At 44.5% G+C, this 57671-nt stretch carries 41 protein-coding genes, 5 tRNA genes and 5 pseudogenes (1 of these 51 cut by a window edge); 26 read left to right on the forward strand and 25 right to left on the reverse strand.

Annotation, left to right across the window (positions count from 1 at the left end; translation table 11 throughout):
- Positions 1 to 2182: 2182 nt before the first annotated feature.
- The 5 genes from A4A68_RS03860 to A4A68_RS03880 all read right to left on the reverse strand — a co-directional run bounded on the left by A4A68_RS03860 (position 2183) and on the right by A4A68_RS03880 (position 3310).
- Positions 2183 to 2380 carry a hypothetical protein gene (locus A4A68_RS03860; RefSeq protein ID WP_408605380.1) on the reverse strand — a complete coding sequence of 66 codons (198 nt, stop codon included), beginning with the start codon at positions 2378 to 2380 and terminating at the stop codon, positions 2183 to 2185.
- A gap of 204 nt (positions 2381 to 2584) precedes the next feature.
- Entirely contained in the window at positions 2585 to 2800 is a 216-nt protein-coding gene (locus A4A68_RS03865; protein ID WP_408605377.1) for a hypothetical protein, read from the reverse strand.
- A complete protein-coding gene (locus A4A68_RS03870; protein WP_067565659.1) occupies positions 2718 to 2960 on the reverse strand; it encodes a hypothetical protein in 243 nt (80 codons plus the stop codon). The genes A4A68_RS03865 and A4A68_RS03870 overlap by 83 nt, the downstream gene beginning before the upstream one ends.
- An 18-nt stretch (positions 2961 to 2978) precedes the next feature.
- Entirely contained in the window at positions 2979 to 3146 is a 168-nt protein-coding gene (locus A4A68_RS03875) for a hypothetical protein (protein WP_408605378.1), read from the reverse strand.
- Positions 3146 to 3310 carry a hypothetical protein gene (locus A4A68_RS03880; RefSeq protein WP_408605381.1) on the reverse strand — a complete coding sequence of 55 codons (165 nt, stop codon included), beginning with the start codon at positions 3308 to 3310 and terminating at the stop codon, positions 3146 to 3148. The genes A4A68_RS03875 and A4A68_RS03880 overlap by 1 nt, the downstream gene beginning before the upstream one ends.
- Before the next feature lie 1117 nt (positions 3311 to 4427).
- Between A4A68_RS03880 and A4A68_RS01230 the strand changes: the two genes are divergently transcribed.
- From A4A68_RS01230 to dsbB, 17 genes and pseudogenes are all read left to right on the forward strand, one after another.
- Positions 4428 to 4503 (forward strand) — tRNA-Ala (locus A4A68_RS01230).
- Between the two features lie 500 nt (positions 4504 to 5003).
- The gene (locus tag A4A68_RS01240; protein WP_067565665.1) at positions 5004 to 6155 is read left to right on the forward strand and encodes a bifunctional tRNA (adenosine(37)-C2)-methyltransferase TrmG/ribosomal RNA large subunit methyltransferase RlmN; all 1152 of its coding nucleotides are present in this window, start codon (positions 5004 to 5006) and stop codon (positions 6153 to 6155) included.
- 6 nt (positions 6156 to 6161) lie between these two features.
- A complete protein-coding gene (locus tag A4A68_RS03760; protein ID WP_269447282.1) occupies positions 6162 to 6290 on the forward strand; it encodes a hypothetical protein in 129 nt (42 codons plus the stop codon).
- Positions 6291 to 6658: 368 nt separating this feature from the next.
- Entirely contained in the window at positions 6659 to 7612 is a 954-nt protein-coding gene (rodZ, locus tag A4A68_RS01245; RefSeq protein ID WP_067565667.1) for a cytoskeleton protein RodZ, read from the forward strand.
- Positions 7613 to 7682: 70 nt separating this feature from the next.
- A pseudogene (locus tag A4A68_RS03675) lies at positions 7683 to 8588 on the forward strand (flavodoxin-dependent (E)-4-hydroxy-3-methylbut-2-enyl-diphosphate synthase).
- The gene (gene hisS / locus A4A68_RS01250; RefSeq protein WP_067565670.1) at positions 8585 to 9892 is read left to right on the forward strand and encodes a histidine--tRNA ligase; all 1308 of its coding nucleotides are present in this window, start codon (positions 8585 to 8587) and stop codon (positions 9890 to 9892) included. The pseudogene A4A68_RS03675 and the gene hisS overlap by 4 nt, the downstream one beginning before the upstream one ends.
- 79 nt (positions 9893 to 9971) lie before the next feature.
- Positions 9972 to 10097 (forward strand): hypothetical protein, encoded by a 126-nt coding sequence (locus A4A68_RS03765; RefSeq protein ID WP_269447283.1) that lies wholly within the window; start codon positions 9972 to 9974, stop codon positions 10095 to 10097.
- A 54-nt stretch (positions 10098 to 10151) separates the two neighbouring features.
- On the forward strand, positions 10152 to 11327 hold the full coding sequence (bamB, locus tag A4A68_RS01255; protein ID WP_067565673.1) for an outer membrane protein assembly factor BamB: 1176 nt from the start codon (positions 10152 to 10154) through the stop codon (positions 11325 to 11327).
- A gap of 440 nt (positions 11328 to 11767) precedes the next feature.
- Positions 11768 to 12388 (forward strand): lipoprotein insertase outer membrane protein LolB, encoded by a 621-nt coding sequence (gene lolB, locus A4A68_RS01260; protein WP_067565676.1) that lies wholly within the window; start codon positions 11768 to 11770, stop codon positions 12386 to 12388.
- Positions 12389 to 12785: 397 nt separating this feature from the next.
- Positions 12786 to 13724, forward strand: coding sequence for a ribose-phosphate pyrophosphokinase (locus A4A68_RS01265; RefSeq protein WP_067565679.1), 939 nt, complete (start codon positions 12786 to 12788; stop codon positions 13722 to 13724).
- Positions 13725 to 14369: 645 nt separating this feature from the next.
- Positions 14370 to 14954 (forward strand): aminoacyl-tRNA hydrolase, encoded by a 585-nt coding sequence (gene pth, locus A4A68_RS01270; RefSeq protein ID WP_067565682.1) that lies wholly within the window; start codon positions 14370 to 14372, stop codon positions 14952 to 14954.
- Between the two features lie 108 nt (positions 14955 to 15062).
- Complete coding sequence (ychF, locus tag A4A68_RS01275; RefSeq protein ID WP_067565685.1) at positions 15063 to 16154, forward strand: redox-regulated ATPase YchF; 1092 nt, start codon at positions 15063 to 15065, stop codon at positions 16152 to 16154.
- A gap of 735 nt (positions 16155 to 16889) precedes the next feature.
- Positions 16890 to 17189 carry a hypothetical protein gene (locus tag A4A68_RS01280; protein WP_231938062.1) on the forward strand — a complete coding sequence of 100 codons (300 nt, stop codon included), beginning with the start codon at positions 16890 to 16892 and terminating at the stop codon, positions 17187 to 17189.
- Positions 17190 to 17198: 9 nt separating this feature from the next.
- A tRNA-Arg gene (locus tag A4A68_RS01285) sits at positions 17199 to 17275 on the forward strand.
- 29 nt (positions 17276 to 17304) lie between these two features.
- A tRNA-His gene (locus A4A68_RS01290) sits at positions 17305 to 17377 on the forward strand.
- 173 nt (positions 17378 to 17550) lie between these two features.
- Positions 17551 to 17627 (forward strand) — tRNA-Pro (locus A4A68_RS01295).
- 215 nt (positions 17628 to 17842) lie between these two features.
- Positions 17843 to 18373, forward strand: a complete 531-nt coding sequence (gene dsbB, locus A4A68_RS01300; RefSeq protein ID WP_067565691.1) for a disulfide bond formation protein DsbB — start codon at positions 17843 to 17845, stop codon at positions 18371 to 18373.
- Between the two features lie 557 nt (positions 18374 to 18930).
- Here dsbB and tpiA read toward each other — a convergent pair.
- A complete protein-coding gene (tpiA, locus tag A4A68_RS01305; protein WP_067565694.1) occupies positions 18931 to 19698 on the reverse strand; it encodes a triose-phosphate isomerase in 768 nt (255 codons plus the stop codon).
- Between the two features lie 1087 nt (positions 19699 to 20785).
- On the opposite strand from tpiA, the pseudogene crp reads away from it, so the two are divergent.
- From crp to lpxK, 5 genes and pseudogenes are all read left to right on the forward strand, one after another.
- Positions 20786 to 21389: pseudogene (gene crp / locus A4A68_RS01310) on the forward strand (cAMP-activated global transcriptional regulator CRP).
- A 1198-nt stretch (positions 21390 to 22587) separates the two neighbouring features.
- Positions 22588 to 22704 (forward strand): annotated as a pseudogene (locus tag A4A68_RS03885) (hypothetical protein); the annotation flags it as partial.
- The gene (locus A4A68_RS01315; RefSeq protein ID WP_269447284.1) at positions 22697 to 22921 is read left to right on the forward strand and encodes a class I SAM-dependent methyltransferase; all 225 of its coding nucleotides are present in this window, start codon (positions 22697 to 22699) and stop codon (positions 22919 to 22921) included. The pseudogene A4A68_RS03885 and the gene A4A68_RS01315, both read left to right, overlap by 8 nt.
- A gap of 554 nt (positions 22922 to 23475) precedes the next feature.
- Positions 23476 to 25224 carry a lipid A ABC transporter ATP-binding protein/permease MsbA gene (gene msbA, locus A4A68_RS01320; protein WP_067565699.1) on the forward strand — a complete coding sequence of 583 codons (1749 nt, stop codon included), beginning with the start codon at positions 23476 to 23478 and terminating at the stop codon, positions 25222 to 25224.
- Positions 25221 to 26279: a tetraacyldisaccharide 4'-kinase gene (gene lpxK, locus A4A68_RS01325; protein WP_067565702.1), complete on the forward strand. Its 1059-nt coding sequence runs from the start codon at positions 25221 to 25223 to the stop codon at positions 26277 to 26279. The genes msbA and lpxK overlap by 4 nt, the downstream gene beginning before the upstream one ends.
- Before the next feature lie 935 nt (positions 26280 to 27214).
- Here lpxK and accC read toward each other — a convergent pair.
- The 3 genes from accC to A4A68_RS01340 all read right to left on the reverse strand — a co-directional run bounded on the left by accC (position 27215) and on the right by A4A68_RS01340 (position 30447).
- Positions 27215 to 28564 carry an acetyl-CoA carboxylase biotin carboxylase subunit gene (accC, locus tag A4A68_RS01330; RefSeq protein ID WP_067565705.1) on the reverse strand — a complete coding sequence of 450 codons (1350 nt, stop codon included), beginning with the start codon at positions 28562 to 28564 and terminating at the stop codon, positions 27215 to 27217.
- A gap of 440 nt (positions 28565 to 29004) precedes the next feature.
- On the reverse strand, positions 29005 to 29460 hold the full coding sequence (locus A4A68_RS01335) for a type II 3-dehydroquinate dehydratase (RefSeq protein WP_067565708.1): 456 nt from the start codon (positions 29458 to 29460) through the stop codon (positions 29005 to 29007).
- A gap of 87 nt (positions 29461 to 29547) precedes the next feature.
- Positions 29548 to 30447 carry an N-acetylmuramoyl-L-alanine amidase gene (locus A4A68_RS01340; RefSeq protein WP_067565711.1) on the reverse strand — a complete coding sequence of 300 codons (900 nt, stop codon included), beginning with the start codon at positions 30445 to 30447 and terminating at the stop codon, positions 29548 to 29550.
- A 681-nt stretch (positions 30448 to 31128) separates the two neighbouring features.
- Between A4A68_RS01340 and A4A68_RS01345 the strand changes: the two genes are divergently transcribed.
- On the forward strand, positions 31129 to 31455 hold the full coding sequence (locus A4A68_RS01345; protein WP_067565714.1) for a TusE/DsrC/DsvC family sulfur relay protein: 327 nt from the start codon (positions 31129 to 31131) through the stop codon (positions 31453 to 31455).
- Between the two features lie 497 nt (positions 31456 to 31952).
- Here the strand turns inward: A4A68_RS01345 and trpA are convergent, their stop codons facing one another.
- From trpA to A4A68_RS01380, 6 genes are read right to left on the reverse strand one after another with little or no spacing between them, the layout of a single operon-like run.
- Positions 31953 to 32780 carry a tryptophan synthase subunit alpha gene (trpA, locus tag A4A68_RS01355; protein WP_067565720.1) on the reverse strand — a complete coding sequence of 276 codons (828 nt, stop codon included), beginning with the start codon at positions 32778 to 32780 and terminating at the stop codon, positions 31953 to 31955.
- Entirely contained in the window at positions 32780 to 33970 is a 1191-nt protein-coding gene (gene trpB, locus A4A68_RS01360; RefSeq protein ID WP_067565722.1) for a tryptophan synthase subunit beta, read from the reverse strand. Before trpB ends, trpA begins: the two co-directional genes overlap by 1 nt.
- A gap of 33 nt (positions 33971 to 34003) precedes the next feature.
- Positions 34004 to 35362: a bifunctional indole-3-glycerol-phosphate synthase TrpC/phosphoribosylanthranilate isomerase TrpF gene (gene trpCF, locus A4A68_RS01365; protein WP_067565725.1), complete on the reverse strand. Its 1359-nt coding sequence runs from the start codon at positions 35360 to 35362 to the stop codon at positions 34004 to 34006.
- Between the two features lie 6 nt (positions 35363 to 35368).
- Positions 35369 to 36367 (reverse strand): anthranilate phosphoribosyltransferase, encoded by a 999-nt coding sequence (gene trpD, locus A4A68_RS03600; RefSeq protein WP_067565728.1) that lies wholly within the window; start codon positions 36365 to 36367, stop codon positions 35369 to 35371.
- Between the two features lie 15 nt (positions 36368 to 36382).
- Entirely contained in the window at positions 36383 to 36961 is a 579-nt protein-coding gene (locus A4A68_RS03605; RefSeq protein ID WP_067565731.1) for a glutamine amidotransferase-related protein, read from the reverse strand.
- Positions 36961 to 38523 (reverse strand): anthranilate synthase component 1, encoded by a 1563-nt coding sequence (locus A4A68_RS01380; protein ID WP_067566544.1) that lies wholly within the window; start codon positions 38521 to 38523, stop codon positions 36961 to 36963. Before A4A68_RS01380 ends, A4A68_RS03605 begins: the two co-directional genes overlap by 1 nt.
- Before the next feature lie 785 nt (positions 38524 to 39308).
- Between A4A68_RS01380 and carA the strand changes: the two genes are divergently transcribed.
- The 3 genes from carA to folA all read left to right on the forward strand — a co-directional run bounded on the left by carA (position 39309) and on the right by folA (position 44262).
- Positions 39309 to 40463, forward strand: a complete 1155-nt coding sequence (carA, locus tag A4A68_RS01385; RefSeq protein WP_102135082.1) for a glutamine-hydrolyzing carbamoyl-phosphate synthase small subunit — start codon at positions 39309 to 39311, stop codon at positions 40461 to 40463.
- Position 40464: 1 nt separating this feature from the next.
- Complete coding sequence (gene carB, locus A4A68_RS01390; protein WP_067565737.1) at positions 40465 to 43707, forward strand: carbamoyl-phosphate synthase large subunit; 3243 nt, start codon at positions 40465 to 40467, stop codon at positions 43705 to 43707.
- Between the two features lie 66 nt (positions 43708 to 43773).
- The gene (gene folA / locus A4A68_RS01395) at positions 43774 to 44262 is read left to right on the forward strand and encodes a type 3 dihydrofolate reductase (RefSeq protein WP_067565740.1); all 489 of its coding nucleotides are present in this window, start codon (positions 43774 to 43776) and stop codon (positions 44260 to 44262) included.
- Between the two features lie 69 nt (positions 44263 to 44331).
- On the opposite strand, the pseudogene apaH reads toward folA, so the two are convergent.
- The 10 genes and pseudogenes from apaH to rsmC form a co-directional block, all read right to left on the reverse strand.
- Positions 44332 to 45179 (reverse strand): annotated as a pseudogene (gene apaH / locus A4A68_RS01400) (bis(5'-nucleosyl)-tetraphosphatase (symmetrical) ApaH).
- A gap of 195 nt (positions 45180 to 45374) precedes the next feature.
- Positions 45375 to 46052 carry a ribosome biogenesis GTP-binding protein YihA/YsxC gene (yihA, locus tag A4A68_RS01405; protein WP_067565743.1) on the reverse strand — a complete coding sequence of 226 codons (678 nt, stop codon included), beginning with the start codon at positions 46050 to 46052 and terminating at the stop codon, positions 45375 to 45377.
- A 401-nt stretch (positions 46053 to 46453) separates the two neighbouring features.
- Positions 46454 to 47197 carry a type 2 GTP cyclohydrolase I gene (locus A4A68_RS01410; RefSeq protein WP_067565746.1) on the reverse strand — a complete coding sequence of 248 codons (744 nt, stop codon included), beginning with the start codon at positions 47195 to 47197 and terminating at the stop codon, positions 46454 to 46456.
- A 182-nt stretch (positions 47198 to 47379) separates the two neighbouring features.
- Positions 47380 to 48328, reverse strand: a pseudogene (locus A4A68_RS01415) (histidine kinase dimerization/phospho-acceptor domain-containing protein); the annotation flags it as partial.
- 141 nt (positions 48329 to 48469) lie between these two features.
- Positions 48470 to 49168, reverse strand: a complete 699-nt coding sequence (gene cpxR / locus A4A68_RS01420; RefSeq protein ID WP_067565749.1) for an envelope stress response regulator transcription factor CpxR — start codon at positions 49166 to 49168, stop codon at positions 48470 to 48472.
- Between the two features lie 877 nt (positions 49169 to 50045).
- Positions 50046 to 51485: a pyruvate kinase gene (gene pyk, locus A4A68_RS01425; RefSeq protein ID WP_067565752.1), complete on the reverse strand. Its 1440-nt coding sequence runs from the start codon at positions 51483 to 51485 to the stop codon at positions 50046 to 50048.
- Between the two features lie 1455 nt (positions 51486 to 52940).
- A complete protein-coding gene (fabA, locus tag A4A68_RS01430) occupies positions 52941 to 53459 on the reverse strand; it encodes a bifunctional 3-hydroxydecanoyl-ACP dehydratase/trans-2-decenoyl-ACP isomerase (RefSeq protein ID WP_067566546.1) in 519 nt (172 codons plus the stop codon).
- A gap of 69 nt (positions 53460 to 53528) precedes the next feature.
- Positions 53529 to 55274 carry an AAA family ATPase gene (locus tag A4A68_RS01435; RefSeq protein WP_082800148.1) on the reverse strand — a complete coding sequence of 582 codons (1746 nt, stop codon included), beginning with the start codon at positions 55272 to 55274 and terminating at the stop codon, positions 53529 to 53531.
- Between the two features lie 1419 nt (positions 55275 to 56693).
- A tRNA-Leu gene (locus tag A4A68_RS01440) sits at positions 56694 to 56780 on the reverse strand.
- 164 nt (positions 56781 to 56944) lie between these two features.
- Positions 56945 to 57671, reverse strand: the 3' portion of a protein-coding gene (rsmC, locus tag A4A68_RS01445; protein ID WP_067565759.1) for a 16S rRNA (guanine(1207)-N(2))-methyltransferase RsmC. Its footprint extends 320 nt past the window's final position; 727 of the gene's 1047 nt are visible here — the last part of the coding sequence; its start codon lies beyond the right edge, outside the window; the stop codon is at positions 56945 to 56947.

The raw sequence follows: 57671 nt of genomic DNA on the forward strand, positions 1-57671 counted from the left end.
CCTACTCCATCATCTTTACTACAACAAGGATAGATCACATCACGTAATTTTTAAAAATAAAAGGATAAAATTATAAATCATAACCCAATGCTCAAAGCAGACGTAAAGCTGCCTCTATTTTCAGCTTGTCTCAGCCGCCGATGTGTAATTATTCCATAAAAGCTTGACAGCAAAGACAGTGACTCTTACCGACAAGTTAATTGCGAATGCCGTTGCTGACTTGCTTAGCAATCGCATCCTGTCGAACAGATTATTGTTATGTAAGTTTGTTGTTCTTAATAGACGATATCTTTTTAGTCATGCCGCAAGTGTCGAGAAAAGATTTCGTCATGAGTTTAAAAATAAGCATTAGTTATTTTTTGTTAAATAAATGGCGAACTCTTGTTAACAAAGAGAAGATGTTTCACATCTGGTTATAATTCTCTTGGTGTTGATTACTAGTAGTCTCGCTATTCACAGCATATCGCTGACGCAGGCTTCTTTCTTGATTTTTCGGCGATGCCCTGCCTCAAGGAGGCTTACAATAGATTTGTATACTTCTTCGGTGTTTGAAGGTCAGGACGCAAACCAGTCATTTTGCGTGATCACTGTCAGTTCATTAATACGTGTACTTCTTATCCGGCACCGTGGTTAAGTGCGCAGTTATCGTATCGCTTCCAAAGAAGCTGGCCCTAATCTGTCCAGGGGGAACTTAGACAAAATCGTTTTTACGCGTAGCTAGCTAGCGCCTATATCTGAGGGGCCAAACCGCTAAGTCAATTCATTATAATGCTGCTGGGAATTTTTCCGGTAACAGTGGTTTCCCACGGCTAGTATCGATGATACCCTGTTAAGAGGTTGAAAGTCACTCTCTTTCCCGCCAAAGCTCAAATTATCGTTGTACAGGCCATTCACAAACCACATGAAGTCTACCGGCGCTTTGAAGTCTACCGGCGCTTTTACCATAGTGATTGACACCAGTGTTCTGCTACGTCATTGCCACGCTGCAGACAAAGAATAGTTTGGAGTCTTCAAACCCGCCATTATGTCAATGCCAACGACGATTGTCGTTCAGATCGTTAACGCATGCCAAATCAAATTTATCACACAATACCAACAGGCCGGTCATTGCCAATGCTGATTATTGACGATAATCTGACCGATAGTCAAAATATGAGCTTCGTTAAAACTATAATGTTTCATACACTACCGCGGTATCCCGAAGTACCGAGTTTTATCGTTTAAGCACTATTACCCGACTCCGAAAATACGTAATATTGCGAAGTTAATTGGCCATATTAATTAAATTACTCTACTGAGCGAACTGCCCTGCGCTGGAACAATTAACCATCGGTGCTTCTCCGTTAGTAGTCAATAATGTCGCAAACTTTTATCAGTGAAGTCAGGAGCTCGCATTGCCCTCAGTCATACTTTGTGTACAGTATTGATGTATCAGAGACTTATTTGGTTTTTCTGGTAGCACGGTGTTTCTCTATCATCGACCAAATACCTTATAGTGTTTCAGTCGTGACATCAAAAATGGTGGCAATCCTAATTTGCAAAGTTAAGTTGTCTTTCCACTGCTTAGTTTCACGAAGCACATTTAATAATATCGAACTTTTGTGAAGATCACTCTCGATCTTGCCATAATGCTATCTATGTTTTCATAGTGCATAGATTCTATTAGCTAACAAATAATATACAGTTAATTCATTAAATAAATCTGAAAAGACTGTACTCAACAGCACCAGATGTCAATATTATTGTGAATGATGTCCCGTATGTGTCAAAGGCAAGGTGCATTTTCTTATGAGGTCTTATTACAGATAATAAAATCTAATCACGAATTAAAGACAAACATTCGTTGTTCTTTTTTAGAAAGAAAAAATATAAAAGCAGCTTTACACCTTATATTTGATTAAATTACTCATTATGTTTATATAACCTTTATCCACCGTGACAGAGCTGACTCTTATAGGCTCGCTCCTGACAGCAGAATCAGACGTTTTTTGGCGATACGCGATACTGGCATTTCCAGGCGAGACATAGACGTTGTCGGTAAGTGTTGATTTTGTGGCTTTCTAACGTCCACCATTGCCGATAATTAAAATATTTCATAGAACTTCTAGTTTAATGACGGAAATGGTGCATATGGGCAAAGATCATGCTCATTTCATATTCATTGGCGGTAGTGATGACTTCGTTATCGCGAATCGATCCACATGACTGAATGACGCAATGTACGCCTATCTCCCCGTAGCATCAATACTGTCGCCTGCGTCCACCGTCTTAATTTCAACAATTTTTGCTGAATAAGCGCGGCTATTTGCCCGTCGCCGATACCAACGGCACGTTGGTCGCGAGCGTAAACAATAGCGTTGGATTTGACGAATTTAGTTATTTTCCATCAGGAAAATGCATCGCGCATTTCTTATTCGCTCGGCTGGCACTCGCTAACCACACTCAAATCCTGCGGACTTACCATGCCGGCATCTCAATCTTGCACTAACAGGTCGTCGTTAACCCATTTGAAATCCAATTCAAGTAACGGCTTCTGTAAATTGCACAAGCTAGTATCCGAATATTTGCTTGCTGACTAGTACAGTCAGAACATCGTCATTAATCGTCGATGTAATGATGACCTCAATAAGTTGACGACTGATAGCAGTACCAGCAGTAGCCGGTTGAAAGCAATAATTCCGCCAAACGTGGACGTCGGGTCGGTCTGGTAGGCACGATTATAGGCGGCTAGCAGGTTGCTTTGTATCATTATGATAGGCCGGTACCTGGTTGCCAAAATAGTTTTTAATCGTACCGTCATAGACAGCGATGTATTCAAACGCCTGAATAGAGCGAGGTAAAACGGATCTCCAAGGTGAGATCGACCCGTTGTCTCGATCCATTTCCGAGACAATTGAGGAATAGTCGGCGCTATCAACTACAACAACAACATCTTTATAATTTTCAGTGGCAGAACGCACTATTGTCAAGCACCGATATCAATGTTTTCCACCGCCTTTTTCTCGGGTATATTTCGCACGTATCACCGTAGCAGAAAATGGTATTGGGACAGCGTCACACTTGCTCATAATTGCGTCATCGATATTACGCCGACCAGGATCCCGCCAATGTACTTTGGGATGCAGTGTTTTAATCCGCCAGTCCATTATTTAGGAAATTCTGTATAGTCGAACACTGCGGTAACTGGTAGACCCGCTTCAGTCAAAAAACGAACTGTACCACTGGTAGTAATTAGCTCAACACCGCGTTCAAATAGCGACTTTATCAGAATATCGGTTTTATCAGAAATGCTAAGAAGCGCGCGACGAATAGGTCATAGTAATTGCATAGCAAATAACCTTTGATACGATAAATAAGAATAATAACGATGCAGATCGTACTGATTAACAGTATAATGTTTTGTCGTGCTCATTCGACCCAAATGAAATTACTTGAATTGTAGAGAAAATGTTTTCACAATATTTACTAGATTTAACTTTGTGTTGATAAATTTGTGCAAACTATATATAAAGTTATTTTTTGTGTAAAATTAGCAAATAAACAATGAAAATATCAGTTGATACATGGCTAAAACAATCTATAATTCACTTCTATATCTGACCTTTTGCTTTGGTGAAGAGGCCTATATGACGTGAAGGACAGCATATAGACGCATCGTTCGCTAATTGAATTCTAATTGCATGGTGCTCTTTAAAAATTTGTCAGACAATTTTTATGGATACTCACAAGAGTATATCAACACACTTAAATATTAAATTTTGAAAAGTGATGGTTTAAATTAAACTCTAGAGGCAGATCTAATATATGCAAATCAAACTGTGGTAAGAAGCAACTTATGTTTGTTTCGGCAGGCAGAGGACGAATGGAGGGGTCTAACTAGTAGAGAGATAACTGTTGGGTGGTAGTTAATACTTGCTTAATATCGAGATACTGAAGTGGAACTTTCAGACCTCATCTTGTCGAATGAACCCAGATAAGACGAACTAGTAGATGGGTTACAGTTTGCCTCGTGCCGACATCACTTGGTATAAAGTGTATTTGATACTCTTAAATTGGTATCTCGCAGGTGTAACGGTAAAATGTGCAGACTGAGTTCTGAGCTGAGGATCGCAGAGGGGTATCATATGCATGAAGAACGATTGTCTCTTTATAATTCGTGGCAATACATGGGATCACCTCCTTGCCTCAGTGGTACCTTAAGTAAGGTGTCGACACAGATTATTTGATAATTGTAAAAAGTAAGAAAAACCTGCTATGGGTAGATACCTGAAAGTGATTAGAACAAACTCCAAGGGTAAAGAGAACTGTGTACGACCGACAGGTGGCTGTATGTTGCAAGCAAAGTTGAACTACATGTACAAGCTTGTACAGGCATGAAGTAATTAACGTGAGTAGAGAAGTGACGGCATATGTAAAGTGAACAACTTGGGGCTATAGCTCAGCTGGGAGAGCGCCTGTTTTGCACACAGGAGGTCAGCGGTTCAATCCCGCTTAGCTCCACCATTTTTCTTGTAAATAGTGGTTTGATTATAATATTTTAGATCTGAAAAACGGATTCCCTTAACGGATTCCCTTTAGGGAGGAGCTATAGTTATTGGATGCCATTTCAGGATGCTCTAATTTGTGCTACTTACACCGGCTAGCGTAAGTATGGATTATCGCGGCCAAAATTATTTGGCCATTATTAAGTCAACGTAGCTAATAATGTCATCGGTAACGTTTTTCAGCGTTTTGACAACACCGGGTTGACTGTAGAGAGTGCTAAATGCTTCAGTTAACACGTGAGCTTGCGGAATGATTTTATTTCGAACATACAGGCAAACCGTTCTTTGACAAGCATGGTTGGTTTTATGTTTTTCGGCCGTACTCTTTAATCCGTGTCGTACAATGGTAAACCAGGTTTCTCTATGCTCAATCAGCATCGAGTACGCCCGAATTAAGATGGAAATCCGTGTTTAGTCTTCATGCCATAATGTGTTAACAATAAGACCTGCAATAAAATAATGTCTGAACTTTCACCTGTGTCGGGAAAGACCTTTCCCTCTGCACTTGCGGCTCAACAGAAATTGAACCTACTTAATATGACTCGCCAACAGCTACGAGAGCTTTTTGCGTCTATAGGGGAAAACGCTTTCCGTGCCGATCAGGTGATGAAATGGATTTATCACTATTTCTGTGATGATTTTGATCAGATGACGAATATCAGCAAGCATTTGCGTGCTAAGCTAAATGCATTGGCGGAAATCCGCGCACCAGAAGTCGCCGAGGAAAAACGCTCTGTCGACGGCACTATTAAATGGACTATCAAGGTAGGCGATCAGCAGGTCGAGACAGTCTATATTCCCGAGAACAATCGCGCTACTTTATGCGTTTCCTCTCAGGTCGGTTGTGCGCTGCAATGCCCTTTCTGCTCTACTGCGCAGCAGGGCTTTAACCGTAATCTCAGGGTATCGGAAATTATCGGCCAGGTTTGGCAAGTGGCAAAAATTATCGGCGTCGCCAGGATTACCGACCGACGTCCTATTACCAATGTGGTTATGATGGGCATGGGTGAGCCACTACTCAATCTTACTAATGTAGTGCCTGCAATAGAAATTATGCTGGACGATTTTGGTTTCGGTCTGTCTAAGCGACGCATCACACTATCTACTTCAGGTGTAGTGCCTGCTCTGGAAAAACTTGGTGACATAATAGATGTAGCACTGGCGATTTCTCTTCATGCGCCGAACGATATAATTCGCGACAAAATTGTGCCGATTAACCGCAAGTATAATATTAAAACTTTTCTGTCAGCGGTGCGCCACTATCTTGATAAGACTAATGCCAATCAAGGCCGCGTGACTGTAGAGTATGTAATGCTTGATCACGTCAACGACGGGACCGAACACGCACATCAACTAGCGGCATGTTTGAAAGATACACCGTGCAAGATTAATATTATTCCCTGGAACTCATTTCCAGGTGCTCCTTACCGCCGCAGTTCTAATAGCCGGGTAGATCGCTTTGCTAAGATACTAATAAGTTACGGGTTCACAGCTATTGTGCGTAAAACGCGTGGTGACGATATCGACGCTGCTTGTGGACAATTGGCGGGAGAGGTGATCGATCGGACTAAACGTACCCTGCGTCAATTTATGAACGGTCAAAAGTGCTAGCTTGAGGTGAAGGCGCGTCTAATGATAAATAATTGGCATGCGATAGCCTGTATTCACGTTAACGGAATAAAAGTACTGATACGCGAACCGAATAGCGGTGGTAATTTGGATGCTGTCTGGTTAAATCCGTCATAGTTTGCTTTACAAAACTAGCGCCTTAAATAGCAAAATTCTAAATAATTACGGTGCGTTTTAGTGTGTTTTAGGGCAATATGTACTCGTGCAATAGCGCGCTCCCGTGGCTGCGCAATCAGCAATAAGGATAAAAGAGCCGATCTCTGGAAATCGCCAGCTACTGCTTTTCAAGTCAAATAATGCTGCACATGTGCGTAAAATACGCGCATGTGCAGTGCGATTCTGATTCTGAAAAGATGGTATCTATTTTTGTAATTACAGATTTACTTCGCTGTATTAGCGAAGTGGCTAAATAACGTGCAATATTGTGCGCACACGGTTTACTCGTAGTTTTCTATAATCTAAACAGTACCAGCAATCTCTAGCTAATGAATATTGAAGCTTTGCAAGATCAAGCACCAACCACGACGGGCGGATACCTGCGTCAAGCCCGCGAAAATATGGGGTTAAGCCAGCAGTCGGTAGCCGAACGGTTGCGCCTGAATGTATCTACTGTGCAGGATATCGAAAACGATCACGTTAATCCTAACCTCGCTTCAACATTTCTGCGAGGCTATATTCGTTCTTATGCGCGCTTGGTTCAAATTTCTGAAGAAGAACTAATTCCAATGATGGCTGAACAGGCACCGATAAAACCATTGAAGGTAGCGCTGATGCAGAGTTTTTCTCTTGGTAAGACTCGTAAGAAACGCGATAGCTGGCTGATGGGGTTCACCTGGTTTATCCTGTTTGTGATGATTGGTCTGACAGGCGCCTGGTGGTGGCAAAATCATCAGGATCAGCAGCAGGATATCACCAATATAGTCGATCAAGCCTTCGCCAAGTTATTGCGTGGGGATGATGTCGCATCGGTTGTACTTAGCAACGGGGTGGATGACGTAGGTCAACCGACGGAGAATCAACCTGTCAACACGAATACCGATGTGCCGATTGCCGCACCGTCTTCATCATCTGTAAGCGCGGTGCCTATTCCTTACATCGCCGGCCAAATTGCTGACAGAACGTTGTCAACGTCCATCCCTTCCACACCAACAACATCATCCGTTTCACCCGGGACTGTCCCCGCTGATGCCAACAGCAATGTGATAGTGATGAATTTTACCGGCGACTGCTGGCTGGAAGTGTTCGATGCCGGTGGCAAGAAGCTTTTCAGCGGCATTCAATATAACGGCGCCAGACTGAATCTAACTGGTCAGGCACCATATAAATTAAACATAGGAGCTCCTTCCGCAGTACAAGTTCAGTACCAGGGAAGGCCGGTAGATCTAAGCCGGTTCATCCGGTCAAATCAAGTTGCGCAGTTAAACGTAACCACCCAGTAACAGTTAATCACAAGGTTGGAGAAAGTTTCATGCAAGTGCCGTAGCCGTAAATCGTCGAAAATTAAAACTTATTTACGTCGGAAAAGTTCTGGTAGGCGATGGCGTCCCCATTCCTATGCAATCAATGATCAACACCCGCACTACCAATATCGCGGCGCCGGTAAACAATACCGGCGATTAAACACGTCAGTGTTGATATGTCAGCATCCTACTATGGACGCTGCAACGGAACTGCGACTGTAGCATTCAACCTAATCAAACAGCAAGTCGCAGTTCCGTTGGCATCGAAGTTGGATGCAATCTGAAAAAGTATCGCGAACCCACACCAGAGGTCTTGGTGAATCGGCTATGTACTATGTGGATGCCTTGACCTGTTCAATTTCAATGTGTTTAAAGTTAGCGTGAAAGCTTCTGATGTGTTTCTAATTGGTACGATCCTATCGCTTTTTGACCTCGTGTTCGCCGCTACATCTGGACATTACTGAAGCCAGCGTCGTCTGCAGTAGAATGCTGAAATCAGTAATTAATCTTTGTCTGCTTTTAAGCAAAGATATTGGGCAATATGTTGCGTATTTCGCTGATGGCGAATCCGAAAAGAAGTTAATATCTGGTTTGATATTTTTTACCTCTGTACGTTCATACTCTCGGCATCAATTTTATTGTCTGTTCAATATGTTCGGGTCAGGAGTTTGATGTTATCGTGTCAATATCCTAGAGCAGCAATTGGAGAATTGCATCACGCCAATATATGTTTCCATCATAGCTGTGTGGATAAATGATCTCGGTGAAGCGCAGTATCCACACTTAGTAGAACCAGAGGTATGACAAAGGCGGGTTACTATTAAAAGGCGTTTGCTAGCGCGAACGTTTCAATAACGCACTGTTAATCGACCAATTAGAGAGCCATGCACAAAAGTGGCGATGTTGGACGAGCGTCAATCTGATAGATAAAATTACACAGGCAAAAATTCGATGAAAAAAAACATCCGGGCTATTCGCGGAATGAATGACTATTTGCCGGAAGAGACGGCCTGTTGGCAGCGCGTGGAAAAGATACTTAAAAATGTGTTGGACAGCTACGGCTATAGTGAAATCCGCTTGCCGATTATCGAGCAAACCCCTCTTTTCCAGAGGGCTATCGGTGCGGTGACCGACGTAGTGGAAAAAGAAATGTATACCTTTACAGATCGCAACGGAGATAACTTGTCTCTGCGCCCGGAAGGTACCGCTGGCTGCGTGCGCGCCGGCATTGAACATGGGTTGCTATACAATCAGGAAAAGCGGTTGTGGTATATGGGACCGATGTTTCGTTATGAACGTCCACAGAAAGGCCGCTACCGTCAGTTCCACCAGATAGGCGCTGAAGTATTTGGTCAACGTGGACCGGATGTTGACGCTGAGCTTATTTTTCTAACTGCCCGCTGGTGGCGAGCGCTAGGTATTCAGAAAGATGTGGCACTGGAGCTAAATTCCATCGGTGCGATGGAAGCGCGCGCGCGCTATCGCGAGGCGATGATCATCTTTTTGCGCCAGCATGAAGACCGCCTGGATGAAGATTGCCGCCGTCGCATGCATACCAATCCAATGCGGGTTTTAGATACAAAAAATCCAGATATTCAGGCACTGCTTAATGATGCTCCGGTTTTAGTTAATTATTGTGATAACGATTCTCAGGCTCATTTTTCCCGTCTGTGTGAACTTTTAAACTTAGCCGGCATTCCATATACAATTAATCCGCGTTTGGTGCGTGGCCTAGATTATTACAACAAAACGGTTTTCGAATGGGTAACTACCCGCTTGGGATCACAGGGCACTGTGTGCGGCGGCGGCCGATATGATGGTCTAGTAGAACAACTTGGCGGTCGCGCCACTCCCGCCGTGGGTTGCGCGATGGGGATAGAACGGCTAATATTGCTAGTACAAACTGTCAACCCGGATATCGCCGCAGAAACGCGTGCGGATGTCTATTTGGTGGCGGAAGGGGAAGGCCTGCAGAGTGAGGTACTGCGGCTAGCGGAGCAGTTGCGTGACACACAACCCTCTCTTCGACTGATGACTAATTACGGTGGCGGTAGCTTCAAAAAGCAGTTTGGCCGCGCTGACAAGCACGGCGCACGCATTGCACTTGTTCTTGGAGAAAGAGAAGCAGCGGCTGGGCAAGTAGTGGTGAAGGATTTGGCCACGGGTAGCCAGGAAATCCGTGCACAAAACGATGTCGATACATATCTGAGATCGATTTTCAGTTCAGGAAAAGGGTACCGTGAAAGTCTACACCGTTAATAACGAAACGCGCGATATGCTGCCCTGTCTTTGTCAATAACTGTAAAAGCGATGGCTATAGCTATTATGCTCGACGTCGTTGCTGTTCTGGGTGCTGCATTCTCATGACGAGAAGACGATAAAGGCCATGCAGCATTTTGCTGACACTAATCCCAATAACTTTTGGGCGTTGTTCTTGATGGAGCGAGTGCGCGTATTGCCGTAGCAAAAGCATAGATAGAACATTGCAAATTCTCAATAGAGTGACGGACAGGACACTGTGCAGTTGCGCAAGATAATGGGACTCTTATCGGTCACCCTGCTTCTCGGGTGCTCGTGGTTTAACAATGAGGAAGACATCGTGACCATGTCGCCTCTGCCAAAAGTAAATAACCGGTTTCAGCCAACAACGGTATGGAGCTGCGCAGTCGGTATCGGTGCAGGCGAATTTTATTCCAATTTGCACCCTGCCTGGCAAGACGGCCGTGTATTTGCAGCAGATCGTCATGGCGTAGTGAAAGTACTTGATGCGGACAGCGGAAAAGAGATTTGGTCAAACAACCTCTCTATCCATACCGGCTTTTTCTCATGCAATCGTCCAGCGCAGCTTTCCGGCGGCGTGTCGGTGGCTGATTCACGGATTTATCTTGGCAGCGAACTGGCTAAGGTTTATGCTCTTAACGCACAGAACGGCAGTGTCGTCTGGCAAACTACAGTTGCCGGTGAGGCTTTATCTACTCCGGTGATTAGCGATGGCATGGTACTAATCCATACCAGTAACGGCATGTTACAAGCGTTAAATAAGGCTGACGGTGTAATAAAATGGACTGTGAACCTTGATATGCCGCTCTTGACGTTACGCGGCGAATCTTCTCCGACGACGGCGTTTGGTACTGCAATCGTAGGCGGTGATAACGGCCGGGTCAGTGCAGTTATGATTAATCATGGCCAACTAATTTGGCAACAGCGCATTTCACAGTCGAGCGGTGCTACCGAAATCACCCGGATCAACGATGTACAAACGACGCCGGTTGTGGTTAACGATGCCGTTTACGCCCTAGCCTACAACGGAAACCTGGCAGCACTGGATCTGCATTCCGGCCGGGTGATTTGGTCGCTTGGAATCGGATCTGCCACCAATCTAATAGTGAACGACGGCAGGATCTATCTGGTAGATCAAAATGATCGCGTTATCGCGGTGGATGCCCAAGATGGCGTTACCCTTTGGTGTCAGAGTGGGCTACTACACCGTAACCTGACTTCACCGGTGCTGTATAATGGCTATATTGTTACCGGCGACTCGGAAGGTTACCTGCATTGGATTAACATCGATGATGGCCACTTCATTGTTCAGCAAAAAGTGGATAGTGCCGGCCTGCTGGCTGCCCCTATCATTGGTGGCGATAAACTTATTGTGCAGGCAAAAAATGGCAAAGTTTACGCTATTACACGTTAATATGTGTCGTCACAGGATTTGCTCGTACTTTCTTTAATTAACTCTGATTGATGTACAAGCCATTCATAATGGTCGTATCAGACTTAATTAATCATGAAGTAATGTACATACATGTTAAATGTTACTCCTAAAACATGAGTCATGACTCATCATGAAGTCTTATGTAGCAATTTGCTTTAGCGAAGCTAAAGTTAATACTTTCAGTATTCGATGTATATTCTAGAGCGTTATAGGAATATCTTCAAACACGCCGCACAGATATAGTACGAACCTCCAAATACCGAATGACTATTCATTACACTATTTTAATCATATCGCCTGCCAAGGCGACAGCAGAGGCGTGAGGTTGCCGATAATCTGAAAAAAATTTCTCATTGAGAAAGAGTTGCTCTTAGCCATCCTCTGTGATCTAGAGATATTAATTAAAGGAAGTTAAAAGCATGCTTGAAAGCAGATATGCCATTTCCCGTTTAATGCTACTGGCCATACCACTGCTAACTACTTGTAGTATCCATACGCCTTTCAGCCTGGCCAAAAATCAGTCATCGCCGAAATGGCGCGCTCATCAGCAGTCGCTCTCCATACTCAGCTATTATCAAACTTGCGGCGCTTTTGCTTATTTTTCCAGACAAAAGAAAATTTACGCCCGTTTCAATTGGACGCAAATCAACGCCGATCATTACCAGCTAATTTTAACTAACCCGTTAGGCAGCACTGAGATAAGCCTAAATGTTCAATCTGGCGTAGCTGAGCTTGTCAACAATCAGGGCAAACGTTATGTCAGCAATAGCCCCGAGGTGATAATTCAGAAGCTCACGGGTATGTCTATCCCGCTTGACAACTTGCGACAGTGGATGCTTGGCCTGCCCGGTAATGCTACTAATTTTACCATTGATTCCTGCGGCTATCTGCACACCCTGAATTATAGCCACAACGAGCAGCGATGGATCGTGATTTATCAAGGCTATCACGACAATACCTTCCCGGCGCTGCCGTCAAATTTGGAGTTGCGACAGGGCGACAATCGCATCAAATTAAAAATGGATAGCTGGAGATTGTAATGATGCACCAGTAACCAGATAAGGTAAAAAGGTAAATTTTACCTGTTTTATATATCACAGATCGCCGCGCCGATATACTGGTATTTATGCTTGGAGAAGCGGCGTTTGCTGAAAACATCAGCGAGTGCATCATGCCTGTTATCCCAAAATGATGGGAGCCGATCACAAGAAAACATTTTTTCTACAGTTGAACTGCATCTTTCATAGTTGTTAAAATACGCATCAGTTTTGACTGATGCGGCAAAGGCGTTTGTATATTTGCTAAATTCGATACCTAGGTCAAAGTCCGTCAGGCTTTATTGCAGCCATCCGGGATGAATGTGTGGTTTTGTAGCCCGATATTAGCTGTGTCCAATATCTACTTTAGGTGTAGTTTGAGGTTCTTCTCGTTCCCGATATGAAACTTTTTTCTGGAAATGCCACCCCTGCGCTAGCACAGCAGGTTGCCACCTGTTTATGTACCAATCTCAGTAATTCTACCGTCAGTCGTTTCAGCGACGGGGAAATCAGTGTACAAATTAATGCAAACGTTCGCGGTGATGATATCTTCATTATTCAATCCACCTGCGCGCCCACCAATGACAATCTGATGGAACTAGTTATCATGGTTGATGCATTGCGCCGGGCTTCCGCTGGTCGAATCACCGCCGTTATTCCCTACTTTGGTTATGCGCGTCAGGATCGACGCGTCCGTTTCGCCCGTGTTCCGATTACTGCCAAAGTTGTGGCTGATTTTCTGTCAAGCGTCGGTGTTGACCGCGTGCTGACAGTTGACCTACATGCTGAACAGATTCAAGGCTTCTTTGATGTGCCGGTGGACAACGTATTTGGCAGTCCGATCCTGCTGGAAGATATGTTACAGCAAGATTTGGAAAACCCAATCGTCGTTTCCCCAGATATCGGTGGGGTTGTACGTGCACGCGCAATAGCCAAGTTGCTTAACGATACCGACATAGCAATTATCGATAAGCGTCGCCCGCACGCTAACGTATCACAGGTGATGCATATTATCGGCGACGTGACAGATCGCGACTGTGTGCTAGTAGATGATATAATCGATACCGGCAGTACCTTGTGCAAAGCCGCTGAAGCATTGAAGGAACACGGCGCAAAGCGGGTATTTTCTTACGCTACGCACCCAATTTTTTCGGGTAATGCCTATGAGAACATCAAGAATTCGGTTATAGATAAAGTGATCGTTTGCGACACCATCCCACTGCATCCAGCCATCAAGACGTTGTCAAACGTGCGTACACTAATGCTATCTGGGCTGCTAGCGGAAGCGATTCGCCGCATTAGCAACGAAGAATCCATCTCTGCTATGTTTGAGCACTGATCGGAAGCGTCTAGTAATGCTACCGGATTTACTAAAAAAAGAATTTTTTTGTTTATCTTCCACAAGGGGATTGGCTTAAGCTTGTAACCACTGTGCGATTAATTTTACAATATTTCTAGATAAGATGCATAGAATAAAAGTGAATCCTTACTCATGTTTTAAGAGCGAGACATACAAAGACCTACGGAAGTTATATATGATTGATGCATGGACCGTGGATCTTATTGAATTCACTCTGTTATATAGTAAGCAAAATATACTCAGCGGATAAAGCGGCATAAGTACCCGTAGCAAATGTCTTGCTCATAAAATCATATTCTTTAAAAAACAATGCATGACAAATCATCACAATTTTGCTAGCAGATATAGGATATGAACAATCATTAAATAAACTGAAACAGCGGCTGTAGTCTATAATTTAACCGCGAAAATATAAAAACATTATCAATTACAAATTCGATATTAGTAAATTGCCATACTATATATCTTTATAAACAATTAAGTAGTAGTAAGGATTATATTAATAATATACGTAATAGTTTTGTCATACATCGATCAAGACGTTTGAGGTGGTACGCTGTTCTACTTGCTAATATATTTTACTTATGACTACTTGAGCTTAACAAGAGCCTTGAGAGTGAAGATATGAGGCTTAAACTAATTGTAGGTCTGGCTAATCCTGGCGCTGAATACGCCGACACTCGCCACAACGCTGGCGCCTGGTATGTTAAGTTATTAGCAAAGTACTATCAGCAAACTCTAAAAGAAGACAGGAAGCTCTACGGCTACAGTGGCCGGCTGACTCTCGGTGGTCAGGATGTGCGCCTGTTGGTACCAACAAGTTTTATGAATCTTAGCGGGAAAGCAGTAGCCGAAACGGCCGCGTTTTACCGCATTGCACCGGAAGAAATTCTTATCGCGCATGATGAACTGGATTTGCTGCCAGGCAACGTCAGGCTAAAACTGGGAGGTGGACATGGCGGCCATAATGGGCTGAAAAACATTATCAGCCATTTTGGTAATAATGCTCACTTTTACCGCTTGCGTATCGGTATCGGCTATCCTGGAAATAAAAATCAAGTCGTGGGCTTTGTGCTTGGCAAACCGCCCACAGTAGAACGTCAATTAATAGATGGTGCTATTGATGAAGCAGTGCACTGCACGGAGATCCTTGTGACTCAGCATTCTGCCAAAGTTATGAATCGCCTGCATGCTTATCGCCCAGATTAAGCAAGACAGCGAATCATGTCTGAAATCTCTGTATGATGCACGCTTGGAAAGATATCATACCAGCAATAGTAATTAATAGACTCATAATATAGAGACTGAAGGTGAAATTTGGGATTCAAATGCGGTATTGTCGGGTTGCCCAACGTTGGAAAATCCACTTTATTTAATGCGCTGACCAAGGCGGGAATTGAAGCGGCTAATTTCCCGTTTTGTACCATTGAACCGAATATCGGTATAGTGCCGATACCAGATGCGCGTTTGGACCAATTAACGGCAATCGTCAAGCCGCGACGTACCGTGCCAACAACAGTAGAGTTTGTCGATATCGCAGGACTGGTAAAGGGTGCATCTAAAGGAGAGGGTCTTGGTAACCAATTCTTGACTAACATCCGTGAGACAGATGCCATTTGTCATGTCGTGCGCTGCTTTCAAAACGATAATATCATTCATGTAACGGGGTCTGTCTGTCCGACAGAAGATATTGATGTCATCAATACCGAGCTAGCTTTATCCGACTTGGAGAGATGCGAACGCGCTATCTACAAGGTGAAAAAACGAGCTAAGGGTGGCGATAAGGATGCTAAACTGGAGCTATCGGTGCTGGAAAAATGTCTCCATTTCCTTAGCAAAGCTAACATGCTGCGCACGCTTGATTTATCACTCGAAGAGAAAAATGCTATTCGCCATCTAAGCTTTTTGACTCTGAAACCCACGATGTATATCGCCAACGTTAACGAAGACGGTTTTGATAACAATCCTTATCTGGATGAGGTGCGTGTCATTGCTGTAGCTGAAGGGTCGGTGGTGGTCGCAGTTTGTAGCACTGTGGAATATGCTCTCACTGAGCTCGAAGAAAAAGAGCGCGAGGAATTCATGACGGAGCTAGGACTTAAAGAGCCGAGCCTAAATCGCGTTATTCGCGCCGGCTATGATCTTCTTAATCTACAGACCTATTTTACCGCCGGAAGCAAAGAAGTGCGCGCCTGGAGTATCCCTGTCGGTGCCACTGCACCCCAAGCAGCCGGGAAAATTCACACCGACTTTGAAAGAGGATTTATCCGCGCCCAAACTACTTCCTTTGCCGATTTTTTTATTTATAAAGGGGAGCAAGGCGCAAAAGAAGCTGGTAAAACACGTTCTGAAGGGAAAGAATATATAGTACAAGACGGCGATGTTATGCATTTCCTTTTTAATGTTTAAACCAATTTTTCATAAATACCACTAGCATCTAAGCGCTGGCAAGTCGTATGAGCAAAATTTCTATTCTCTCAACTGCGTATATTTTTGTACTACATCCTTGCTTATATACCTGTTCTTGTGTTATTTAAGTATAGAATATCTGGCGAGGATCATCTTTATTGCATACATAAGACCCTTGTTCGTCTGCACGGTCATAATTTTATTGATACACTTTCTTTTAAAAGCGCGTCGAAGCGCTCAAACAGACATACGCCAGTAATATAGTAATAAATGATACTATTGGAAATTGAATTCCAATACTGTGGGATAGCACAGGGTTGGCAGCAAGCGCATCATGATCTTATGTACGTAATAAAGAGCTCTTGATGGATATTTTATATTGATGATCGCATAAGAAAACAAGCCCTTATTCGTGTTTTAGAGCAAAAAATATACATATATTATCCAGTCTTGTTAGATTCAATCGGTCACAAGTAAAGACCTACTCAACGATAGAACAGTATAATTTGAACTTACATATTCACATCACGACCGCACACCGCCAAATTTGCCCATTAGAATTTATAATAACGACGGGTGCCGCTATCAGATCTGTGATCTGTCCTGGCGTCGGCTCGGCTGGTTCCATCGAATATTTGTTTGCAAACACATGGCTGAACCAGCATGCTTAGTGGAAATTAACACTAAAGCGCTCAACATTGAGCGGGATACGGCGCTGAAAAGTTACTCGACGAAGTGGCATCTAAATATGCCAAGAGTATCAGGATCGTGCGTTTGATCCGCCGTAAATATCTCCATTCTAAAGTCAGTCGTAATGATTTATTCCAAAAGAGTAGGAGTATTGGTGTTTTTATCCATCCGTTAGTGCTGATGAACATTGAAGCGCAATTGCGTATACGCTTGAATGTTACATTGTTAGCCAGCATGGATGCTTATATGAGTGTTGTCACAGAAGCGAGCTCAAGAGCAACTGATGCGTTATTTGAAAAATTACTAGACAGCCTGTACGTAAATCCGTACTATTCTCGGCCGTAAAGTCGCTGCGCGCCTGTAGCTCAGCTGGATAGAGCGCTGCCCTCCGGAGGCAGAGGTCTCAGGTTCGAGTCCTGTCGGGCGCACCATCGCATTTATTCGCAGAATCGTGGTAGTGGTGATTGTAGCTCAGTTGGTAGAGCTCTGGATTGTGATTCCAGTTGTCATGGGTTCGAGTCCCATCAGTCACCCCGTTATTAGGAGAAATGCAAAATAGGCAAGCGCGCTAGCTTTAGGTTTTAACTGTTTGAATGCACGTGAGGGTTCAAGTACTTCTCTTTGCTACGCATCTTTAATGTGCTTAATATTATTAGCCTATTGTCGGCATGAGGTTACCTATGGTGGTGTGCGTAGTGTGTTATCTCGGCGAGTAGCGCAGCTTGGTAGCGCAACTGGTTTGGGACCAGTGGGTCAGAGGTTCAAATCCTCTCTCGCCGACCATATTACTCAAGAGTTTATTAGCTGATTGTCTAGATGATTTTTATATAATCTTTTCTGGCACATCAACTCGCTGACTCTTATTCTTGGAATGTTAAAGGTTGAGACATTGATGCCGAATGTTTATTACATCGCCAAAAGAGCGGCATTCCTTGGGAATGTGTTGCACATTAACAATCTTGCTCGCGTCACTTAATTGCTTCTAAGCATGCTTTATTATGATGAGATCATTAAATCGCTGCTCCAAACGTCGTGCAGTTTGGTTAGCATTAGCACTTACCGCCTTCGCGTTAGAACTGGTCGCGCTTTGTTTTCAACATATTATGCTGCTCAAACCCTGTGTTTTGTGTATATATCAACGTTGTGCTCTGTATGGAATTATGGCGTCCGGGTTGGTGGGCGCCATTTCTCCCGCGACGCCACTGCGTTTCGCCGGCTTGATAATATGGCTGTATAGCGCTTGGAAGGGCTTGATGCTGGCAATGCAATACACTGATATACAACTACATCCATCACTATTAGTCACTTGTGACTTTTGTATTAGTTTTCCTACCTGGCTGCCATTGGATAAGTGGATGCCGTTAATCTTCAGTACTAACGGTGACTGCATCGTCCATCAAAGGCGTTTTCTATCGATGGAAATGCCGCGATGGATGATCCTCATCTTTATCGCTTATCTAGTACTAGCAATACTCATTTTGCTTTCACAATTTTTCCCTTCTCGCAAACGCGATTTTTTTTCACTTTGATAAGTGTAAACTATTATCTTCTCAGCGAGCTGATTATCTCGCTGCTTTCTATAATTATTTCTGTATGTTATTGCAAATCGGTTTGCAAATCCCTAAAGCAAGACGAAAAGAAAGACAAAAATCAAACAACCTTGAGTCAAGACCTTCCTTTTCTAGGAAGAATCTAGATTTAATTTATTGCTATCTAGGATAGAGTCTTTAATATATGATTCGTAGTGAAACCAAGTACTGTAACCAGGCAGTGTTTGGCTATTGAACCAATATTAATGCTACTAGCGATACCAATGTGCACCTCGTTCCTGGCGTGAAAGCATGCCGTTATTTAATAGGCGACGAGGTCTTAAAGAAGACATCGGTTTTGTTTTTAGGCCAAAATAAAATTTTGGCCATGTGCGTGACTACTCTAATAAATTTCTATACACTTAATAAAGATTGAATTGACTTTTCAAAATCATAATTGACGAGATGACGGTATAGTATATGAGTGTACACAAATATCAGACAGCCTAAGTTATTTACACTGTCCCACTCAATAATTTGGTTCGTTTTTATACCATTCAAGTCTGTTTTGCTTCTGCCGCGGCCTTAACGATCACTGAGAAAGTGTCAGCGTTTAGTGATGCTCCACCTACCAGAGCGCCATCGATATCCGGTTGAGTGAATAGCTCAACCGCATTGTCGGCGTTGACTGAACCTCCATACTGGATGATCACCCGTTCAGCAATTGCCGCGTCATATTTTGCGATATGACTACGGATAAATTTATGCACCGCCTGCGCCTGTACTGGCGTAGCAGCTTTACCAGTACCGATTGCCCAAATGGGCTCGTAAGCAATGAGGGCGCTTTCGAATGCTTTGGCATCTAGTTTGTTCAATACTACATCAATCTGATGGGCACATACCGCTTCGGTTTTACCGGCTTCGTTCTCCGCTTTACTCTCGCCGATGCATAATACCGGAATCAATTCGGCTTCCTTCAAAACAGCGAATTTTTCGGCGATCAACTCATTACTTTCCTTATGATAAGCACGGCGTTCGGAATGTCCAATGATGATATATTTCGCGCCGATATCTTTAAGCATTTGAGTAGAAACTTCGCCGGTATAGGCGCCAGAAATATGAATATCGACATTCTGTGCACCCAGCGCAATTCGGCTATTACCAAGATGGTATTTCGCTAGATCAAGATAAATTACCGGCGGAGCAATGGCGATATTGCAACCAACAACATTGCTAAGTTTGTTACGTAGTGCTGAAATCAGGTCATTAACCATGCGTTTGTTGCCGTTAAGCTTCCAATTACCCATTACTAACGGATGTCGCATTGTTATCCTCCATTTAAAATGCGATTAAAAACAGATATTTGTTGTTCTTTTTTAAAGAAAATCTTATGGAAAATATAAAATTCGTGTTTTTGCAGATCGATAAAACGCTATAAAGCTATCTATAGTAGATTCAATATAGATTTCTACACGACTAATGTATGACCTGTTTATCATAGCATTGCTTGTTTTTTATGAGAAAATTATAGATTGCCTCGTTTGTTTTCGGCTGATCAATAATCGTAGCCTCTATCCAGTACTCCGCAGTAAACTCCTTCAGTTTGGACACCTGGTACTGTCAGCAACAGTACTAGGTGTTAACGTTTCTCTGAATAGTATATAGTATAAGGCATATATCTTATTCGAAGTAAGGTTTTAAAATCGATACTGATATACCTTTATTGACCCAACGGTAAAGGCGACGGTGACCAGTTGTTTCAAGGACTGTTCTTAGAATTTAGAACGCATTAACAAACAATCTGTTATCCTTGCGATAACCCATTGCTTTTTTATATGGCTAATGTGAATTAGGTAAAAATACACTCAGAAGATAGAGCGGTACATAATGTGAATTTACGTACTTATATCAAACGACTTTCGTCTATTTCCTTTTTAAAATAGGAGTCACGTCAGATGGAACCTTATTTACAGCAGGAATAATCTGTTCTGTTTTAGGTAAAATAAATGAAAACAAATGCCGTATACTTATGTTTGATAAGATCACTGATCATGCTTATTGTTAGATGAATTTTACCATAATTTACATCTTGTGACAACCTCGCTTAAGGTTATACACCTATCTTTTTGCGACAAATCGGCAATGTAATTATAAACACATTATGTTGAAATGAAACAACACAAGGCAAGCTTTCTAAGCTTTGTTAAAAGCAAAGCAATATCGAATTCATTCATAATTAAAGAGCAAGAGCGCAATCAAAGTGTCGTCAATATTAAACTTTGATAAGTTCTCTTAAAAGATTCCATTTATAAACGAAATGACATCATAATATAAATTTACAAGGAATACGTAGCTTCTGATATAGGGCAGTGATGATAAAAAGGCAGCGATGATAAAAGAGGATAATAACGAATGGTTTTAGGCAAACTGCAAACAGACCCAACTCTTGAATGGCTCCTGTCTCATTGCCATATTCACAAGTATCCATCAAAGAGGACGTTGATTTGCCAGGGCGAAAAAGCAGAAACGCTTTACTACATCGTTAAAGGCTCCGTTTCGGTGCTGATTAAGGATAAAGAAGGCAAAGAGATGATCCTTTTCTATCTTAATCAGGGCGATTTTATCGGCGAGCTGGGGCTATTTGAAAACGGGCAGGAGCGTAGCACTTGGGTAAGGGCGGAAACAGCCTGTGAAGTGGCGAAAACAGGTGAATCCGGATATCTTAATGCGTCTGTCTTCACAAATAGCCAGTTGACTTCAAGTAATCTCAGAGAAAGTTGGTAATTTAGCCTTTCTAGATATGACATGGAGAATCGCACAAACATTACTGAATCTGGCTAAACGACCGGATGCCATGACTCATCCAGACGGTATGCAAATTAAAATGACTCGGTAGGAAATTAGTCAAATTGTCGGTTGCTTACGGGAAACAGTTGGCCGTATTTTAAAAATGCTTGAGGATAAGAATCTTATCGCTGCTCACGGCAAAACTATCGTTGTTTACGGTACTCGCTAAACTCTTTCACCTCGGACATAGCTAGGATTGGTATATCCTTTTAGTAAGACTTATGTGCGCAGACACATTTCTTGCCATAAAAGAAATTACATCTTTAAGTAAACGATAGTTCTTTGCTTTCTGGTTGCCAGCTCATAGTCTGTAATGTCTCTGTTTTCATCGGTTTTTTGTATTCCCTAAGCAGTATATTTATCTACGTACGGCCTTCTTTCATAGCCGTCTGTTGCTGGCAGCGAACTGCATTGGTTGATTGTTGGTGCGACTTGCTGGTGCAGCTTATGCCTTGGTGGATACGTCGAGAAGGCGATGCTAATTCGCTTTGTGATGGGATCCATAGCAGTTATGCATCAGATTATTACGCGGTATATAAGCAAGAGCTTTTATTTAACATCCTATAATAAGATTTCCGTTTGTTGCTTGAAACAAGAACATGCCGGTCTCTAATTCTAAAGACGACACTAACCATGCTATTTCGCTTATACGTTCAAGTTTTTACTCTAATTCTAGAAATGCAAATATAATATTCTTAGGTTTTTGATACGAATGCAGCAATCTCGTAACTTGTTGGGTTTATGATCCTAAAGATGTCGGTTCAGATTTACACTCATAGGTGCCTTTTTAAAAAGGCTGTTATAGCTTTCCCTCAGCTAGCACTTTTATATTACACTACGTGGTATACTGTGTGTTAGGTTGGAGTGCAACTCCATTTTATCGTTCCTACTTTCGGTACTATTGTTACACTTATCATCAATTATTCGCTTCTGCGCTTGGCCTCCAAGTTCCATGTGTCAATAACCCTAGCCAGATATCGGTGATCAACCTGCTAACAGCAGGTGTAGACTTCATAAAAACGTAAGTTACCGACTGACGGAGCACTAGAGGAATCTGGTCTATTACAGCAATTGCTTAAGACATGCTCGCTGAAGAAGTGACGCGCCACTGTCGGGATTTTAACACGCATCTGTTACACTTCTCTGAAATTGATTGAGCAAAGCGATAAACATGGCAACGTGAAAGAACCACTACGAGCTCTTTACTGTAAGCAAAAGAACAGAAAATATTAATGACAGCTTGATGAATGACCTGATGTATTGTGTGTTGGCAATGCTGAAAGGGAGTGTAAAAAATGCATAGTCACGGCATTTTGGGCAATGTTAAATTATATTTCAGCTAATTCTGAAGCGCTCCATTTCAAGATAAAACTTTTGACTGTATTACTATTTCGTTTAGTCTGCACAACGTGACCGAGAAAGAGTTAGCGTTGCAGTTCGATATATCGAGCATTAAAAGTCGGCGGTTAACTGCTGATTCTTGAGCTTTCCGCTTCGCGTTTTATGCCGCTTAACAAAGCTTACGATCTTTATTTCTTCCATGTTTTGCCGCATGTCGACGAAATGGTAGACAAGGGATACTGGTATCTATCGCTAGCTGGTGAGGTCTATTCGCATGTACTAGAATCAATAATGTTAAATGTCGGATTCGATAATGTTAAGCATTTTAATATTGACCTACAGCATCATGCGAGGTTATAAATTCTAAATTGCTGCGCGTGGAAAGGTTAGAAACTGACGTAATTGATAATGTACGCGATCTGTCGCGATCCATTTTATAAGCCAGTGTTACTGATAATACGATAAGACCAGATACAGTTTTAAAAAATATGATGAGACGATTTTCAGCAGAAATCGTTGACTTGCACCTTGATTACACAGATATATACCGTCTGGCAAAACGGCCAGTTAGTGATCAAAGGGATCACTTCTCCGAATCTTGACCGATGATCAAGATCTATCGTTCTAATATGTCTTCTATCGTGGGTGGTATCCATAAATATCGTTAACCTCGGCTGGTAGCTGCAGTCCCTGTCACTTGTAGGCAAAAGCGATAGTGAAGTGTTATTAGTGTATCATCATACTGGCAAGATACAGCAACAATCGGTTAGCTAACCGTGTATTATTATCCGCAGATAATGTAATGTTTTGGCATATTAAGGCCAAATTTTTCTCAGATGGCATTATCGGTAGTTTGGGTTGCTGTGCTAAATAGGTAGAATAAGCGACTGTTTAGTTCCGGAACTGGTAAATGAATGTTAAACGATAAAAATCTTTCCACTTGGCAAACTTTCCGTCGACTTTGGCCAATGATCTCCCCTTTCAAAGCAGGTTTGATCGTTGCGGCTATAGCTCTGATCTTAAATGCTGCTAGCGATACTTTTATGTTATCACTACTTAAGCCGTTATTAGATGACGGATTTGGTCAAGCCAATAGTAACATCCTAGTTTGGATGCCACTAGTCGTGATCGTCCTAATGGTACTACGCGGCGTCAGCAGCTTTATTTCAAGCTATTGTGTTTCCTGGGTTTCTGGGAAAGTAGTTATGAACATGCGTCGCCGGCTATTTAATCACATGATGGATATGCCAGCATCTTTTTTCGATCAGCAATCTATCGGCACGCTACTTTCACGCATTACCTATGATTCCGACCAGGTAGCCTCATCCTCTTCCAGAGCGTTAATTACCGCCATTCGTGAAAGTGCATCGATTATTGGGCTGTTCGCGATGATGTTCTATTACAGCTGGCAATTGTCGTTGATTCTGATGGTAATTGCACCCGTGGTATCATTAGCCATCCGCCAGGTGTCAAAGAGGTTCCGCCAAATCAGTAAAAGAATGCAGAATACTATGGGGCAGGTAAGTGCCAGCGCCGAACAGATGCTTAAAGGACATAAAGAAGTGTTGATTTTTGGCGGACAACAAGTAGAAAACGATCGTTTTAACAGCGTCAGTAATCATATGCGCCAACAAGGGATGAAAATGGTTGCTGCCTCTTCGCTTTCCGATCCGTTAATCCAATTTATCACGTCGCTTGCGCTAGCTTTCGTCCTGTATGCTGCGAGCTTTCCTTCGGTCATGAAAACTTTAACTGCTGGCACCATCACCGTGGTGTTTTCGTCAATGATAGCCTTGATGCGTCCTCTGAAATCCCTAACCAATGTCAATGCGCAGTTTCAGCGCGGCATGGCCGCATGTCAGATTCTCTTTTCCATTCTTGATATGGCAACCGAAAAAGATGAAGGCACACTGGAAGTGGAACGCGTTAAAGGGGATATTGCTTTTGACCACGTTACTTTTTCCTATCCGGGCAAAGAGACGCCTTCACTGCATGATATCAGTCTCACTATTCCCGCAGGGCATACAGTAGCGCTAGTAGGTCGCTCTGGATCCGGAAAATCCACTATTGCCAATTTGTTAACGCGTTTTTATGATATTCAGCAGTGTCATATCCTACTCGATGGCATTGATTTATGCGCTTATAAGCTTGCTTCTCTGCGTAATCAGGTAGCGCTAGTATCTCAAAACGTGCATTTGTTTAATGACACTGTTGCCAACAATATCGCCTATGCCCGCAAGGCTACTTACTCTCGTGAGCAAATTGAAAACGCGGCGCGCATGGCCTATGCCATGGATTTCATCGAGAAAATGGACTTTGGTCTAGATACAGTAATTGGCGAGAACGGCATTTTATTATCCGGTGGCCAGCGTCAGCGCATTGCCATCGCGCGCGCACTGCTGCGGGATTGCCCTATCTTGATCCTCGATGAAGCTACCTCGGCGCTTGATAGCGAGTCCGAGCGAGCGATTCAAAAAGCGCTAGATTCGCTCCAGAAAAATCGGACTTTCCTGATCATTGCTCATCGCCTATCCACCATTGAAAAAGCCGATGAAATCTTGGTTATAGAGGAAGGGCGGATCGTTGAGCGCGGAAATCATAAGAAACTGATGTCGCACCAGGGCGTTTATGCTCAACTTCACCGACTACAGTTTGGTCAATGATAGCCCGCATCTGGTTTGGCGCCTCTCGCCTGTATTGGCTGCTATTGCCGTTTTCTTGGCTGTATGGATTCATTACAGTGCTTATCCGCTCTAGCTACCTCTTCGGCTGGCGTAAAGTACATCATTTTCCACTGCCGATCGTAGTAGTGGGCAACTTGACTGCCGGCGGAAACGGTAAAACACCAATGGTATTGTGGCTAGTTACGCAACTCCAGCAAAGGGGCTGGCGGGTTGGAGTCGTGTCACGCGGTTACGGCGGACAAGCGGCACGCTATCCACTGCTACTAAATGAGACCACAACCAGCGATCAGTGTGGAGATGAGCCATTACTTATCTGGCAGCGTACTGGTGCGCCGGTTGCGGTGGCGCCGAGACGAGTCGAGGCAGTAGCGGCGTTGCTATATACGCAGCCTCTGGATGTAGTTGTCACCGATGACGGATTGCAACATTATGCGCTAGGAAGAGACATCGAATGGGTTGTCATCGACGGTCAACGCCGTTTCGGCAACGGCTGGTGTCTACCTGCTGGTCCTATGCGCGAATGGGTCGGGCGCTTGCGAACAGTACAGGCTGTCATTGTCAATGGCGGAGAAGCTCGGCCTGGTGAGCTGCCAATGCGGCTTGTTGCCAGCGCGGCGATTAATCTACTAAGCGGTGAACGTCGCGCTCTCGGCAGCCTGTCTCCAATAGTAGCGATAGCCGGCATTAGCCATCCAGCACGTTTTTTCGCCACCATACGCACAGGCGGTGTAACGCCTGTGCGTATGGTGGCGTTCAACGATCATCAGGCCTACCATCAGCAAATGCTAGATACGCTGGTTTCGTCAGAAGAGCAATTACTAATGACAGAAAAAGACGCAGTCAAATGCCGCGCCTTTGCTCGCACCAACTGGTGGTATTTGCCGGTTGACGCGCAATTGCTTCCTGAGGCAGAAAAAGCGTTGTTAACGCCAATTTTACAGGCGATTCGCCGTTATCAGTCAACGGCGGACGGCAAGATGGATTATTCGGCTCTGTGTTTCCCTGATTACAAAATATACAACATAAAGTCCTGATATCTGACATTGGTAAGTACAATAATACAGAGCACGGGTAGTTGTCGTTGAGGCCAACAAGCTATTGTTACAAGATCAAATATTTAAAAGAGTATATTTAAGAGAGAAATTACTTAAAATTATTTATTTCGGTTTTGAATGCAGGGATTTTAAGTGACCATTGGAACTCAATAGTGTTCTAGTTGCATTTAAAAAATTAAGCTGATGCTTATCTACTATCAAGCAGACGCACTATTATCCTATCCATAGGGTAATTCGCTGTGTATAAAGAAATGAGCTTTTACTCATTTTAAAAAACTGTTGTTCATGCTCTATTGACCCGGTGGTATAACTCTTATACTAAGATTGTAATGAATAAACCGTTAATGTTCAGTTGTCATTATTCTCATATATTTGTAGGCATATTTATTACTGAAAGGCTCTGATTATTGGTTGATCAGAGTATGCCAATTCCCGTCTCATGCTCAAAGCTCGACGCAGGAGGCTACTAGCCATCTCCTGCAACGTCCTACCAGGATATAAAGATATTCACGACTATGCTAGTGACGTTACGACTTGCTTCAGCTCTGGTAAAGAGACTACCACGTCTCAGTCCAAAAAAGGTAATGCGCTGATAGTCTCTGTGTCAATCGCCGATAGCCTGGTAAGCATTGTTCTTTATCATACAACGTAATTTTTAAACGTACTGGAATATAATATTCCAAGTGCATTCAAATACTCCCGTTTATTGTTATATTAATATTACAACAAGGGCAGATTACACAGGCTGATAAACAGCGTCGGTATCCACAGATGGTCTAAAATTAACTTTTGCCAAAAACTCACACGCTTACAATACGTTGGCATTTAGCCGAATGTTGATTATTATTTTAATAAAAGCTAAGATTTAAGCGATTTGACGTATTACGCCAAGTGTAAAGGACATCGCCTTATCCTTAAGTTTTCTGACATCCGAGTTTCTTTTCAAGATAATGGATGTTGGCTCCACCTTTCTGAAAATGTTCATCGTTCATAATCTTTAACTGCAGGTCAATATTAGTTTTAATGCCGTCGATAATCAGCTCTGTTAGCGCATTTTTCATGCGAGCAATAACCACGTCCCGTGTTTCACCAAAACAGATAAGTTTGCCAATCATTGAGTCGTAATAAGGTGGCACTGAATAACCGGCATAAATATGCGATTCCCAACGTACGCCTAAGCCACCAGGCGCGTGAAAGTGAGTGATTTTGCCTGGACTCGGCAGGAAGCTTGTAGGATCCTCAGCATTAATACGGCATTCTACTGCATGACCAGATACTCTAACCTCATTTTGCTTCAACGACAGAGAGTGTCCAGCGGCGATGCGCAACTGCTCTTTAATAAGATCTACCCCAGTTATCGTTTCGCTAACCGGGTGTTCTACTTGAATACGGGTATTCATCTCAATAAAGAAGAATTCACCATTTTCGTAAAGAAATTCAAAAGTACCGGCGCCTCGATAACCGATTTCAATGCAGGCTTTGGCACAGCGTTCACCGATAAAGCGGCGCAGTTCCTCAGTAATGCCAGGAGCTGGCGCTTCTTCTACCACTTTTTGATGACGGCGCTGCATAGAGCAGTCGCGCTCAGGGAAATACAGGGCGTTGCCTTGAGCGTCTGCTAACACCTGAATTTCAATATGACGCGGATTTTCCAGATACTTCTCCATGTAGACTATATTATTATTAAATGCGGATTTTGCTTCTGCGCGAGTCATACGGATTGAAGCGTCTAGGGCTGTGTCGCTGCGTACCACGCGCATTCCACGCCCTCCGCCTCCGCCGGAAGCTTTAATGATTACAGGATAACCGATGCGGTTTGCAATAATACGGTTTGTATTCATATCCTCTCCAACAGGTCCGTTAGAACCTGGGACACAAGGAACACCAGCTTTTTTCATCGCGTTAATGGCGGAAATTTTATTGCCCATAAGCCTAGTAGTCTCCGCGCGCGGGCCGATAAAAATAAAGCCAGAACGCTCTACCTGCTCAGCGAAATCAGCGTTTTCTGACAGAAAACCATAACCTGGATGGATAGCTACGGCACCGGTAATTTCTGCAGCAGAGATAATGGCAGGAATATTCAGGTAACTTTTTACTGAAGGCGGCGGACCGATACAGATCGCTTCATCGGCCATCAGCACATGTTTCAGGTTACGGTCGGCAGTAGAGTATACCGCTACGGTTTTAATACCCAGTTCTTTGCACGCGCGCAGAATACGCAATGCAATTTCACCGCGGTTTGCGATGACAATTTTATCTAGCATTTGGCGCCTCGTTATTCGATGACGACCATGACTCGTCAAATTTAACCGATTGACCGTTTTTTAGCGAGATGCTTTCATTAGGCCAGCATTGTTCAATGCAACCTAGTGCATCATTTTCATTGCCTCAACGATACAAGGGATGTCGCCAATTCATAGCGATCTCAACGAAAGGTTTCGCATCCAGGCCAGGTGAAGTAGAACGTCTTCACTATCGGCGAGCTTACCAGGTGATCACTCATGGTTTCAGGTCAGCAGATGCCATGGCCGCATGGTTGTTGCTGCACTGAAAGCATAGAAGCCTATTGCATCATCGGATAGGCCGGTTTCATCGTAGCACGACTGATACAAACGAATTCTTTTAGCTCGAAAATGCTGCATGCGTCAACCAGCGCAATCAGTTTTTTTGATCTTACGAATACTCATATGTGGAGTTCCATACTTTAATTAATTGGATATAAACAGGCGTTTGACCACTGTCTATAAAGTACAGCAATACCTGCAGCACTAAGGCCACATATTAAGTTAACCGAAATATCAGACAAATAAGAGTAATGACAGAAAGGTTCCCGTACATACACATTGGAAAGGTAAATCTTAATCAACGATATGTTTACTATTAACATCGCATCGCATAGGATGATGCCAGTATAGGTAAGCGCTGCAGGATTGATAGTGATAAAATTAGTATTGTTATAGACCTGATGAATACGGTCGATCAGTATATGCTCCGCATGAAATTTAAAATGGCTGAGTTTGATTCCCAAACTGCCTGACAGCGCGCTTAGGTCCTCGATAATATTAGCAAGTGTGGCACAATCATATTTGTCTAGTTTACGGATACCGAGCAAATTCAGGTGCGGTCTATTGAGAAGTAAAACGTAGCACTGATCATCCATTGTGCAGCGATCTCCTTTCAATTTACATTACTATATAGAAAATAACCAATGGTAAACGATTTGTCATCTTTTTACTGATCATTTTGGTCAAGCAATATAATGATATCGAAGGTTTTCACAGCAAATTAGTAGTGGCATTTGAGCACAGTACTTTTCTACCAGCGCGCGGGCAATCGCTTCGGTTTCCATGTCTGCAACACCGGTAATATTTCTTGGACGAAAATGCATCTGAAAAGCGCTAATGACACGCTGCGTCTCCGAATTCATTTTGCCTGTTTTCGGGATAGTATAACCATAAGCAGCTAGTGCTTGCTGGATAATCATGACGTCACCGCTAGACCATCGGTGCTTACCCTGTAAATATTTTGTCACCGTTTCTGCATCCGGCCATGCGCCTACGCCCTGCTGCGCCATAGTTTTCCACGGAAACTGCGGGCCTGGATCGGTCTTCCTCAGCGGCGCGATATCGCTGTGCGCCAAAACGTTTTGCGGCTTAATCTGGTAACGTGCGATAATGTCTCTAGCTAGGCTAGCTGCTAATATCATTTGCTCTTTGTGGTAAGGAATCCATTGTCGTCTAGAGGAGTGCTCATGAAAACCATCATTGACAATCTCAATACCAATGGACGTATCGTTGATATTATTCCGTACAGCCCAGCCGCTTACGCCCGCGTGCCATGCCCGCTTACTTTCCGGAACTAACTGCAATACTACCGGTTTACCGTTGAATTTCCCTGGATTGGAAGAAATAAGATAATGAGCGCTTACTTTACCCTGCGTAAGTAGTCGAAGAGACTCTGTATCATCTACAGCGGTGTAATGGAATATAAGAAACCGGACACGTTCATCTTGAACTTGGGAGGGGAAGAAGGTATCAATCGCGTAATCGCCATGATCAATCAAGTTATTAGCCGGTTTTTCAGTAATATGATGCTCAACGCATCCTACTAAGCTCAGAACGTTAAAAAGCAAAAAAATCCTCTTCATATAAACTTTTCCTAAAGGATATCGTCATATTTCAGACTCAATCTAAAAACCACTTAGAACCATACCAACATGCCGAATGATTGAATTTAATTTAAAGTGTATGGCTATTTATTCGTATTTATTTTTGTACTCAAATTATTGCTTCGTTTTCGCTAGTAAGGCACTCAAGAATATATATCAGGCTACCTTCAATATGGGCATGAAAAGCTCTGCATGAGAGATATTGAAGGCTGCTGCAGTACATTTAAAAAATACGCAAGTAAGTTGCCGATAGTTTAGGCCTAATGCTAACATTGTAGTCTGCTGTGAAATAAACGAACAACGCATAGAGCAGAATGACTTAATTCACGCATATACAGCAAACGCCTTTCTTGTAAAACCATGTACTTCAAATGATAATTATCTGATTATATATAATGTTTCTGCTATCGATAAAGATGAGTCACTCTTTGTGTTGCGCAATACCTATATTTCTTACACTGCCATTTATTATGGTTACCAGTGTCTAATTGTAATTCTTTAAATGCATTTTCAATATTTTCATTTTATTATGCTCGTCTCTACCTTGTCATAGCATCTTTGGCGACATATGCAGCAACTAACTGATTATCCCGTAGGGATATATTACGTTTTCTGCACCGCAAATCTTTATCTGATAATCAATAAACTGGATAGCAAACGATGGAGTTTAACGGAATAGAAATCAGTACCGATGCGCAAGGGTATTTGACTCACCTACAGGACTGGTCCGAAGCGTTAGCGGGAGAAATCGCTCGCCAAGAAGGTATTAGCCTCAGTGAAGCTCATTGGCAGGTGATTTATTTCGTCCGAGCATTTTATCTACAGTATAATATATCACCTGCGATGCGAATGCTGGTAAAAACCATAGCGCAAACCTACGGTGAAGAAAAAGGCAATAGCCGTTATCTTTTCCGTTTATTTCCTGACAGTCCTGCCAAACAGGCAACAAAAATCGCCGGTCTACCAAAACCAGTAAAATGCCTGTAATCACAAAGATTAAACAACTGATATTTAAATTGTTAGGCACCGAAGTCCACCATTGCTTGTGCCAGCTGATAAGTGGAGTATTGCTGCTTATCTATAACGATGATGGAACGTCGTATAAGGAAGGTGGAAGGTTGTTAATAGAGATGGTAAAAACATTAAGATTCCTATCGCTATCATTGCTTCCTGGTGGTAGACAGTCCAACTGCTTCCCACCTTACACTTTCTTTGCAGACTACAACTTTAACGTTGCCATGTTCTAATTGTAGATAAGACCGCTTTTAATTCTTGATACTTTACTTGATATTGAGTAGCGTAGTGAAAGTTAATGCTCTAAACCTGACTATAGATCTAGGCGAGATGTTGTGCTTGTTTTTCGCTAATTAAGCAAATTCAATATAGTTTTTTACTAGGTTTAGTTGGACTCAGTCACATCAAATATCTTGCTCATTGAGCCATGTATGTTCAAAATTAGAAATACTAGTCACAATAGTATGTGACTATACATCACGATCAGTAAATTTAGTTAGAGTCGCTGACTTGAGTTTGCGAACAAACTGCGCTAGATGTTCTAACATTACGACTGGATTATCTTTATGTTCTGCGATAATACGCACAATAGCCGAGCCGCAAATAGCGCCGGCTGTACCGGCCTGAAGCGCGTCTTGAACTTGGCCTGGTTCGGAGATGCCAAATCCCTGTAATATCGGTGGAGCATGATACCACTTCAGGGTGTCAACCAGATGCTTGAGAGGGATATTTGCTCGTTTCTCGTTCCCAGTGACACCGGCACGCGAAAGTAGGTAGGTATATCCCCGGCCGTGCGAAGCGATATTACGCAGTAACGTATCATCAGCGTTAGGTGGACAAATGAAAATAGGGGCCACTTTATAGTACAAAGCGGCCTGATGAAATGGAAGACTTTCTTGTAGAGGCACGTCTGCTACTAACACCGAGTCGACGCCAATCCTAGCACAATGAGCGTAAAAAGCATTTATGCCTTCATTGTAGATTAAATTGGCATACATCAACAAACCAATCAATATGGCGGGATATTTTTGGCGAATCATCTCTAGCATTTTAAAACAATGCGCCGGCGTAACGCCAGAGGAAAACGCGCGTAGATTGGCATGTTGAATGATAGGGCCATCAGCTAACGGGTCTGAAAATGGCATACCCAACTCAAGTGCATCGGCGCCAGCATTAATAAGTGTATCGATGATGCGTAGCGAAAGGGTAGGATTGGGATCGCCAAGTATCACAAAAGGTACAAACGCGCCTTCATGCCGTGCCGCCAGCTGGCTGAACAATTGCTGATAGCGTTTCATTAAATATCTCCTTTCGCCTTAAGAATATCATGAACGGTGAAAATATCTTTATCTCCGCGACCGGATAGATTGACTACTAAGATCTGCGCTTTTCCCGGTTCCGCTTGTATCATTCTCAATGCGTGGGCCAACGCATGGGACGATTCCATCGCCGGAATAATACCTTCATGGCGGGAAAGACGACGAAAAGCATCCAAGGCCTCTTCGTCTGTAGCCGACACGTACTCAGCCCGGCCTATTCTATCAAGATAGGCGTGCTGAGGACCTACCGAGGGAAAATCTAAGCCGGCTGATATAGAGTAGGATTCCTCAATTTGACCTTCTGCGGATTGCAGCATCAGCGACTTCATACCGAAGTAGATGCCGGTGCGACCATGTTTCAATGACGCTCCATGCTGCCCGGTCTCGATGCCAAGGCCGCCTGGCTCTACACCTATCAAGCGAACAGTTGGTTTATCGATAAAATCGGCGAACATGCCGATGGCGTTAGAGCCGCCGCCAATACAGGCGATAACAGCATCTGGCAGATGATTCTCGTGTTCTTGCAACTGCGCACGCGTTTCCTCACCGATCATTCGTTGAAATTCGCGCACGATAGTTGGAAATGGATGCGGACCGGCAGCAGTGCCAAGCATGTAGTGGGCACGATCGTAGCTATCAGACCAATCACGCAACGCTTCATTGCAGGCGTCTTTTAAAGTGGAAGAGCCGCTGTGCACTGGAATGACCTCGGCACCCATCATCCGCATGCGAAAAACATTGGGCGACTGACGTTCGATGTCTTTAGCCCCCATATAAATACGACATTGTAATCCAAGCAATGTGGAAGATAGGGCGGAGGCTACGCCGTGCTGACCGGCGCCGGTTTCAGCGATAATTTCAGTTTTTCCCATCCGTTTGGCCAACAGTGCTTGTCCCAGCACTTGATTAGTTTTATGGGCGCCGCCGTGCAGCAGGTCTTCACGTTTGAGATAAAGTTTGGTCCGGGTGCCAACAGTCAGGTTGCGGCACAGCGTGAGCGGGGTCGGTCTGCCGGCGTAGTTTGTCAGCAAATCTCTAAATTCGGCCTGAAACGCCGGGTCGCTTTGAGCGCTAACAAACGCGTCTTCCAGTTGAATTAACGCAGGTATCAAGATTTGTGGCACATACATGCCGCCAAACTCACCAAAATATGGATTCAGTCGTGTCATTCTTGGTTGTCTCTCACGGTATCACACTAAAGGTTAATAAGCGCGCAGCATCTGAAACACCGCAGCTAATTTATGATGATCCTTAATACCCGGCGCGCTTTCCACCCCGGAGTTGAAGTCTAGTCCTGCACAACCTAGACGTGCTGCTGCTACGCATTTGTCTGGTGTTAAGCCGCCTGCCACGATCACGTTGTCCAATGTGGCACCGTTCAACAGCGACCAATCGAAAGATTTTCCACTGCCACCGCTATTGTCCAGCACATAACGATTAATTTGAGTTAAATCTCGTGCCGGTAAAGTCTGGCGCATATCCAGCGCTTTCCAAATACGGCACTCGGACGGCAGGGCACGGTGTAGCGCATCGATATAGCTCTGGTCTTCATCGCCGTGCAATTGAACTGCCGCTAGTGATAGTGCGCTGACGGTTGCCGCGACATCCCGCACCGGCGCGTTACGAAATACACCAACATAGCACAGCGCAGCGCCGGACATCACGGTGCTGGCGGTGTCGATATCCACACACCGCGGGGAGTCGGAGACAAAAATCAGCCCGCCGTAAATTGCCCCCGCTTCTAGAGCAGCGCGCGCATCAATGGCTCGGGTAAGTCCGCACACTTTGTTTTCACCCAACAGGACCCGATGTACGGCTATCTTCAGATTAGGTTCAGACATTAGCGCGCTTCCAATTAGGAAACCGTTAACGTAATGGCTGAATTCACGCACTTGGCAATAGCGATTAATACCGGATTCGCTGATTACCGTCACGCCCGCCGGCAGACGCTGGGCAAGTGTACGGGTTCGGTTCAAATCAATCGATAGATCGCGTAGGTCGCGATTATTGATGCCTACAACTTTTGCACCCAACGTAATGGCGCGTTTGCACTCATCATCACTGTTAACTTCGGTTAACACCCCCATATTCAGGTTATGGGCCGTTGCCGCCAACGCAAGGTAGGTATCGTCGTCTAGGACGGACAGCATCAGTAAAACTGCGTCTGCCTGATGCAGGCGCGCGAAGTAAATCTGCCAGAGATCAATAATAAAATCTTTGCATAATATCGGTTGGCTCACCAAGTGGCTTACTTCATGCAGATAATCAAAGCTACCTTGAAAATATTGTTCGTCAGTTAGGACCGAAATCACGGAAGCATAATGCCTGTAAATACGCGCGATGTCGCCAGGGACGAAATCGTTTCGAATCAGTCCTTTGGACGGAGATGCTTTTTTACATTCCAGTATAAATGTTGTCCTGGTACCGGACAGCGCGTGATAAAAACTTCGTGTGCTAGGCTGCACCTGATGATGGAAACTGCCCAACGGCGTCATCCGTTTGTGCTCGGCGACCCATTTATATTTATCTGCGACGATTTTCTTAAGTATCGTGTTCTGCATACTGTCTTACCCTCTTGCTGCTAGTGCCATCATACGCGCATATGGGGCACCACTGCGAATTTCTTCAAGTACACGATAGGTATTGTCACGGAGATTTTCCTGCCCGAACAATTTGAGCAGCAAGGCTACGTTAATGGCAATAGCGAATTCATGTGTATGTTCCCCTCTACCTTGTAACAAACGAGCTAAAACGTCACGGTTTTCTTCCGGTGACCCTCCCTGTAGTGCCTCTGCTGGTTGGGCTGATAAACCAAAATCCACCGCGTTCAAGATGTAATTCTCAATCGTTCCTTCACGCAGCTCTGCTACATGCGTCGGTGCATGCAAGACAACTTCGTCCATACCGCCACCATGCACCACCGCAGCGCGTTGGTAACCTAACATACGCAGCGTCTCTGCAATAGGCTGCACCAATTCCGGGCTGTAGACGCCGATCAGTGTCAGCGGTGGTTTAGCAGGGTTAATAAGCGGCCCTAGGAGGTTAAACAGAGTACGGGTTTTCAACAATTGGCGAACTGGCATCGCATGGCGCAAGCCGGAATGATACTGAGGGGCAAACAGAAAGCACACGCCCAGCTCATCTAGTGCCTGGCGCGACGATTCAGCCGACATATCTAGTCGGATATTAAAGGATGCTAACAGGTCTGAGGAGCCTGAACGGCTTGAAACGCCGCGATTGCCGTGCTTGGCTATTCTGGCGCCGCAACCGGCGGCAACGATAGCACTGGTGGTAGAAATGTTGATGCTATTGCTACCGTCGCCTCCGGTACCCACGATATCGGCAAAAGCATAATCAGGACTTGGAAACGGGCCGGCGTTAGCCAATAAAGCACTAGCAGCACCGGCAATCTCTTCGGGGTGTTCACCGCGCACCTTCATGCTGATAAGCGCGGCTGCTAGCCGTTCCGGGGCTAATTGTCCTTGAATAATAGTCCCAAACAGCTGCTGGCTTTGTTCGCGGCTGATACGCCCGCCCTGATAGAGATGCTCCAATATTGCTTGCATAAACAGCCCTTCTGATTACGTCAGTGCCCAGGCTATCGTCTGGTTTAACAAATGTGCTCCATGGGTCGTCAAAATAGATTCAGGATGAAACTGAAAGCCACAGAGCCGATCGACATCACTACGTACTGCCATCACCATGTCGTCAAAGTAAGCGTTGACCGTAAGCGTTTCTGGCACCTGACTAACGACTAGTGAATGATAACGCGCCACCTGAAGCGGGTTCGGCATGCCGGCAAACATGCCAGCGTTATCGTGTCGGATCAGCGAGGCTTTACCGTGCAAAATATCACCTGCATAGCCAATATTCCCGCCGTACGATTCTACAATCGCCTGATGGCCAAGGCAAATACCGATGATAGGCAGGCGACCACATAGTGTTGTGAGCAATGCCGGCATACAGCCGGCCTGAGCCGGCACTCCGGGACCTGGAGAAAGCATCAGGATCGGATTGTTCATTTTGGACAGCGCCCGCATGATGAACGCGGCTGGCAGAGAGTTTCGGTAAATCACTACCCGATGATTGTTAGCGCGTAACTGATCTACCAGATTATAAGTGAACGAATCGATGTTATCGAGTAACAAGATGTCGGCCATCAGAACAATTCCTTTGCGTCGTGAGCGGTAGCAATAGCACGTAAAACGGCACGCGCTTTGTTGCGGCTTTCCTCGGCTTCTGCTTGTGGAACAGAATTTAATACTACGCCTGCACCGGCCTGCACTGTGGCAATACCGTCTTCAACGTAGGCGGAACGGATAATAATGCAAGTATCGAGCACGCCGGTGGCAGTAAAATACCCAATTGCGCCGCCGTAGCTACCGCGGCGTTCGCCTTCTGTCTCGGCGATAAGCTGCATGGCGCGAACTTTCGGCGCGCCGCTTAAGGTGCCCACATTCATACAAGCTCGGTAGGCATGTAGCACATCAAGATCGGTGCGCAGCTTGCCGACAACACGAGATACTAAATGCATCACGAAGGAGTAACGATCAACTTTGGTTAGATCAGCTACATAACGGGTGCCAGGTTCGCAAATACGCGCTAGCTCGTTACGCGCTAAATCCACCAGCATTAAGTGTTCGGCCAGTTCTTTATGATCGGTGCGCATTTCCAGTTCAATGCGACTGTCAAGATCAGAATCTAATGTACCGTCTTGGCGCCGTCCGCGTGGACGGGTGCCGGCGATGGGGTAGATTTCAATCTGTCCGGTATCAGGGTCGTATTTTAGCGAGCTCTCCGGCGAGGCACCAAACAAGGTGAATTCATTATCCTGCATAAAAAACATATACGGACTGGGATTATTTTTTTTCAACGTATGGTAGGCGGCGAGTGCTGAAGGACAGGGAAGTAAGAATCGCCTAGAAGGCACGACCTGAAAAATTTCCCCTTCACGAATCGCTTTCTGCATTCGGCGTACGACTTGACCGTACTCTTCATCGCTTTGAGCACAGGTCAATGTCATAGTCTCGATAGCCTGATGTGGAATAGGTTCTGACTCCTGAGTAAGTTGATGCTGCAACTGCTCAAGACGGTACTGCAAGCGCTGCTTCTCTGATGAACTGTCGCTAAACAGGCTACATTGCAGTGTGCAAGTTTGTCGCTGATGATCAAGGATTAATAGCGTTTCCGCTAGATAAAAGCAGTAATCAGGGCAGCGCTGTCCTGGACGCAAAGGCGGAAGAGGTTCAAATCCTACAACGAGATCATAGGCGAACAATCCGCCAATAAACATCGCTTTTGGCTCGCTCGGCGGCTGACCGACCAGTGTCAACAGCAGACGCAAGCAATCGAATACAGACAGAGATCGCAAGCGAGTATCCTCATCCACGTTTTGTATCAATGGCGGGAAGATTAATTCACGACCGTCAGGATGTGTAACGATCGTGACTTCTTCGGGCAAGGCAGCATCCAATAGTGGTAATAACGCAACGCCGTTAGCGCTCAGTGCCTGTAGCGTGACAATCTGCCCAAAGGCGGTGATACGCAGCGCGCTATCCACTACCATCATGCTTTCTAGATCGTGCTTCTTATCGATCTCAGCCGATTCCAGCAATAGCGTCGCAGGCCGCGCGCCGCACAACTGGTTAAACATACCCGTTGGGTCTGTGCGGTAAGGGGCCTGCACGTGCAGCAATTCTATCTGATACTGACTAGTTGGCATTGACATTATCTATTTCCTGATTGTCGCCCATAAAAAACCCGCAACGTAGCGGGCGTTCTGGATTATGCTCTGTTTGATGACAACGACGCATGATTTCATACCCGCTAAAGAACGGTGCACCACCAGCGAAACGTTACGGTTAAAAAGACCATCATTCTGCGCGTCTTTCAGGCTTTTATTGAACTACATAATAGCAAGTTAGTTCAGAAATAAAAAGTCATCCACAATGGATGAACTCATAAAAAATAAATCCGCTAGTTCAATATCATCTGTCGCTCAAATCACTGAAACGGCCGCTGATACATTTAACTTCCGCAAGAGAAGAAAGGAATCAGCTTGCGGTCTATGTACCGTGATAAAGCGTCTTTTTTATCAATTCCGCACCTGAGTTGAGCTAAGTTGCAAACTGAGCATATGCTACTTGCTACCTGCTTTCGTATAGCATCTAGAATATTCATTGCCATATCGGCAATAAGCCTGGTTTATGTCTGGCTGAACGTCTCAATAGTAAGAAGCTAATATTTTCATACAGATTGCAAATGTGGTTGAGCTTCTGACGCCGGATAATCATTATATCAAACTCTATTTGTTTCACAACGATATCCTACGCATTCTTAAGAACAGGAAGAAAATCCATCTGAGTCCTTACACTGTCTGTGAGATAAACACAATGCAGGTCGTCTTTAAAATGTCTCAAATTCTACTTCAAAAGTGATTGTTGCATTGCTTCATTCCTTTGAATGAATTAGTATGTAAGTATGATGTTGGATCTCATGGGAGGGGCTTTGATAAAGTCAGCACTGTTAGTTCTGGAAAACGGAATCCAATTCCACGGTCGATCTATTGGGGCAGAAGGTATAGCGGTGGGAGAAGTAATTTTCAATACTTCAATGACCGGTTATCAAGAAATTCTCACTGATCCTTCCCATTTTCGCCAAATCGTCACTCTGACTTATCCTCATATCGGCAATGCCGGCACTAATGAAGCGGACAATGAATCATCTCGTGTGCAAGCAGAGGCGTTGGTAATTCGAGATTTGTCGCTCATCTCTAGCAACTTTCGCGATACACTTTCGCTATCGGATTATCTGAAGCAACAAAATACTATTGGTATCGCTGATATAGATACTCGTAAGCTGACGCGTTTACTACGGGAGAAAGGGGCACAAAACGGCTGTATTATTTCGGGAGAGACCCAGGATGCGCAGATGGCTCTGCGTAAAGCTCGAGAATTCCCAGGTCTACATGGCATGGATTTAGCGAAAGAAGTGAGCACCACTGAACAATACAACTGGACCCAAGGCAGCTGGACTCTGAAAGGAGGTTTGCCCGCGCCAGCGACGGATCTACCCTATCATGTGGTAGCCTACGACTACGGTATCAAGCGCAATATCATGCGCATGCTAGTCGATCGCGGCTGCCGATTGACGGTAGTGCCGGCGCAAACACCGGCTGAAACGGTGCTATCGATGAATCCGGACGGCATCTTCCTGGCCAACGGCCCCGGTGACCCGGCGCCCTGCGATTACGCGATCGCCGCGATTCAAATCTTCCTGACAACTGATATTCCGTTGTTCGGTATCTGCCTTGGCCATCAGCTTCTGGCACTAGCTAGCGGTGCCAAAAGCGTAAAAATGAAGTTCGGTCACCACGGCGGCAACCATCCGGTTAAAGATCTTGCGGCTGATCGTGTAATGATCACCGCTCAGAATCACAGTTTCGCGGTGGATGAAAAAACACTACCAAACACACTCAAAGTGACCCATACCTCGCTGTTTGACGGTACGCTGCAGGGCTTGTGCCATACTAATAAACCGGCTTTCAGCTTTCAGGGACACCCCGAAGCCAGCCTTGGCCCACACGACGCCGCACCGCTGTTCGACCATTTTATTGGGCTTATCAACGCTTATCGTTCACACCCTAACGTATTGGGAGCCTGAGATGCCAAAACGTAACGATATAAAAAGTATTCTGATTCTTGGCGCTGGTCCAATCGTTATCGGGCAGGCCTGTGAGTTCGACTATTCAGGTGCGCAAGCATGCAAAGCCCTGCGCGAAGAAGGCTACCGCGTAGTGCTTGTAAATTCTAACCCCGCTACCATCATGACCGATCCTGACATGGCTGATGCCACTTATATTGAGCCTATTAACTGGGAAGTAGTACGCAAAATCCTTGAAAAGGAGCGTCCGGACGCGCTACTCCCAACCATGGGTGGCCAAACGGCGCTGAACTGCGCGCTTGAGCTGGAACGTGCAGGAGTACTAAAAAAATTCGATGTTGAAATGATTGCCGCTACTGCTGACGCGATTGATAAGGCCGAAGATCGCCAGCGTTTCGATAAAGCAATGAAAAAAATTGGTCTGGAAACTGCTCGTTCAGGTATTGCTCATACCATGGATGAGGCACTTTTAGTTGCATCAGATGTCGGTTTCCCATGTGTCATCCGTCCATCATTCACCATGGGTGGCACCGGTGGTGGCATTGCTTATAATCGTGAAGAGTTTGAAGAAATTTGCGAGCGTGGTTTAGATCTGTCACCTACCACTGAACTGCTGATCGATAAATCTCTTATCGGTTGGAAAGAATACGAAATGGAGGTGGTGCGCGATAAAAAAGACAACTGCATTATTGTTTGTTCTATTGAAAACGTCGATCCGATGGGGATCCATACCGGCGACTCGATAACTGTCGCACCGGCGCAAACCCTGACCGACAAAGAATACCAAATTATGCGTGACGCCTCGATAGCAGTACTGCGTGAAATTGGTGTGGAAACCGGCGGTTCCAATGTTCAATTCGCGGTCAATCCAAAGACTGGCCAGCTTATCGTTATCGAAATGAATCCGCGCGTTTCCCGCTCTTCCGCACTGGCATCCAAAGCTACCGGCTTCCCTATCGCCAAAATAGCCGCCAAGCTGGCTGTGGGTTATACCCTTGATGAACTGACGAACGACATTACTGGCGGTCGAACGCCAGCTTCCTTCGAGCCTTCCATCGACTATGTTGTCACTAAAATCCCACGCTTCGACTTTGAAAAATTTACAGGTACCAACGATCGGCTGAGCACTCAGATGAAATCAGTCGGCGAGGTCATGGCTATCGGCCGTACCCAACAAGAGTCGTTACAAAAGGCGCTGCGCGGATTAGAAGTCGGCGCCACTGGCTTCGATCCCAAGATCAATCTAAATGATTCAGCAGCGTTGACCACTTTGAGGCGTGAGCTTAAAGAAGCCGGCAGCGAACGTATCTGGTATGTAGCCGACGCATTCCGCGCCGGCATGTCAGTAGATGGCGTATTCAACCTGACTAACATTGACCGCTGGTTCCTGGTGCAAATTGAAGAACTTGTCAAACTGGAAAACGACGTGGCAGAACAGGGTGTTACTGCACTCAGCGCCGATTATTTGTATTATCTGAAACGAAAAGGTTTTTCTGATGCACGTTTGGCCGCATTGGTAGGGGTGACGGAGACGGAAATCCGAAAATTACGCGAAAGCTACAGTTTGCATCCGGTGTACAAGCGAGTCGATACCTGCGCCGCCGAATTTCCTACAAATACCGCCTATATGTATTCGACCTACGATGAAGAGTGTGAATCCAAAACACATCAAGATCGTAAAAAAATCATGGTGCTAGGGGGCGGCCCTAACCGGATAGGGCAAGGAATCGAATTTGACTACTGCTGCGTGCACGCCTCGTTAGCGCTGCGGGAAGACGGTTATGAAACTATCATGGTTAACTGCAATCCCGAGACGGTTTCCACTGATTATGACACTTCAGATCGTCTCTATTTCGAACCGGTGACACTGGAAGACGTGTTGGAAATCGTGCGTATTGAAAATCCAGAGGGCGTCATTGTCCAGTACGGTGGTCAAACGCCGCTGAAACTAGCCCGTGCCCTGAAGGATGCCGGTGTGCCAGTGATTGGCACCAGCCCGGATTCTATTGACAGAGCGGAAGACCGAGAACGGTTTCAGGAGGTGGTTAAATATTTGGGGCTGAAACAGCCAGCCAATGCGACTGTTACTACTATCGATCTAGCAATGGAGAAAGCCGCGACTATTGGTTACCCCCTGGTGGTCCGCCCCTCCTATGTTCTCGGGGGCCGAGCGATGGAGATCGTTTACGACGATACGGATTTGCTACGCTACTTCCACAACGCTATCAATGTCTCTAACGATGCGCCTGTTCTGCTTGACCGATTTTTGGACGATGCACTAGAAGTGGACGTGGACGTGGTTTGTGACGGTAAAAACGTGCTAATCGGCGGCATTATGGAACATATTGAGCAAGCTGGGGTGCACTCCGGCGATTCAGCTTGTTCGCTACCAGCCTGTACGTTAAGTCCTGAAATCCAGGACGTCATGCGTCAGCAGGCAGAACAATTAGCGTTTGAACTGCAAGTCAGTGGTCTGATGAACGTGCAGTTTGCCGTAAAGAACAATGAAGTATACCTGATTGAGGTCAATCCACGTGCTGCGCGTACAGTGCCGTTTGTGTCAAAGGCTACCGGCGTATCCCTGGCAAAAGTCGCTGCTAGAGTAATGGTCGGTCAATCTTTGCTACAACAGGGTGTAACTCGCGAGGTTATTCCACCCTACTATTCGGTAAAAGAGGTCGTGCTGCCGTTTAATAAATTTCCTGGTGTAGACCCAATCCTCGGTCCGGAAATGCGCTCTACCGGTGAAGTTATGGGAGTGGGGCTAACGTTTGCTGAAGCGTTCGCTAAGGCGATGCTTGGTAGTCAGTCACGTATGAAGAAAAGCGGCCGTGCACTATTGTCGGTACGCGATGGAGACAAAGATCGGATAGTTGATTTGGCAATTAAGTTATTAGAACATGGCTTTGAGCTTGATGCGACCCACCGCACAGCAGTGATTTTGGGCGAGGCTGGAATTAATCCGCGTCTTGTTAATAAAGTTCACGAAGGGCGACCGCATGTTCAGGACAGAATCAAAAACGGTGAATACAACTATATTATCAATACAACTGCCGGCCGCCAGGCCATTGAAGACTCCAAGCTCATCCGGCGCAGCGCCTTACAATATAAAGTCCATTATGACACGACCATAAACGGCGGCTTCGCAACTGCGATGTCCCTTAACGCTGACGCTACTGCCCAGGTGATTTCGCTACAAGAAATGCATGCGAAAATCAAGAAGGAGGAAAGACACTCCTATTAGGAGTGATTTAACACCAGCTATCGCTGTTCTGAATTTCTTATCAGCAATTTTCTTATAAGATCTATCATGATTATTAGTATGATTGCTGCTCAGGCAGTAAAACGTGTAATCGGAATGGGAAATGCCATACCTTGGCACCTTTCCGCCGATCTGGCTTGGTTTAAGCGTAATACACTTCATAAACCAGTTATTATGGGGCGTAAAACATTTGAATCCATTGGCAGGCCGCTTCCAGACAGACAGAATCTCGTGTTAAGCAGCCGTTCTGGCAATAATGATTCCGTGATGTGGGCAACGACATCAGCGCAGGCGCTGGCGGCAGTGGCCGATAAGGCGGCAGAGGTAATGGTAATCGGGGGAGGTAAGGTCTACGAGACGTTTTTCCCCCAAGCAGAACGACTTTATTTGACCCATATCAACGCCGAAGTAAACGGTGACACTTGGTTTCCTAACTACGATCCAGATGAATGGTGTTCTACCTTTAGAGCATTTCATGACGCGGACGACAGCAATACTTACAGCTACTGCTTTGAAATTCTAGACCGACGCGTTTGAAGCTAGATTTTACGACGTTCCGCACTGGATTTAAAATACCTCCAAATCGCCAAAATTGAAGTACGGACCTCAGTCTACAATAGAATTGTTGACGCCGGTTGCGCCTTGACGATTCGAAGGCACCTGGATAAGCGTTTTATCTTCCCAACGCAGTTGGGTCAATGCGCCGCCCCAACAACAACCAGTGTCAATCCCGTAGATATGAGCCGGCGTTCCCTGTCCCATCAGCGAGGCCAATGACCAAAAACAATATTGTAGCGTTCAGATACTGGGCTCGATAAGGTGACCACGGCCGTAGCGGAAATGGAGCTTTTTCCGGCGTGTCTTTGCAGTGAATTTCCAACTGAATGTTGGGAAAAACAGTAGCGCATGCGCGTAAAAACATTAGTGCTGAACTGCAAGCGCGCCAGACCGCTTAATTCAGGACTCCATTTATTCGGCGCATCTCCGTATATGACATTTAGAAACAGCGGATAGCTATTGCTTTTCAGCATCGCTTCCACCTCATGAGTGCACTGACGTGCTGTGAAAAGGTCCCACTGTGGAGTAATGCCGGCGTGAGCCATAACTAATTTTTTCTCTTCATCTACTTGAAGCACTGGTTTGACGACGCATCCAGTCAATTAGCTCCTCAACGTCCTGCGCTTCCAAAATCGGCATGATGCAATCTTTCAGATTATTACGGCAGATGCGGAAAATACCATCAAAAGATGGAGATCGTGATTGCCCAACACTAATCGTACGCAGTCCCCTAGACTGCGTACCAGTCGCAGTACCTCTAGCGAATCCGGTCCGCGCGCAACAAGATCTCCAGTCAACCAGAGCGTATCTTCTTCTGAGTCAAACTGAACCTGCGCTAATATACTTTTCAGTTCGTCGTAGCAGCCGTGAACATCACCAATTAAATAAGTCGACATAGTTAGAGGTTCCTCACAAAATAAAGATATCAAGTAGGACAAAGTAGCTGCACCTTTGGGACGTCAATTTCGCCGCTTGATTTTATCAATATATTTTAACTATATAACTTGTTGAATCTAATAAGACCTAATCAAGGGCCATATATCGGTGTAGAAGGCCATGAAGCATAGAGTATAAAAATCAATAGATCTGATTCATAACACATAATTCAAGAACTTTGGTGGTGTTTCTTCTGATAGCGAAATAGTTGAAAACCACTCATCTAACTTACCTCTTAGCTTATTTACCCCCTGTTTGTTTAACGCTGAGAAGGTTTCAACTTGAACATCTCCCATAAAGATCTGCACCGCTTTACGCACTTGATTTAGTTGCGCCTTGCGTACGATAGAAGCTAGCTTATCTGCCTTAGTAAGAAGAATCAGCACTGGGATATTGACATTGACCGCCCATTGTATCAATCTCTGATCGAGATCTTTCATCGAATGACGAATATCCATTAATACTATCAACCCTTTGAGGTTATTACGCATTTGCAGATATTCAACTAAAGCGCGTTGCCATTTATTTTTTAGTGTTTTAGGAACGTCTGCATAGCCATATCCGGGCAGATCGACCAGTCGGAAGCCGGGTTTCACCTCAAACAGATTGATAAGCTGTGTGCATCCAGGTGTTTTACTGGTTCTTGCTAGCCTTTTTTGATTAGTCAGAACGTTGAGTGCGCTAGATTTTCCAGCATTGGAATGTCCTGCGAAAGCAATTTCAATTCCGCTATCGACCGGTAAATAGCGGATGTCTGGCGCGCTGATCACGAAATGTGTCAGATGATAGTTATGGGATTTTATCAAAGGTATCCCTTTCTTTATAGAAAGCATATGATCAGTAATGACACCGCGTATGGCACATAGCGGTCGCAGTCATTTTTGCATGGCTTTCTAATAGTTTTTACTGAAACGGTAAAGTCAATAAGTTGCTCGATATGCTAGCACGAAAAATCCGCGAGAAACGTTGCTGTTCGCTCGCAGTCAATTTAGATAAACTAGAGCATCGGTTCTCCGACTTTTTTATCGGTGCGCAGATTAATAGTAAGATTAAATATCAACTTGCTATCTAACAACCTTGTCATATCGATGCTAATTTTAAAAAATACATGATTTTAAGAACAAACAGAAAGTTGAAATATTTTCCCGCGCAGATGTAGCGTTGAACTCCGATACAAAATATTTACTACATAACGAGAGCAGATAATATCAATCTTTCCTTATAACCACTGTCTTTAAGCAGGATTAGGAATCTCAATAAAAGTCACATCTAAATTATACTCTTGGGTCAGCCACGAGCCTAAAGCGTAAATTCCGCCGCGTTCAGTAGCATGGTGGCCGGCTGCATAGAAATGCAGACCTTGTTCCCTGGCAACATGAATGGTATGTTCGGACGCTTCTCCTGTAATAAAAGCGTCTACGCCCGCCTGTGCTGCCAGTTCGATAAACTTTTGACCGTTTCCGGTACACCAAGCCAACCGCAAGATCTGCGCTGGCCCGTTATCGCCGCAATGTAGCACGCTACGCCTAAGCGTCTGTTCAAGGCGCAAACGCAAAGCATCACCGCTAAGCGGTGTTTTGAGTTCACCTTGTAGCAGTAGTGGTGTTATTGCTCCTGTTACTCGAATTTCTAACGCCACTGCAAATTGCGCGTTATTGCCTAATTCCGGATGGGCATCCAGCGATAAATGCCAAGCATACAGATTAATATCGTTAGTCAGCAGAGTTTTTAGCCGTTGGCGTTTCATGCCTCTGATAACTGGCGCTTCATTTTTCCAAAAATAACCATGGTGAACGATGACTGCGTTGGCCTCGTGGGCTAGAGCGCTTTCCAGCAGCGCCTGACAGGCTGTAACGCCGGTGACGATACGCTGTACCTCTTGACACCCCTCCACTTGCAAACCATTAGGGACATAATCTTCTATTTCGTTGCTGTTAAGCTTTTGGTTGATAATGTATTCGAGTTCGGTATTGTGCATTAGTTTGCCTCTTTCTAGTCTGCCTGGCGTCCCTCTTCGATTTTTATTATTATGGACGATCGGTGATGAACGTGTAAATACTGCTGCCTTTAAGCAGGGCGCAGAATAGCAAACGTTCGTTCTTACATCCATTCCATAATACGCCGTGGCAATCGCATTGGCGTCTAGTGCGCCTGCTTAGGCTAGCGCAGAAGCAATAATGGTAACCAAATAATCAGCCGTAAACCACCTACATCTTTTACCCAGCCTCGGAGCTGTATAACGGTGGTTTCGGCAATCGCTAGACCAAGTCCAGTACCACCAGACTCGCGATCATGCGCTTCATCTGCAGAGGCATTACCTAGCAGTGCCCAATTACCTGGCGGAGAAGTAACCTTTAGGCTTTTCCCTAGTTGCTCAGCTTCAAACATGCATCATTGATGCACATCTGACCAGATCGTTCGCTTTCAATACTTCCTGCAACACTTTGTTTTTATGCTGATTACGTGACAACACCAACAAATCGTTAATCATCGAGTCAAGCCGTTGCGCTTCCGTCTCGATATGCGTAAGTTCATATCCTTCACCGTGTCGTCGACGTATCAACGCGGTAGCCAACTGGAACCGGGTTAATGGTGTCTTCAGTTCATGAGAGACATCAGACAGTAAGCGCTGCTGCGCGATGACCATCCGTTCCAGAGCGCTAACTATTTGATTAAAGCTAACGCCGGTAGTTGAAAATTTCTACGGACCTACTGCCATCTTGGTGTGTTGCCGCAGATTCTCCCGCACCACTACATCAGCAACATGCTTCAGTTTACGTATTGGTTTAGCTAAACCCCGAGCTAGATACAAAAGTAAAGGAATGTTGATGAATATACTGACAATCAATAATAACAGCTAGCGATCGAACAAGAGATTAATGAAGTCGGATTGAACTCTTCCTTTCAGATGAATCTGGTAAAATTGATAATTGTCTTCGCCGTCGCGAATAGCAACAGGCCCTAGTAGTTCGGCGCGCGCATATTTTTTCTTCTGGAGATGATTAGGATTGCCCGATTGGAAAATAAAGTTGCGGACAGTTTACATTTCTCTGGTTACTAGAATTAAACGCTGACCGGGCGGCGCCTGATTCTTAACGATACGAAATAGCGGCGCCATCATAAATCGCTGTCTGAATCAGCGGATGCTCCATTTCTACGTGCTGCTACAGCATTAGGCTCTGAAGATTCGGCGCTATAAGTATTAGCTTGATCACCGCGAGAGAGTCAACCTCGTGTGGTTAAGCTATAATCATACAGCGGATACCATCAAATAACCACGACCACGTAACGTTTTAAACCATGGATGCCTATCTTTGCGTTCTGGAAGCTTACGCCGCAAATTAGACACATGCATATCAATGGCCCGATCAAACGGCGTCAGGCGCTTGCCTAATACTTTCTGGCTCAAATCTTCCCGCGACACTACTTGTCCTAAATGTCGTGCTAGCAAATACAGTAAAGTAAACTCGGTACCGGTCAATGCCAGTGGTACTCCGTTAAAGGTAGCCTCTTGTCGGCCAGGGATTAGACGTAGAAAATCTACCTCTAGTGAAAGAGTGTCGGCCTTGCAAGGCTGCTGTTGTTCCGTCCAGCATGAACGGCGCAGTATTGCCCGGATACGTGCAATTAGTTCTCGGTCGTTAAACGGCTTAGGTAGATAACCATCTGCGCCTAATTCCAGGCCAAAAACGCGATCCAGCTCGCTACCGCGAGAGGTCAACATCATTATCAATGTCTGATGTTGTTGGCGTAACTCTGTGAGGGCGTCAATGCCGTTCTTACGTGGCATCATTACATCGAGAAGCAAGAGATCAATAGATCTATCTAACTGACTCAACGCCTGCTCGCCGTCGTAAGCCACTTGGACATTAAAACCTTCCATTTCCAATAGTTCTTTCAATAGCGATGTTAATTCGCGATCATCATCAACCAAAAGGATTTTATTCATTTGATTCACCTCTTCATGAAAATACGTCATCATTCCCTTCCAATTCATGGTTTTTAGTAATTTCCATCGCTTAATGCATGTTGTCTAGTGAAAAAGGACCCTCCCAATGAGGCTAGGATGCATAAGATATTCGCCGCCTTAGTATCTATTAATGCTGTCGCTGCTGATAACAATACTTTAGAAATCTGGAAACAGGACGATGCCGTTAGGAAACAAACAGAATAGATGTTCAGGAGCATGTTGCTTATCAGGTCAAAACCAGGTGCGTAATCAAATATATCACTTGCTTACGCTGGAACAGTAATAGATCCTAGCGCAAAAACATCTGCAATGAGTAGCTTGAGGCTGCAGATTAATGAACAAGATTTCAATTTTATCCAGAAGCCATCAGTAAAAAGCAGAGGCTTGGGCTGCTTTTATCAAAAGGAATATTTAGATTAGCTAACAGATCAAGCTAAATGACGTTCACTGTTTCAACAGGAGCATATTAGAAGTAGGTAAAGTAAACCTATATAGTAAGTATACGGTCATTTTTAACAAAAAATATCTATCTTTAACGCGCGACGATAGTTCATCGTATATGTTCTTAAAGAAAAGGCGGTCGTTATTGGATTCAATGCTGTTGTGTCATCTAATAATCTTGTTATGTATTGATTCTGATTTCGAAAAACAAATGATGAACATATTTGAGCGTAAGTATATTAATTTAAATTATGTTGCATTGTGTTAATAATTTATGTAGTATCTATGCGCACCTAAAATGTGTAGCATGGTACATGGATTAGAGGACATGCTTTATTGATTCCGACTACACCATTCCCATCTATTAGCGCTGCGCGCATCGCGCGCAGCGACTCACCTCCATCTTACCAGGTTATCATTCTACGCGCAGGACGCGGCTAGTGTTAGTGAACCCGACTATATCGACATCACCCTGGGTGATAATGACCAAATCTCCCGACACTAGAAAGCCTTTATCTCGCAACAAATTAATAGCATAGGTCGCCGCCGCGATACCCTCACCGTCGCAGTCAAAGTAAACCGGCGTCACACCGCGATACAGTGCAGTCAAATTCAGGGTATGTTCGTGGCGCGAAAGAGCAAAAATCGGCAGACCAGAACTGATACGCGACATCATAAGCGCGGTACGGCCAGATTCAGTCATTGAGATAATAGCGGCAACACCTTTCAAGTGGTTGGCAGTGTACATCGCCGACATGGCGATGGCTTCTTCGATGTTATCGAATTGCACGTCTAGCCGATGTTTAGACACATTGATGCTCGGGATTTTTTCGGCACCGAGGCAGACATTAGCCACGGCGACCACCGTTTCGACAGGATATTGTCCTGCGGCAGTTTCGGCCGAGAGCATTACCGCATCGGTTCCATCAAGCACTGCGTTGGCAACATCCATAACTTCCGCGCGCGTTGGTATCGGATTGGTTATCATTGATTCCATCATTTGCGTAGCGGTGATGACAGCGCGATTAAGCGTACGAGCACGACTAATTATTTTTTTTTGAATAGCTACCAGTTCTGGATCGCCGATTTCAACTCCTAAATCTCCGCGTGCGACCATTACCGCATCCGAGGCGAGGATAATATAGTCCATCGCTTCTTCGGTCACTACAGCTTCGGCGCGCTCCACCTTCGAGACAATTTTGGCATAGCTGCCTGCATTTCTGGCCAGACGGCGCGCATAATTCAGGTCTTCACCTGTCCGAGGGAAAGATACGGCTAGATAATCAACGCCAATTCGCGAAGCGGTAATAATGTCGGCTTTGTCTTTTTCAGTCAGAGTATCGGCTGATAGACCTCCGCCAAGCTTATTAATGCCTTTATTATTGGACAATGGACCGCCTATCGTCACTATTGTGTAAATCCGCGTATCCTGGACTTCGAGCACTTTGAGCCGTATGCGACCATCATCGAGTAATAAAATATCACCAGATACTACATCGTCCGGCAAACCTTTATAATCAATGCCTACCCGTTCACGGTTGCCCTCTCCGAGGCCAAGTGAAGCATCCAGTAGGAATTTGTCGCCGACATTCAGGAATATTTTCCCTTCATGGAAGGTCGAAATACGAATTTTAGGTCCTTGTAAATCTCCGAGTACTGCTACATGTTGGCTTAGTCGAGCCGAAATTTCACGAACTTTCTGTGCTCTCCGCAAATGATCTTCTGTGCTGCCATGTGAAAAGTTAAGGCGTACAACATTAGCCCCAGCGGCGATTACTTTTTCGAGATTGCTCTCGCGATCTGTAGCTGGGCCGAGGGTTGTGACAATTTTAGTTCTTCTTAGCCGTCTAGACATGGATAACTCCGTTGACTTAGGCAATAGTGTTGTTGCGATAAAAAGACTATTCTGGTAGGGTAAGAGACATTAACCACTACACATGGTAGTCCATACTTGTAAAATCTACGACATCCGAGACCTTAGTATAGGGTTTAGAAATCGCCTTGAATGACTTTGTTAAAGTCCTAAGTTCGCTTTATAAAATCGCGGTTCTTTTAAGCCGTCCGCCCTTGACCTGATTTTCATCAGAATTTTGGACTGCACTATAATATGAAGTTAGTTATCAAGACATCGTTCATAGTCAAATGTCATCGCTATTTTCAAACACTAGCAGTGAGCGTAGCAAACTGATAGTATAGCCGATCATGCCTCGTGCCGATGCCGAGAGTGTTAAAAATATGCAGCTTATGCGTTGTAGGGCCATATCCTTGACTAAACCACTGGCATGCACTACTTATGTTGAGTATTGTTAATAATTTCTGTAGCATCTGTGTATTGCTGATTCTAAATAAATGAGTAAAAGCCCTCTTCTCATACAACCATCAGCATAAAACAATCAGAGAGGATTGTCACGTATTTCATTGTTCTTCTGCTTCACAGAAGATAACGACTTTAGCATGAGGTTTTGTACTACCCCACATTAAGTGTCATTAGTGTAGTCTAATGACGTTGCGATAACGAAAGCAAGCTGGAACATTTTCTAACACTGAAAGTAGCTTAATAAACGCAAAGTGACTCAACTTTCTTTTTGTGTTTCAGGCATCTACTCAAGTATTTTGTTATTTTCTGAGTATGCCGAGTCAGTTTACCAAAATATACGCACTAGTAATCTTCCTTTTTCTCGCTTTGTCTTGATAAAGGGCATTCATGCATTTTTATCTTAAATATGCGCCAATGAGAACGTTATATCAGATAGTGCAACATCTTAATCACATGGCTTTCTTCAGGTCAAAACTTATTGCTTTTAGTTTTCGTGGCATTGTTCCGCCGGAAGTCCATCATAGGTGATGCTTCTAATGAAGTTCACGATCATAAATATGCAAGTCACCGAAGGTACAGATAGTCGGATTCTCTCTGCCTATCACATATACAGCAGATTATCCATTACCAATGCGAATAACATCCTTAAAAATTATCGATTGATCTCAAACATGGACAAATTAATCGTAAAAACTCTATGCCGCATGGGTATCATAATAGTAACTCAGAGGATATATGTTTATTAGGTCAGTTTAGATGCCATTTTTATTAAAATGGGACATGCATGAAACATGGCTGAAAAGGTCACTGGCAATCGTTATGCACGATGCATTATAGGTTTAAGTGATTTCATGAGCCTTATTCACGTTGGAATAGCCTATCCGTATTAACCATAAAGATAAGATCAATTTTGCTATATCCAAGAACGACCTCCGCTTGACACGGAGGTTTTTCAAGCGGCGTCAAACATTGACGCTATGCCAGAAGAAAGCATCAGAAAGCAGCAGTATCCTTAAAGAGCCCAACTTTCAAGTCACTGGCAGTATAAATAATAATCCCATCGCACAGGACTTCCCCGTCCGCCATACCCATGAGCAGTTTACGATTAATTACTCGGCGAAAATGGATGTGATAGGTAACTTTTTGCGCGCTCGGTAGAATTTGTCCAGTAAATTTTACTTCACCTACACCTAGCGCGCGGCCTTGACCTTCCCCGCCAAGCCAGCCTAAATAAAAACCGACTAACTGCCACATGGCATCCAGACCTAAGCAACCTGGCATTACCGGATCGCCGATAAAATGGCAGCCGAAGAACCACATATTCGGGTGTATATCCAGTTCCGCTTCCATGAAACCTTTATCATAATTGCCGCCGTTTTCGGTTACATTGACCACTCGGTCCATCATCAGCATATTTGGTGCTGGCAACTTCGGGCCATCTTTGCCGAACAATTCGCCGCGGCTAGACGCCAAAAGCTCTTCTTTTGTATAAGATTCGTGTTTATCCACCATATTCTCTAAACCTTCATTATTGAGTCCGCGCATTACCTGGCATACTAATCGTTAACAATTCCACTAGCTTTAGTTCAACCAGTTTAACCAGCGAAAGGACCAGGGAAAATGCTTCCGCTCGTGTAGATTCATATTGTCGATACGCTCGCGTATCGACGCGAGAAGACTTGGGCGCTTATCGTGGTTAAACGGCAACGCGGTCAGGATTTCCAATGCTTCATCGATAGTATCTACCGCCCACAAGGAAAATTGCCCATCACATACCGCCTCGACAACATCGTCGTGAAGGCATAAGTGGCGTACACTAGCGGTAGGAAGAATCACCCCTTGGGCGCCGGTCAGATCACGCATTTGACACAAAGCGAAAAAACCTTCTATTTTCTCGTTCACTCCGCCAATGGGTTGGACGCGTCCGAACTGATCTACCGAGCCGGTAACGGCAATTTGTTGATTAATAGGTTTATTCGCTAGCGCACTGATAAGCGCCACTCCTTCTGCCAATGAAGCGCTGTCTCCGTCCACCTCACCATAAGACTGCTCAAAAACTAGCGAAGCAGAGAAGGGCAGCTGTTGGTCCAACTTTAGCGCTGACATCAAAAACGCCTGCATAATCATCATGCCTTTAGCATGGATATTGCCGCCTAATTCCGCTTTACGCTCGACATCATTGATTTCACCATCTCCTAAATGCACGACGCAACTAATACGTGAAGGTTCACCGAACGGTAGCGGATGACCTGGAAAATCTAGCACTGACAAAGCATTCACCTGGCCTACAACTTGACCCTCCGTTTTCACCATAATCTGACCTTCAGCGATTTCATCCTGCATCCGCTCGCTAAGATAGCTTTCACGCCAGAGGCGTACGCGATCACTTTCGGAAAACGCCGCAGCGGTTAAGGCTCGCTGAGAGCCGTACAACGCTGCTTCTTTTAGCCGTCTAGTAAGCCACTGAGGACACAGTGGTAGCTGGCATTGATCGCCGCTATAGCGGACTGATTGTCGTATCAAGATCGGCCAAGCGTCGGCATTTAGCAGTGCTAGCCCTTGACGCTGGGCCAGCGTGTTGACCCAACCGCACCATTGTGCCATTTCCTCAGTCTCCGTGATGCGCATTTCAGACTCGAATTCACCATAAAGCGCCAGACGGGTCAGTTCAGGTTCTAAATCGCTCATACCAGCCAACCCTTCTCGGTCGCTAAGAATGATTAATCGTAAGTTGAGTGGCATTGATGGGACGGAAATTGGTAAAGGACGACTATTATCTGCCGGTAACCAATCAAAGCGTTGCTGCAAAATCATCTGTTTAAGCCGAAACCAAAGAAAAGGTTGACTAGTGAGAGCACGGGCCCCGACGATGAGGACACCGCCGTTAGCGTGATGCACTAAGCCAGGCTGTAAATCGATAGCATCTTGATAACAGCGCATTGCACCAAACAACTGCTCGTATTCTACCCAAGTCTGCCACACGCAAACATCGCTGGAAGCAAAGTTATCCTCAGCCTTAGTCGCTGGTTGTTCGCTAATCCTCATACCAGTTACGACATAGCGGCTGCCGGTAGGCCGGACTGGCGTAGGCAGGATCTGCTTAATCTCCTCGGCAATCAACTGAAGATAGTCTTCTATCTCTTGTGCCGTCAGCAGCATAAAGCGACTAGGCGAATTTTCATGGCAAAATTGTGCCAATCCATCCATAAGACGAGCCTGTAGAGTTGCCAAAGGAGCAGACAAAGGCGGGCAAGGTTGGTTAAATACTGTTGCGAAATCGGCTAGATCAGGCAGTAAATATTTCCATTGTAATTTTTTGTTGGTCAAAATGATAAATGGTGCCGATGTTTAAAGAAACTCTGATTATACAAGAAGAGACATTGCTACGTCTCAACCCCTTTTCTTGAGGCATTGTTGCCGCCACATGCCAACGTAAACACATACTGAATTAATACACACATATTTTAGTGACTATAATCACAAATGAACATACTACGTTTTGTATGTTTAAGACTTAGATTATGATTAAAATTATTCGTTGTACACAGCCAATGAAGTTCAATGTAATGGTCATTCGGCATTGGAAACTCAACACTCACCAGACTATCGTCGATATAGTATCGTCGATATAGTAAAGCATGTTTTTTGCATTTACGAGCAAGAATCTATACAGACTATCCATTGAGACATCATTGTTGTAATCAACAGACCTTATAACTACATCAGTCATATAGTGTTTATACCTGTCTCGCTATAAAAAGCGCAATAGGGACAAGTCTTTCCTATAAAACTAATTTTCTTCCAAAATCAGAATCAATGCTATTAGCTGATATATGATCATACGTAGTTGTTACTACATTTTGGTACGAGCCATTGTTGTGCTTTTATGTTGATAAAAACGTGAAACTCATCAAGTATCCCCGTATAAAGACGTAAACGTTTATTTAATATGTATTAAAGGAGAATCTATGACTTGTCGTTCTTTCTCTCTAATGTTGACATTTTACAGAAAACCATTATCTGATACTCCAGCTTATAACCTACTGAAACATCAAGTAGCGTGAGTGACAAGAAGCGTGATGTCGGAAATGAGTATATTAGTGGATTAGGGAAATGAGTCTTAAGCTTTGTTATTGACCATTAAACAATGATTCAACAAACAATTCTGGTTAATGGACTTGCGCGATGAAATTCGCCTAAGAAACCTGAATCAGGACGTGCATTTAAACATAATACAGCTTAACCGTAACACGCAACCATTAATTGATTATCATTGATCAAATAATCAGTTTTTTCACGTCGTGGCTCAACTGCTATAATCCCACTTTAAAAACAAATGATTTTACAAGAAAAGGGGTTAATGATCTTAATAGCGGACGGTCAGTTTAGGTGCGTTTCGCCAGTTTTTACCTCAGTAGTATTCAGTTCTCGACTTGGCCTACGGCATATATCGACGATAACTCGTTGGATTTGAACATGACCCATTGGCTTAACTTGTCAATCTAAGCATGTTTCTATATGTTTACTTTCAAATAATATATTTGGAAATACTTTCTACGATGCAGATAAGTCATATGCAATGCACCTGCATGATATTATAGGTACAGGTCAGAATAGAACACTTGTTGCTGGCAATACGGTTAGTTGTTCTAAACCTGCTAGCAGATTATTTTCTAGTCGACAGAGACCATGATATGAATTTATCCATTAAACAAGTCGAAACCAGAGGTGAAAACCAACATCTTGTGGTGCGAAGAGAGGGACTTGAACCCTCACGTCTCTTAAGACACTAGCACCTGAAGCTAGCGCGTCTACCAATTCCGCCATCTTCGCTTAACAGAAATAGCCGATCAAAATCTTTACTACAAGTGATGAATTCTAGAGGTTTTAGCGTTGAGGTCAATGGTTATTTATATAATTCCTCGGGCATTTTCCTAAAATACCGCGCTCGACTGAACCACCAACACGCGGTACATGATCTCGTGCTATCGCCTGTATTAATAACGGCATTTAACGCAGCTGTGTTTTACGCAATGGATAGCCTGATACACTTTGAAGCGGCCGTTTTGCGCCAGCACCTGATAATTGCCGAATACAGCATTGAGCAGATGCGCATAAGGTAGAAAAGCATTAGCTACAATACGCAATTCGCCATAGATCCGCAGATGGTTAAGCGCGCCGCGAATCAGCATTTCAGCTGCCTGCAAATTAATTTGTATGCCATCATGAAACGGCGGGTTTGAAATAATCATATCGAAGTGACCACTGATAGAAGAGTACACATCGCCAGCTAGTACCTTCCCTTGCAGCCCATTGGCTAATAAGGTAGCGCGGCTGGCCGCCAACGCTGGCGCATAGGCATCACTGAGCGTTAGTTGTACTCCTGCCGCTTCTTTCGCAAGAACAGCTGACAAAACGCCGACGCCGCATCCGATGTTAGCCACATGACCGTGAAGCGGCTGATTAAACGTGGACAATAGCAATTGACTACCATCATCTAGTCCGTCACGGCTGAAAACGCCAGGTAAAGTTTTGATCACTACATCTTCATGTTGGTAAGATTGCCAAAACGCCTCGACATTGAAACAGGGTTGCTGAACAAGCTTGCCTTGATACAACTTGCATCGCCGAGCGCTGTCGATTTTAACCAGAGGACACCAAACTGACAGCATAGGTTCGGCGCTATACACGCCGCTGCGATTTCCCCCTACCACATACACATCA

The organism is Candidatus Doolittlea endobia, assembly GCF_900039485.1.
Lineage (GTDB): Bacteria > Pseudomonadota > Gammaproteobacteria > Enterobacterales > Enterobacteriaceae > Doolittlea > Doolittlea endobia.

Excerpts from the sequence above, each read along its gene's own strand:
- rodZ (WP_067565667.1), top strand. The coding sequence starts at position 6,659 with ATGAATATTGAAGCTTTGCAAGATCAAGCACCAACCACGACGGGCGGA.
- hisS (WP_067565670.1), top strand. The coding sequence starts at position 8,585 with ATGAAAAAAAACATCCGGGCTATTCGCGGAATGAATGACTATTTGCCG.
- folA (WP_067565740.1), top strand. The coding sequence starts at position 43,774 with ATGATTATTAGTATGATTGCTGCTCAGGCAGTAAAACGTGTAATCGGA.
- A4A68_RS01410 (WP_067565746.1), bottom strand. The coding sequence starts at position 47,197 with ATGCACAATACCGAACTCGAATACATTATCAACCAAAAGCTTAACAGC.
- trpCF (WP_067565725.1), bottom strand. The coding sequence starts at position 35,362 with ATGCAGAACACGATACTTAAGAAAATCGTCGCAGATAAATATAAATGG.
- trpB (WP_067565722.1), bottom strand. The coding sequence starts at position 33,970 with ATGACACGACTGAATCCATATTTTGGTGAGTTTGGCGGCATGTATGTG.
- lpxK (WP_067565702.1), top strand. The coding sequence starts at position 25,221 with ATGATAGCCCGCATCTGGTTTGGCGCCTCTCGCCTGTATTGGCTGCTA.
- fabA (WP_067566546.1), bottom strand. The coding sequence starts at position 53,459 with ATGGTGGATAAACACGAATCTTATACAAAAGAAGAGCTTTTGGCGTCT.
- A4A68_RS03865 (WP_408605377.1), bottom strand. The coding sequence starts at position 2,800 with ATGACGGTACGATTAAAAACTATTTTGGCAACCAGGTACCGGCCTATC.
- cpxR (WP_067565749.1), bottom strand. The coding sequence starts at position 49,168 with ATGAATAAAATCCTTTTGGTTGATGATGATCGCGAATTAACATCGCTA.
- A4A68_RS01345 (WP_067565714.1), top strand. The coding sequence starts at position 31,129 with ATGGAGTTTAACGGAATAGAAATCAGTACCGATGCGCAAGGGTATTTG.
- pth (WP_067565682.1), top strand. The coding sequence starts at position 14,370 with ATGAGGCTTAAACTAATTGTAGGTCTGGCTAATCCTGGCGCTGAATAC.
- pyk (WP_067565752.1), bottom strand. The coding sequence starts at position 51,485 with ATGTCTAGACGGCTAAGAAGAACTAAAATTGTCACAACCCTCGGCCCA.
- msbA (WP_067565699.1), top strand. The coding sequence starts at position 23,476 with ATGTTAAACGATAAAAATCTTTCCACTTGGCAAACTTTCCGTCGACTT.
- A4A68_RS03875 (WP_408605378.1), bottom strand. The coding sequence starts at position 3,146 with ATGGACTGGCGGATTAAAACACTGCATCCCAAAGTACATTGGCGGGAT.
- lolB (WP_067565676.1), top strand. The coding sequence starts at position 11,768 with ATGCTTGAAAGCAGATATGCCATTTCCCGTTTAATGCTACTGGCCATA.
- A4A68_RS01335 (WP_067565708.1), bottom strand. The coding sequence starts at position 29,460 with ATGGATGATCAGTGCTACGTTTTACTTCTCAATAGACCGCACCTGAAT.
- tpiA (WP_067565694.1), bottom strand. The coding sequence starts at position 19,698 with ATGCGACATCCGTTAGTAATGGGTAATTGGAAGCTTAACGGCAACAAA.
- accC (WP_067565705.1), bottom strand. The coding sequence starts at position 28,564 with ATGCTAGATAAAATTGTCATCGCAAACCGCGGTGAAATTGCATTGCGT.
- trpD (WP_067565728.1), bottom strand. The coding sequence starts at position 36,367 with ATGCAAGCAATATTGGAGCATCTCTATCAGGGCGGGCGTATCAGCCGC.
- trpA (WP_067565720.1), bottom strand. The coding sequence starts at position 32,780 with ATGAAACGCTATCAGCAATTGTTCAGCCAGCTGGCGGCACGGCATGAA.
- A4A68_RS01240 (WP_067565665.1), top strand. The coding sequence starts at position 5,004 with ATGTCTGAACTTTCACCTGTGTCGGGAAAGACCTTTCCCTCTGCACTT.
- A4A68_RS01265 (WP_067565679.1), top strand. The coding sequence starts at position 12,786 with ATGAAACTTTTTTCTGGAAATGCCACCCCTGCGCTAGCACAGCAGGTT.
- A4A68_RS01340 (WP_067565711.1), bottom strand. The coding sequence starts at position 30,447 with ATGAAGAGGATTTTTTTGCTTTTTAACGTTCTGAGCTTAGTAGGATGC.
- A4A68_RS01380 (WP_067566544.1), bottom strand. The coding sequence starts at position 38,523 with ATGCCAACTAGTCAGTATCAGATAGAATTGCTGCACGTGCAGGCCCCT.
- yihA (WP_067565743.1), bottom strand. The coding sequence starts at position 46,052 with ATGCTTTCTATAAAGAAAGGGATACCTTTGATAAAATCCCATAACTAT.
- dsbB (WP_067565691.1), top strand. The coding sequence starts at position 17,843 with ATGATGAGATCATTAAATCGCTGCTCCAAACGTCGTGCAGTTTGGTTA.
- carB (WP_067565737.1), top strand. The coding sequence starts at position 40,465 with ATGCCAAAACGTAACGATATAAAAAGTATTCTGATTCTTGGCGCTGGT.
- A4A68_RS03605 (WP_067565731.1), bottom strand. The coding sequence starts at position 36,961 with ATGGCCGACATCTTGTTACTCGATAACATCGATTCGTTCACTTATAAT.